The 57,671-nt window shown below is 36.8% G+C and carries 46 protein-coding genes, 1 rRNA gene and 2 riboswitches (1 of these 49 running past the window's edge); of the genes, 39 read left to right on the top strand and 8 right to left on the bottom strand.

Annotation, left to right across the window (positions count from 1 at the left end; all coding sequences use genetic code 11):
• On the top strand, positions 1 to 882 hold the final stretch of the coding sequence (locus tag ISU02_RS12230) for a DEAD/DEAH box helicase (protein ID WP_194702120.1). Its footprint begins 2,424 nt before the window's first position; the window shows 882 of its 3,306 coding nt (coding positions 2,425–3,306); the start codon falls outside the window, past its left edge; it ends in the stop codon at positions 880 to 882.
• On the opposite strand, the gene ISU02_RS12225 is transcribed toward ISU02_RS12230, so the two are convergent.
• Positions 872 to 2,134 (bottom strand): HD-GYP domain-containing protein, encoded by a 1,263-nt coding sequence (locus ISU02_RS12225; RefSeq protein WP_194702119.1) that lies wholly within the window; start codon positions 2,132 to 2,134, stop codon positions 872 to 874. The two genes, ISU02_RS12230 and ISU02_RS12225, sit on opposite strands and share 11 nt — an antisense overlap.
• 232 nt (positions 2,135 to 2,366) lie before the next feature.
• On the opposite strand from ISU02_RS12225, the gene ISU02_RS12220 reads away from it, so the two are divergent.
• From ISU02_RS12220 to ISU02_RS12185, 8 genes are all read left to right on the top strand, one after another.
• A complete protein-coding gene (locus ISU02_RS12220) occupies positions 2,367 to 4,061 on the top strand; it encodes a M3 family oligoendopeptidase (RefSeq protein ID WP_194702118.1) in 1,695 nt (564 codons plus the stop codon).
• 295 nt (positions 4,062 to 4,356) lie between these two features.
• Positions 4,357 to 4,465, top strand: a riboswitch (glycine riboswitch).
• Between the two features lie 198 nt (positions 4,466 to 4,663).
• The gene (gene gcvT / locus ISU02_RS12215; RefSeq protein ID WP_194702117.1) at positions 4,664 to 5,767 is read left to right on the top strand and encodes a glycine cleavage system aminomethyltransferase GcvT; all 1,104 of its coding nucleotides are present in this window, start codon (positions 4,664 to 4,666) and stop codon (positions 5,765 to 5,767) included.
• 80 nt (positions 5,768 to 5,847) lie between these two features.
• Positions 5,848 to 6,231 carry a glycine cleavage system protein GcvH gene (gene gcvH, locus ISU02_RS12210; protein ID WP_194702116.1) on the top strand — a complete coding sequence of 128 codons (384 nt, stop codon included), beginning with the start codon at positions 5,848 to 5,850 and terminating at the stop codon, positions 6,229 to 6,231.
• Positions 6,232 to 6,233: 2 nt separating this feature from the next.
• Positions 6,234 to 7,580 carry an aminomethyl-transferring glycine dehydrogenase subunit GcvPA gene (gene gcvPA / locus ISU02_RS12205; protein WP_194702115.1) on the top strand — a complete coding sequence of 449 codons (1,347 nt, stop codon included), beginning with the start codon at positions 6,234 to 6,236 and terminating at the stop codon, positions 7,578 to 7,580.
• On the top strand, positions 7,574 to 9,034 hold the full coding sequence (gene gcvPB / locus ISU02_RS12200; RefSeq protein WP_194702114.1) for an aminomethyl-transferring glycine dehydrogenase subunit GcvPB: 1,461 nt from the start codon (positions 7,574 to 7,576) through the stop codon (positions 9,032 to 9,034). Before gcvPA ends, gcvPB begins: the two co-directional genes overlap by 7 nt.
• An 8-nt stretch (positions 9,035 to 9,042) precedes the next feature.
• Positions 9,043 to 10,446 carry a dihydrolipoyl dehydrogenase gene (gene lpdA, locus ISU02_RS12195; RefSeq protein ID WP_194702113.1) on the top strand — a complete coding sequence of 468 codons (1,404 nt, stop codon included), beginning with the start codon at positions 9,043 to 9,045 and terminating at the stop codon, positions 10,444 to 10,446.
• Between the two features lie 18 nt (positions 10,447 to 10,464).
• Positions 10,465 to 11,700, top strand: a complete 1,236-nt coding sequence (glyA, locus tag ISU02_RS12190; protein WP_194702112.1) for a serine hydroxymethyltransferase — start codon at positions 10,465 to 10,467, stop codon at positions 11,698 to 11,700.
• A gap of 549 nt (positions 11,701 to 12,249) precedes the next feature.
• Positions 12,250 to 13,605, top strand: a complete 1,356-nt coding sequence (locus ISU02_RS12185; RefSeq protein WP_228727810.1) for an MFS transporter — start codon at positions 12,250 to 12,252, stop codon at positions 13,603 to 13,605.
• A 191-nt stretch (positions 13,606 to 13,796) separates the two neighbouring features.
• On the opposite strand, the gene ISU02_RS12180 is transcribed toward ISU02_RS12185, so the two are convergent.
• From ISU02_RS12180 to ISU02_RS12160, 5 genes are read right to left on the bottom strand one after another with little or no spacing between them, the layout of a single operon-like run.
• Positions 13,797 to 14,906, bottom strand: coding sequence for an NADH:ubiquinone reductase (Na(+)-transporting) subunit F (locus ISU02_RS12180; protein WP_228727809.1), 1,110 nt, complete (start codon positions 14,904 to 14,906; stop codon positions 13,797 to 13,799).
• A gap of 10 nt (positions 14,907 to 14,916) precedes the next feature.
• On the bottom strand, positions 14,917 to 15,507 hold the full coding sequence (locus ISU02_RS12175; RefSeq protein WP_194702111.1) for an NADH:ubiquinone reductase (Na(+)-transporting) subunit E: 591 nt from the start codon (positions 15,505 to 15,507) through the stop codon (positions 14,917 to 14,919).
• Positions 15,504 to 16,121, bottom strand: a complete 618-nt coding sequence (locus ISU02_RS12170) for an NADH:ubiquinone reductase (Na(+)-transporting) subunit D (RefSeq protein ID WP_194702110.1) — start codon at positions 16,119 to 16,121, stop codon at positions 15,504 to 15,506. Before ISU02_RS12170 ends, ISU02_RS12175 begins: the two co-directional genes overlap by 4 nt.
• Entirely contained in the window at positions 16,114 to 16,722 is a 609-nt protein-coding gene (locus ISU02_RS12165) for an FMN-binding protein (RefSeq protein ID WP_194702109.1), read from the bottom strand. The genes ISU02_RS12170 and ISU02_RS12165 overlap by 8 nt, the downstream gene beginning before the upstream one ends.
• The gene (locus ISU02_RS12160; protein WP_228727808.1) at positions 16,722 to 17,693 is read right to left on the bottom strand and encodes an RnfABCDGE type electron transport complex subunit D; all 972 of its coding nucleotides are present in this window, start codon (positions 17,691 to 17,693) and stop codon (positions 16,722 to 16,724) included. Before ISU02_RS12160 ends, ISU02_RS12165 begins: the two co-directional genes overlap by 1 nt.
• A gap of 152 nt (positions 17,694 to 17,845) precedes the next feature.
• On the opposite strand from ISU02_RS12160, the gene ISU02_RS12155 reads away from it, so the two are divergent.
• From ISU02_RS12155 to ade, 7 genes are all read left to right on the top strand, one after another.
• Positions 17,846 to 18,415 carry a hypothetical protein gene (locus ISU02_RS12155; RefSeq protein WP_194702108.1) on the top strand — a complete coding sequence of 190 codons (570 nt, stop codon included), beginning with the start codon at positions 17,846 to 17,848 and terminating at the stop codon, positions 18,413 to 18,415.
• A 93-nt stretch (positions 18,416 to 18,508) separates the two neighbouring features.
• Entirely contained in the window at positions 18,509 to 19,291 is a 783-nt protein-coding gene (locus ISU02_RS12150; RefSeq protein ID WP_194702107.1) for a methyl-accepting chemotaxis protein, read from the top strand.
• Positions 19,292 to 19,473: 182 nt separating this feature from the next.
• Positions 19,474 to 20,691, top strand: a complete 1,218-nt coding sequence (locus ISU02_RS12145) for an aldo/keto reductase (protein WP_194702106.1) — start codon at positions 19,474 to 19,476, stop codon at positions 20,689 to 20,691.
• A 54-nt stretch (positions 20,692 to 20,745) separates the two neighbouring features.
• Positions 20,746 to 21,720, top strand: a complete 975-nt coding sequence (locus ISU02_RS12140; RefSeq protein WP_194702105.1) for an aromatic acid exporter family protein — start codon at positions 20,746 to 20,748, stop codon at positions 21,718 to 21,720.
• A gap of 27 nt (positions 21,721 to 21,747) precedes the next feature.
• On the top strand, positions 21,748 to 22,161 hold the full coding sequence (locus ISU02_RS12135; RefSeq protein ID WP_194702104.1) for a bacteriohemerythrin: 414 nt from the start codon (positions 21,748 to 21,750) through the stop codon (positions 22,159 to 22,161).
• Positions 22,158 to 22,799 (top strand): DUF624 domain-containing protein, encoded by a 642-nt coding sequence (locus ISU02_RS12130; protein WP_194702103.1) that lies wholly within the window; start codon positions 22,158 to 22,160, stop codon positions 22,797 to 22,799. Before ISU02_RS12135 ends, ISU02_RS12130 begins: the two co-directional genes overlap by 4 nt.
• Before the next feature lie 235 nt (positions 22,800 to 23,034).
• A complete protein-coding gene (ade, locus tag ISU02_RS12125) occupies positions 23,035 to 24,714 on the top strand; it encodes an adenine deaminase (protein ID WP_194702102.1) in 1,680 nt (559 codons plus the stop codon).
• A 6-nt stretch (positions 24,715 to 24,720) separates the two neighbouring features.
• Here ade and ISU02_RS12120 read toward each other — a convergent pair whose 3' ends face one another.
• The gene (locus ISU02_RS12120) at positions 24,721 to 25,494 is read right to left on the bottom strand and encodes a PAS domain-containing protein (protein WP_194702101.1); all 774 of its coding nucleotides are present in this window, start codon (positions 25,492 to 25,494) and stop codon (positions 24,721 to 24,723) included.
• 115 nt (positions 25,495 to 25,609) lie between these two features.
• Between ISU02_RS12120 and ISU02_RS12115 the strand changes: the two genes are divergently transcribed.
• From ISU02_RS12115 to ISU02_RS12035, 17 genes are all read left to right on the top strand, one after another.
• Positions 25,610 to 26,851, top strand: coding sequence for an AlbA family DNA-binding domain-containing protein (locus ISU02_RS12115; RefSeq protein ID WP_194702100.1), 1,242 nt, complete (start codon positions 25,610 to 25,612; stop codon positions 26,849 to 26,851).
• Positions 26,852 to 26,943: 92 nt separating this feature from the next.
• Positions 26,944 to 27,726: a prepilin peptidase gene (locus tag ISU02_RS12110; RefSeq protein ID WP_194702099.1), complete on the top strand. Its 783-nt coding sequence runs from the start codon at positions 26,944 to 26,946 to the stop codon at positions 27,724 to 27,726.
• A 137-nt stretch (positions 27,727 to 27,863) separates the two neighbouring features.
• Positions 27,864 to 27,947: riboswitch (cyclic di-GMP riboswitch) on the top strand.
• A 48-nt stretch (positions 27,948 to 27,995) separates the two neighbouring features.
• Complete coding sequence (locus ISU02_RS12105; protein ID WP_194702098.1) at positions 27,996 to 29,684, top strand: GspE/PulE family protein; 1,689 nt, start codon at positions 27,996 to 27,998, stop codon at positions 29,682 to 29,684.
• 20 nt (positions 29,685 to 29,704) lie between these two features.
• Entirely contained in the window at positions 29,705 to 30,763 is a 1,059-nt protein-coding gene (locus ISU02_RS12100) for a type IV pilus twitching motility protein PilT (protein ID WP_194702097.1), read from the top strand.
• Between the two features lie 11 nt (positions 30,764 to 30,774).
• On the top strand, positions 30,775 to 31,992 hold the full coding sequence (locus ISU02_RS12095) for a type II secretion system F family protein (protein WP_194702096.1): 1,218 nt from the start codon (positions 30,775 to 30,777) through the stop codon (positions 31,990 to 31,992).
• Between the two features lie 49 nt (positions 31,993 to 32,041).
• The gene (locus ISU02_RS12090; RefSeq protein WP_194702095.1) at positions 32,042 to 32,449 is read left to right on the top strand and encodes a prepilin-type N-terminal cleavage/methylation domain-containing protein; all 408 of its coding nucleotides are present in this window, start codon (positions 32,042 to 32,044) and stop codon (positions 32,447 to 32,449) included.
• Positions 32,450 to 32,559: 110 nt separating this feature from the next.
• Positions 32,560 to 32,955, top strand: a complete 396-nt coding sequence (locus tag ISU02_RS12085) for a type II secretion system protein (RefSeq protein ID WP_194702094.1) — start codon at positions 32,560 to 32,562, stop codon at positions 32,953 to 32,955.
• A gap of 27 nt (positions 32,956 to 32,982) precedes the next feature.
• Positions 32,983 to 33,435 (top strand): hypothetical protein, encoded by a 453-nt coding sequence (locus ISU02_RS12080; protein WP_194702093.1) that lies wholly within the window; start codon positions 32,983 to 32,985, stop codon positions 33,433 to 33,435.
• A gap of 7 nt (positions 33,436 to 33,442) precedes the next feature.
• Positions 33,443 to 35,020 (top strand): vWA domain-containing protein, encoded by a 1,578-nt coding sequence (locus tag ISU02_RS12075; protein ID WP_194702092.1) that lies wholly within the window; start codon positions 33,443 to 33,445, stop codon positions 35,018 to 35,020.
• Positions 35,021 to 35,041: 21 nt separating this feature from the next.
• Positions 35,042 to 37,429: a prepilin-type N-terminal cleavage/methylation domain-containing protein gene (locus tag ISU02_RS12070; protein WP_194702091.1), complete on the top strand. Its 2,388-nt coding sequence runs from the start codon at positions 35,042 to 35,044 to the stop codon at positions 37,427 to 37,429.
• 26 nt (positions 37,430 to 37,455) lie between these two features.
• Positions 37,456 to 38,556 (top strand): pilus assembly protein PilM, encoded by a 1,101-nt coding sequence (gene pilM, locus ISU02_RS12065; RefSeq protein WP_194702090.1) that lies wholly within the window; start codon positions 37,456 to 37,458, stop codon positions 38,554 to 38,556.
• A gap of 9 nt (positions 38,557 to 38,565) precedes the next feature.
• Positions 38,566 to 39,129, top strand: a complete 564-nt coding sequence (locus tag ISU02_RS12060) for a PilN domain-containing protein (RefSeq protein ID WP_194702089.1) — start codon at positions 38,566 to 38,568, stop codon at positions 39,127 to 39,129.
• Entirely contained in the window at positions 39,116 to 40,282 is a 1,167-nt protein-coding gene (locus ISU02_RS12055; protein WP_194702088.1) for a hypothetical protein, read from the top strand. Before ISU02_RS12060 ends, ISU02_RS12055 begins: the two co-directional genes overlap by 14 nt.
• An 8-nt stretch (positions 40,283 to 40,290) precedes the next feature.
• Entirely contained in the window at positions 40,291 to 41,910 is a 1,620-nt protein-coding gene (locus ISU02_RS12050) for an S-layer homology domain-containing protein (protein WP_194702087.1), read from the top strand.
• 63 nt (positions 41,911 to 41,973) lie between these two features.
• A complete protein-coding gene (locus ISU02_RS12045; protein WP_194702086.1) occupies positions 41,974 to 42,609 on the top strand; it encodes a prepilin peptidase in 636 nt (211 codons plus the stop codon).
• Between the two features lie 63 nt (positions 42,610 to 42,672).
• Positions 42,673 to 43,737: an HD-GYP domain-containing protein gene (locus ISU02_RS24335; RefSeq protein WP_194702085.1), complete on the top strand. Its 1,065-nt coding sequence runs from the start codon at positions 42,673 to 42,675 to the stop codon at positions 43,735 to 43,737.
• Positions 43,738 to 43,754: 17 nt separating this feature from the next.
• Complete coding sequence (locus ISU02_RS12035) at positions 43,755 to 48,764, top strand: PAS domain S-box protein (RefSeq protein ID WP_194702084.1); 5,010 nt, start codon at positions 43,755 to 43,757, stop codon at positions 48,762 to 48,764.
• 10 nt (positions 48,765 to 48,774) lie between these two features.
• Here ISU02_RS12035 and ISU02_RS12030 read toward each other — a convergent pair whose 3' ends face one another.
• On the bottom strand, positions 48,775 to 50,013 hold the full coding sequence (locus ISU02_RS12030) for an MFS transporter (RefSeq protein WP_194702083.1): 1,239 nt from the start codon (positions 50,011 to 50,013) through the stop codon (positions 48,775 to 48,777).
• A gap of 144 nt (positions 50,014 to 50,157) precedes the next feature.
• Here ISU02_RS12030 and ISU02_RS12025 point away from each other — a divergent pair, with 144 nt between their 5' ends.
• The 6 genes from ISU02_RS12025 to ISU02_RS12000 all read left to right on the top strand — a co-directional run.
• The gene (locus ISU02_RS12025) at positions 50,158 to 50,514 is read left to right on the top strand and encodes a single-stranded DNA-binding protein (protein ID WP_194702082.1); all 357 of its coding nucleotides are present in this window, start codon (positions 50,158 to 50,160) and stop codon (positions 50,512 to 50,514) included.
• A gap of 114 nt (positions 50,515 to 50,628) precedes the next feature.
• Entirely contained in the window at positions 50,629 to 51,702 is a 1,074-nt protein-coding gene (locus ISU02_RS12020) for an HD-GYP domain-containing protein (protein ID WP_194702081.1), read from the top strand.
• A gap of 291 nt (positions 51,703 to 51,993) precedes the next feature.
• Positions 51,994 to 53,970 (top strand): toprim domain-containing protein, encoded by a 1,977-nt coding sequence (locus ISU02_RS12015; RefSeq protein WP_194702080.1) that lies wholly within the window; start codon positions 51,994 to 51,996, stop codon positions 53,968 to 53,970.
• Between the two features lie 20 nt (positions 53,971 to 53,990).
• Complete coding sequence (locus ISU02_RS12010) at positions 53,991 to 56,201, top strand: DNA gyrase subunit A (RefSeq protein WP_228727807.1); 2,211 nt, start codon at positions 53,991 to 53,993, stop codon at positions 56,199 to 56,201.
• 56 nt (positions 56,202 to 56,257) lie between these two features.
• On the top strand, positions 56,258 to 56,620 hold the full coding sequence (locus tag ISU02_RS12005) for a hypothetical protein (RefSeq protein WP_194702078.1): 363 nt from the start codon (positions 56,258 to 56,260) through the stop codon (positions 56,618 to 56,620).
• 637 nt (positions 56,621 to 57,257) lie between these two features.
• A 16S ribosomal RNA gene (locus ISU02_RS12000) occupies positions 57,258 to 57,671 on the top strand; the annotation flags it as partial.

The raw sequence follows: 57,671 nt of genomic DNA, 5'->3' as shown, positions 1-57,671 counted from the left end.
GTCATGCCGGGTTATTTGGGCACAAGATATCACTTCAGAGAACAATTTGAGAAAAAAGTAGAAGCCGATCCTGATCATGAGCAAGTCCAAATGAACAAACTGAGGCGTTTAATTGAACCGTTTATGATGAGAAGAATCAAAAAGGATGTTCTTAAAGAACTGCCGGAAAAATTGGAGACAAACTTAATTGTTGGTATGACAGATGAGCAGAAAAAATTGTATGCGGCAATGGTGGCTGAAATCAGAGGCGAGTTTTTAGAAGATCAATATGGCAAGACACTGGATGCAGATAAAAGGATGCGATTACTTGTTGGATTAATGAGGCTTAGACAAATCTGTGCACATCCAAGTGCCTATCTCTCTAATTATGAAGGTGGCAGTGGTAAAGTAGAGGCTTTGGTTGAACTCCTTAGTGAACTTGAAGAGAGTGGACATAGAACGCTTGTCTTTTCGCAGTTTACCTCTGTGCTTAAATTAATCCAAAAGGCGATAAGCTCAGATTGTTTTTATTTGGATGGCAGTATGCCTGCAAAAGAGAGAATTCAAATCGTTGAAAGATTTAATCAAGGGGAAAAATCTGTTTTTCTCATATCCCTTAAGGCAGGTGGTAGTGGCCTCAATTTAACAGGCGCCGATACTGTTATACATTTTGACCCCTGGTGGAATCCTGCAGTGGAAGATCAAGCAACAGATAGGGCACATCGAATCGGTCAAGAGAAGCGGGTTCACGTGATCAAGCTCATCACTCAAAATTCAATTGAAGAGAAAATTTTAGAGCTTCAAGGGCGGAAAAAAGCCCTGTTTGATCAAATTATTCAACCAGGGGAGACTTTTTTAAACAAATTGAGTATTGATGAGATTAAATCATTATTTATGATGTGATTTGGGTACTTTTCAAAATTGCTTCTTGGAGGTCAGAGTACTGCTTTGTGGCAATGTTTTGATAGTGGTGATTGATCTGAGCGAGTTGTTCCATATGATCCACAACAATTTGAATGAGATTAAGATCCAATTTACCATCGTTGCCCTCAGAGAGTAAAACTTCTTTTGCAAAAGCAGTATTTATATGACTACGATAAGGACGTTCCTCTGTTAATGCAGAAAAAATATCTGCTATACAGAGGATCATTTCTTTTTCAGTGATGTCAGATCTTTTAAAAGGATAGCCTTTGCCGTTAAGTTTTTCGTGATGACTTGAAGCGATTAGTTTGATCTCCTCAAATCCCTTGATTTTAGATAAAATCTCAAAAGTGTAAAAAGAATGTGATTTGATTTGTAGCATTTCGTTCTTGCTGAGAATCGTTTTTTTATCGAGTAAATCTTTAGAAAGGGCAAGTTTGCCGATGTCGTGAAAATAGCCTGATATCTCAAGAATGTCCAAATTTTCACGATCATATCCAAGAAGTTGCCCAATGGCACGAGCGACTTTAGAGACACCTATGCTGTGAGAAGCCGTGTAGGAAGATCTAAAATCTATGGCCAAGATAAAGAGCTTTGAAATGTCAAAAAGAGCATTGATATCCCTAATCATGGCATCTGGTTTCAAGGTTTCCATAATGATTTCTTTATGTCGATCGGTCGTTAAATTGAGCCAGAATTCCTCCTGCTCTGACAATGTTAAAAAGGCATCTACGTATTCTCTTTTGTACTTAACATCTTGATCAGCAGTGATCATATACTTAATGCGATCAATTTGATTGAGTATAAATTTAGATTTGTCAATTAAAACGGCAATTCGATCCGCCAAGAAAATCAAATTGGAATAAATATTGTAGTTTGGTTTGCCTATGAGAATTTGATAATCATCATGGTGATATCGCACGAGGGTTGCAATTTTACTGAATCCAGTAAGAGACATTAAAAGCTGATAACCAATTTCACCGTGATTTGTGATATCTTCAAAGGCATAATCCGCTAGATTGACGCGATCATCGGCGGTGAAAACACCGATATCATGGATCAATGAAGCAATTGTGATTTCTTTAATATCTCTAGGTGTAATTTCCAGTGCCGATGCAATTTTTAGCGCTATGTAAGCAACATCGTTGTGATGGTTATAAATACGTCGATCAATTAGATCAAGGGATTCACTAAAAGCGTGAAAAATTTCATTTTCGGATACCTGAATGGACATATGACCTCCTAAATTACTAGAATTACGATAATCCTATAAGCTATTTACCCACACTTTAACAAATGACACACAATAGTGGCAAATTAAATTTATCGGATTCTCCATAAGGTCTGTGAAACTCTATAGAGCCAGCGGAACCTGTATAAATTTGATTATACGGGTTTTATTTTTTATGATAAAATGGGTTAAAGTATCTCTTTAAGGGAGTAAACTTAAGAGTAGGGAGGCAGTTATGAAATTTACAGAATTTAAGTACGAGCGTCCACAAATGGAAGTCTTCAAAACCAACATGGATGCACTAATCGAAAAGTTTAGTGGAGCAAATTCTGCACAAGAACAAATTGAAATATTACATGAGATATCTGTTCTCAGAAACAATATAGAGACAGCGGCAACGCTTGTGAGCATAAGGCATACAATCAATACAGAGGATACTTTTTATGATGCGGAAAATGATTTCATAGATGATGCAATGCCCACGTATGAGGAGATGGTGGATCGCCTTTACAACGCGCTGAATCAATCCAAATTTAAAGATGCACTAAGATCAGAGTTTGGAGAACATTTATTCAACATTGTAAATGTAAAAATGAGAACCTTTAGACCAGAAATATTAGAGGATTTAAAACTGGAAAATAGTTTAGTGTCCAAATACACGAAACTCAGAACTTCTGCCAAAATTATGTTTGAAGGTGAAGAGCGCAATTTAGCTCAAATGACACCCTTTTATGAATCAACGGATCGCAGCATTAGAAAAAGTGCTCAGGAAGCCACAACAAAATTCTTTGAAGAAAATGAAAAAGCTTTTGATGATCTCTATGATGAATTGGTTAAAGTACGCCACAATATCGCTCAAAAACTAGGTTTCGATAATTTCGTAGAATTGGGGTACTTGAGACTTGCTAGAACGGACTATGATCATAGGATGGTCAAAACTTATAGAGATCAAGTCCTAAACGATTTGGTTCCCATTGCGAGCAAATTGAAAGAGAAACAAAGAGTAAGATTGGGATTAGAGACACTAACTTATTATGATGAGCCCATTGCATTTAACTCTGGAAATGCAACACCTAAAGGCACGCCCGAATGGATTTTAAAAAATGGCAAACAAATGTATGAATCATTATCTGAGGAAACTGGTGAATTTTTTAATTTCATGTTGGAGAGCGAACTCATGGATTTAGAAGCTAAGCAAGGTAAAGCAGGAGGCGGATACTGTACTTTTATACCTAACTATAAGTCACCCTTCATTTTTTCTAACTTTAATGGGACTTCTGGGGATATTGATGTTTTAACGCATGAAGCAGGTCATGCATTTCAAGTATATCAGAGTAGAAATTATGAGATTCCAGAGTACGTGTGGCCAACACTTGAAGCTTGTGAAATTCATTCCATGAGCATGGAATTTTTAACGTGGCCGTGGATGGAAAGCTTTTTTAAAGAAGATACTGCTAAATACCATTTCAACCATTTAAGTGAAGCTTTATTGTTCATTCCTTATGGGGTTCTTGTGGATGAATTTCAACACTATGTTTATGAAAATCCAGAGGTGTCGCCTGCAGAACGTAAAAGCAAATGGGCTGAACTCGAGACAAAATACTTGCCACATACAACCTATGAAGACAATGATTTTCTGAAAAGAGGCGGGTATTGGTTCAGACAAGGACATATTTTTATGGATCCGTTTTATTATATTGACTACACACTTGCACAAGTATGTGCATTTCAATTCTTTGTCAAAGCAGAGGAGAATCGTGAATCGGCATGGGCAGATTACATCGACCTCTGTAATAGAGGTGGCAGTCTTCCATTCTTGGAATTGTTAAAAGTTGCAAAGCTTGAAAATCCATTTGAAGCGGGCTCGTTAAAACGCATATTGCCTGCTGTTGAGGCATGGCTAGATGGGGTCAATGACAGAGCACTTTAAGGTTTTAAACCATGGAACTTGTTGCCTTAAATTATGAGATTAGTAGACTCGCAAGATTTAGGTTGAACCTGTTGCGTAAAAAAAATTATAAAGGGATACAAAAAGGGGTTGAAATTTGTGCCTTTATGGCATAAAATTAACTCAGGTATGGGACGGTTTTGTGACCGCACCATATGATATATTATATTGATCCCAGTTGAAGATAATGCGAGATACCTTAAGAGGGTAGCCGAAGGAGCAATGATTAAAAATAGCCGTTTTTAATTTGAAACTCTCAGGCAACAGAAGTGTTATTGGATGGATCTCTGGAGAGACCGAAAGGCACCGAAGGAGGAAGCGCTAGAGCGAGATAATATAAGTCTGCTTGGCGAGAAACTCTCAGGTAAAAATACAGAGGTATATAATGGCGACTAGCATTGCTGCGTCCATTGTATACCTCTTTTTGTTTGTAAGGATACGTTTAGGACAGAGGTAAAAAGGATATAACTAGCGCATGATGGAATCAAACAAATAAAAAAATAATGTGACAAATGAATTAATGTGACAAATGAAAATTTAGAGTTAGAGTGTATCACTGTACAGTATGTGAAGGAGGAATCAAAATGGATTCAGTGAAAAAGACAGCACTTTTTGATGTTCATGAAAAGCTTGGGGGCAAGATCATTGATTTTGCAGGCTGGTCGTTACCCGTACAGTATGAAGGCATTGTAGAAGAGCATGAAGCTGTAAGAAATGCCGCAGGTATATTTGACGTTTCACACATGGGTGAGGTTGAGGTGAAGGGCAAAGATGCCTTTGCATTTGTCCAGAATCTTGTGACGAATGATGTGGCTACGCTTGAAGACCACCAAGTTCTTTATGGCATGATGTGCTATGAAGATGGTGGTGTCGTGGACGATCTGCTCGTCTATAAATTTAATCAAGATTTTTTTTACCTTGTTATCAATGCCAGTAATATCAATAAGGATTATGCGTGGATGCTCGAGCAATCAAAAGGTTATGACATAACACTTGAAAATATGTCAAGTCAGGTTTCTGAAGTGGCGATACAAGGTCCGTTGGCTCAAGAGATTCTTCAAAAAGTGGTGGATGTAAATTTAGATGATATTAAGTTTTTTTATTGCAACCGAAATGTAACAGTGGCAGGTGCAAAGTGTTTGGTCTCAAGAACGGGTTACACTGGCGAAGATGGATTTGAAATTTATTCAGAAAATAAGGACATCGTCAAAATATGGGAAGCCCTCATGGAAGTGGGCAAAGACATGGGGCTAAAACCAGCTGGATTGGGATGCAGAGACACTTTGAGATTTGAAGCGGCACTTCCACTTTATGGCAACGAACTTTCTAAGGATATCACACCACTTGAAGCTGGACTTGGTTTCTTTGTGAAGTTGGGTAAAGAAAGCTTTATTGGAAAAGAAGCGCTTGTGGCTCAAAAGGAAGCTGGACTTCCAAGGAAAACGGTTGGCTTCGAAATGGAAAAGGGCATTCCAAGACATGGTTATGATGTCGTTGTGGATGACAAGGTGGTCGGCATGGTAACCACAGGGTATTTTTCACCGACACTTAAGAAGAACATAGGCTTGGCACTTGTGGATGCATCATATGCTGAAATGGGTGGCGCGCTTGGGATACAGGTCAGAAAGAAAGTTTTACCTGCGACAATTTGCAGTAAAAGATTTTATCAAAAGAATTATAAAAAATAGTTAAAGTAAGGTATAATTTACTTAATCACTGCCTACAGCGGGATGCTGAAATTATGATGAAAATTCAGGAGGTAATGAAGATGAAAGTTTTAAGCGGATTGTATTATACAAAAGATCATGAGTGGGTTAAAGTTGAAGATGAAACTGCACTAGTTGGTGTGACGGATTTTGCACAAAATTCTTTAGGTTCGATTGTCTATGTTGAATTGCCAGAAATGGATGAAGCGTTTGAGGTGGAGGAAAGTTTTGGAACCATTGAGTCCGTAAAAGCTGCATCAGATATGTTGATGCCTGTATCTGGAACGATAGTAGAAGTGAATGAAGCGTTGGATGACGATCCATCACTTGTGAACACAGCACCTTATGAAAATTGGATTATTAAAATTTCACTTTCAGATACAACTGAGTTGGACGAATTGATGAATGCAGAAGAGTATGAAGCATACTGTAATGAGGAGGCATAATGATGTTTCCCTATATTCCTAATACTGAGCAAGATGAAGCAAAAATGCTTGAGGTTCTTGGTATTGATTCAGTAGACAGATTATTTGATGACATCCCAGAGCAAGTTAAATTGAAGAGAAGATTAAACTTATGTGCCCCACTTTCAGAAGCAGAAGTGTCAAAACATATTAGAGGACTTGCAGAAAAAAATACATCTACTAACGAACTCATATGTTTTTTAGGTGCAGGTGCTTACGATCATGCGATTCCATCGGTGATTCATCATTTGGTATCCAGATCAGAATTTAATACAGCTTATACACCTTATCAGCCTGAGATCAGTCAAGGGACATTGCAAGCCATATTCGAATATCAAACCATGATTGCAAATGTCACTGGTATGGAAGTTTCGAATGCTTCCATGTACGACGGGGCATCTGCCACTGCAGAGGCTGCCATGCTTGCTGTGGCAAATCAAAAAGGCAATACCATTCTTATTTCTGAAACAGTGCATCCAGAAGTTAGGGAAGTTGTTAAGACCTATATGAGATTTAATGATATAAATGTCATTGAGATTCCAGCTGTGAGCGGTGTGACCGATATTGAAAACCTAAAAAGAGTTATTTCTAAAGAAACGGTTGGCGTAATTGTCCAATCGCCAAACTTCTTTGGTATTATTGAAGACTACACAGAAGCTGTGGCAGTGACACATGAAAATAAAGCGCTTTTTATCATGAATGTGGACCCAATTGCCATGAGTATACTCAAGACGCCAGGTGAATACGGCGCTGATTTAGCTGTGGGAGAAGGTCAGGTTCTTGGTAATGGCTTAAATTATGGTGGGCCTTATCTTGGATTTATGGCGGCATCGACGAAACAAATGAGAAAATTACCAGGGCGTATTGTGGGGCAAACCATGGATTTAGACGGCAAAAGGGCTTTCACTTTGACACTTCAAGCAAGAGAGCAACATATCCGAAGAGAAAAGGCAACTTCTAATATTTGTTCAAATCAAGCTCTAAATGCACTTTGTGCGACGATTTATCTGAGTGCACTTGGTAAAGAAGGTCTGAAGGAAGTTGCAACTCAATGTGTTAAAAAATCACATTATGCACAGAAAAAACTCATTGGAACAGGTAAGTTTAGAGCGGTGTATGAGGCGCCATTCTTTAAAGAATTTGTCCTTGAAACCGACATGGCAATTGACAAACTCAATGAAAAATTGGCTGAAAAGGGATTCCTTGGTGGTTTTGATTTAGGAAAGGCATATCCATCCGATCAAAACAGAGTTCTATTCTGCGTAACCGAAAAGAGAACTAAAGAAGAAATCGATGCACTTGTAGAGGCGATGGAGGCAATCAAATGGTAAAATACGATCAACTTATTTTTGAAATTTCAAAAGAAGGCAGAAGAGGGTATAAAATTCCTGGATGCAAAGTTGATGACGTAGAAATCAATGATGTAATTCCAGCAGACTTACTCCGAAAAAAAGAGCTTGGTTTACCAGAAGTAAGTGAACCTCAGCTCGTTAGACACTATACTTTATTAAGCAACAAGAATTTTGGTGTAGATACCGGGTTTTATCCACTGGGGTCTTGCACCATGAAATACAATCCTAAAATCAATGAAGATATGGCTGCTTTAGATGGTTTTGTAAACCTTCACCCCTATCAAGATGAGACGCAAGCACAAGGGGCGCTTGAACTCATGTACGATTTAAGCAGTATGTTATCTGAAGTTGGTGGCATGGATGCCTTTACGCTTCAACCGGCTGCAGGTGCTCATGGGGAACTTACAGGTCTGATGATCATTAAGGCATACCATGAAAAACGTGGTGAAACCAGGAGAAATAAAATTATTGTTCCTGATTCAGCACATGGCACAAATCCTGCAAGTGCAAACGTTGCAGGTTTTGAAGTGGTGGAAATCAAATCTACAAAATCGGGTGCAGTTGACCTTGATAACTTAAAGGCGGTATTGGGGGATGATATTGCAGGGTTAATGCTTACCAACCCGAGCACACTAGGTCTATTTGAACAAAATATCCTTGAAATTGCTGAACTTGTTCATGAAGCTGGTGGTTTGCTCTATTATGATGGTGCCAATTTAAATGCGATTCTGGGTCAAGCTAGACCTGGTGATATGGGATTTGATGTTGTACATTATAATTTGCATAAGACTTTTTCAACACCACATGGTGGTGGCGGTCCAGGTTCTGGTCCAGTAGGTGTTAAAGCATTCTTGGAGCCATTTTTACCAGCACCAATTGTTTCTAAAGTGGATGATCGTTTCATTCTGGACTATGATAGACCAGATACAATTGGCAGAATGAAAGGGTTTAATGGCAATTTCGGCATCCTTGTGAGAGCTTACACTTATATTTTGTCCATGGGTGGCGAGGGCTTGAAACGCGCAAGTGAAATGGCTGTGCTCAATGCAAACTACATGCAAGCGAAGTTAAAAGAATATTATAATTTACCTGTGGATACCATTTGTAAACATGAATTTGTACTTGCAGGTCTCAAAGGTGAACTCAATCAGTGCAGTACCCTTGATGTGGCAAAACGCTTGTTAGATCATGGCTATCATCCACCGACGATTTATTTTCCATTGATTGTGCATGACGCCATTATGATCGAACCTACGGAGACCGAAAGTCTTGAAACGCTGGATGCTTTCATTGATGTCATGATTCAAATTAGTAAAGAAGCAGATGAAACACCTGAATTGCTCAAACAGGCACCTACGACAACTCAAATTAGGAGAGTGGATGAGGTCCTTGCGGCAAGATCCCCAGTGCTCAAATGGGAAAAACAAGTTTAGGAGGCAATATGCAAAAAGAAATCGTCATTATAGGTGGTGGACCAGGAGGTTATGTGGCCGCCATACGTGGTGCACAATTAGGTGCCAAGGTAACTTTAATTGAGCATCATAAAATTGGAGGCACTTGTCTAAATTATGGGTGTATCCCTACAAAGACGCTTTATAGAAATGCGGAGCTTCTAAATACTTTAAACCATATAGAGGATTTTGGAATTAAAACGGGTCCTGTGAGCTTTGATATCCCAAAGATTCAATCTAGAAAAAGAGAAGTTGTGAATCAACTGGTTGGTGGAATTGAGCAATTGATTCAAATCAATGGGATTGAGGTCGTTTACGGCAGTGCAGAATTTTTAAGCGCAACAGATTTGAAGATTACCACTGCAAAGGGTGAGATCAGCACGATCTCATGTGAAAATATTATTATTGCCACGGGATCGAAGCCTCAGATGCCACCAATTGAGGGGCTAGATCACGAAGGCGTTATCACTAGCAAAGAAATTTTAGAATTTACAGAGGTACCTGAAAAATTGGTGGTTATTGGCGGCGGCGTTATTGGGATGGAATTTGCAGGTATTTTTTCTGCCATGGGCAGTGTGGTGACTGTGGTTGAATATGCTGATCAACTTCTTGGTCAAGTGGATACAGAAATTTCAAAACGGTTTGCTGTAAGCGTTAAGAAAAAAGGGATTGATGTCCACAAATCGACCAAAGTAACTAAAATCATAAAGACAGATGATGGTCTTACTGTAGTGGGCGAGTCCAAAAAGGGCGAAGTGACATTTGATGCTACTACTGTTTTGGTTTCAACAGGAAGAACACCAGTTATTGAAGGTTTAAATTTGGCCAATACTGGTGTAGAATATAATCTAAAGGGCATTATTGTAGACGAGCATTTCAAAACTAATGTTCAAGGTGTCTATGCAATTGGCGATGTCAATGGAAAACTTATGCTCGCACATGCCGCATCACATCAAGGGATTGCTGCTGTGGATCACATCATGGGCGTACTGCATCACGGTAATCACGATGTGGTACCAAGCTGTATCTTTGTTTTTCCAGAGATTTCATCTGTTGGGCTCACTGAAGATCAAGCAAAGGCAAAAGGCATTGAAATCAAAAAAAGCAAATTTATGTTTGGTGCAAATGGAAAGGCACTCTCTATTGGAGAACCTGAAGGTTTCATAAAAGTGATTTCAGATATGGACGATACCATACTGGGCGTTCATATTATGGGACCGCATGCTTCAGATTTAATTCATGAGGGCACACTTGCCGTAAGTCAAAAGCTGCATGTGGATGCTATTGCAGGCACTATTCATGCGCATCCAACACTTTCGGAAGCTTTTGCTGAAGCTACTATGGGGCTCAAAGGAGAAGCCATTCACATGGCACCGATCAAAACTAAAAAGTAACGCAGGAGGGACCAAGTCATGAATTTAGAAATCGTTAAAAAAAATGATCCGGAGCTCTATGAATCAATGGCACTTGAACTGAAGAGACAATCAAGTAATATTGAACTAATTGCATCTGAAAACTTCACAAGTAAAACGGTAATGGCAGCAATGGGCTCACATTTAACAAACAAATATGCAGAAGGTTATCCAGGCAAGAGATATTATGGCGGATGTGAATTCGTAGATATATCGGAAGATTTAGCGCGTGATCGATTGAAAGCTCTATTCGGTGCTGATCATGCCAATGTTCAGCCGCATTCAGGTTCGCAAGCAAATATGGGGGCTTATATGGCTGTTCTTGAACCTGGTGACAAAGTTCTTGGCATGAACCTATCTGATGGCGGACATTTAACACATGGTAGCCCAGTTAATTTTTCTGGAAAACTCTATAATTTTATTTCTTACGGTGTAAATGAAGCTGGCTTTATTGATTATGACAACTTAAGAGCAATGGCAATTGAAGAAAAACCTAAAATGATTGTTTCAGGTGCGAGCGCATATTCTAGAATTATAGATTTTGCTAAAATCAGAGAAATCTGTGATGAAGTAAATGCTTTAATGCTGGTAGATATGGCCCATATTGCAGGTTTAGTAGCTGCAGGTCTTCATCCAAATCCAGTACCTTATGCGGATATTGTTACAACGACAACTCATAAGACATTAAGGGGACCAAGAGGTGGTGCAATTCTCTGTAAAGAAGAATTTGCTAAAGCGATTGACAAAACAATGTTCCCAGGTATTCAAGGGGGGCCTTTAATGCACATTATTGCTGCTAAAGCAGTGTGTTTTAAAGAAGCAATGTCTGATGAATTTAAAGCTTATCAAAAGCAAGTTGTTGAAAATGCAAGTACTCTTGCAGACGCTTTAAAGGCGAAAGGCTTTAAAATTGTATCTGGCGGTACAGACAATCACTTATTGCTTGTTGATCTAAGAAATAAAGATATTACAGGTAAAGCTGCTGAAAAATTGCTCGATGAAATTGGCATTACAACCAATAAAAATACGGTTCCAAATGAAACGGCTAGCCCGTTTGTGACAAGTGGTATTAGAATTGGAACGCCAGCTTCTACGACACGTGGTTTTGGCAAAGCAGAAATGCTTGAAATTGCAGATATCATCAGTTGGACGATAGACAATAGAGATGCTGATCTAGAACCTGCACGAGCACGTGTAAAAACATTATGCGATAAGTTCCCTTTATATAGGGATTAATCAAATTACTGACCCACAAAGAAAGACTGCCCTTCTTCTCACGGTTTAGGGCAGTTTTTCTAATGAAAAAATGCTTAGGGTCTTTTGCAGGTGACAAGAGAAACCGTGATTGGCATGATGAGAAATATCCATCAAAATGATAAAAGATAATTTTTCGATACGTTTTATATAATGCAGATTCTGCTCAAGAATCTTGACTTGTTCTAATAATCAAGTTACAATGTAGGGGTATTATATTTTTTTAGAAAGTGAGAAATACCATGAACTTCAGGCTTTCATACTTTGCAGTTGCACATGATATTACAGGAAATTTTAGCGTAGACGCAATAGGTCTCACTAAAACTTAATATTATGTCAACCAACAAGTGTCTGAAGAAGACTTAATTTTATAAGAACCTTAGAATTGAGAACTCCAAGTACATCCACTTGGAGTTTTTTTGTATTGTAAATTATAGAAAAAGAGAGAAGTGAACCACATTTGAACTGAAAGCTATTTTTCTTCCGAAGACCTTGTAGACACAATGATTCTAATTTACTTTGGAGGACACAATGAAAAACACGAAAAACACGAAAAACAAAATGAGGAGTGCTATGAATAGGAAGCAGAAATTAAAACGCAATATCGGCAAGAATTATTTATTTACACTGATATACAATTTAGATTTGACAAGGGGCATATGGATGATTTATTTAGCAAGCAAGGGCATGTCGTTGACGCAATTGGGGCTACTAGAAACCATTTTCCATTTAACTTCTTTTACAATGGAAGTGCCCACTGGTGCTGTGGCGGATCTGCTTGGACGGAAAGTCAGCCGTGTGGGGGGCAGAATTTTGGCCTTGATTAGTGTATCTATTCTACTGTTGTCAAATCATTTTTGGGGGTTTGCGCTTTCCTTTATTTTTTCAGCACTCTCATACAATTTAGAATCAGGAGCAGGTGACGCTCTAATATATGATTCATTAAAAGAGCTAGGTAAAGCATCTGAATTCATGAAAATCAATGGCAGAAAAGAAGTATTCTATCAAGCGGCAAGTGTTATTTCATTTTTTGTGGGCGGATATTTTGCAACGAGGAGCTATCCAGTGGCATTTTACATTACAATAGTGATTGGTATGCTCAGTATTATCCAGTCTCTAACTTTTATAGAACCAGAGATTGAAAAGAGGGGACATGATCTTGAGACAAATAAAGATGCAATCATAGAAGATGTAGTCATAGAAGTTGAAGCTATAGAAGTTGAAGCCATAGAAGTTGAACAAGCAAATGAAAGTAAAATAAACGATATTTTACTGAACGGATTTGTCACTTTTAAAAATCAACTGACAGATAGCATTACGGTTGTAAAATCAAATCCTAAAATTGCCTCTTTGATGGTGCTAGGACAATTAATCGCAACTTTCTGTACCTGTATTTTTTACTATAATCAAAATTATTTTAAATCTCTGCATTACAGCGAAAGTCAAATAGGATTAATCCTTGCCATTTCATCAGTGGCCGCTGCAATTATTTCAACTCAAGTCCATCGGATTGAAAGTGTGGTTAAAGAACGTGGTATTCTTTTAGGCGCGCCGTGGATAACTGTAGCGTGTATATGGGGGATTGCTTTAACGCCCTATCACTATGTATTCTTTGTGATTATGATGATGACGGAGAGTGTGACTTATATAGCCATGACCGATTATATTAATAAATTGGTACCAAGTGAAAACAGGGCGACAATTTTATCTTTTGCCAGTATGGTTTTTAGTTTTTTTATGATTATTTTATTCCCTGCAGTGGGTGTAATGGGTGACTTAGTGGATTTAAGATTTGCCTTTATAGCAATGGGGATTCTCGGCATTCTATTTGTATGGATTAATAGCGTTTTAGTCTTAAAGAACGGTGCTTCAAAACACACTGCATAAAGTATAGAAAACCTTGAAAAAGAAGAGACAAAAAAATAGGGCGTCTATAACACTTCGGTACAACTGGGCATGTACACGTATAGACGCCATAAATATCTGTTTGCAATAAACATAGAGTAGCATTTTTATAGTAGTATTTTTCATATTTTGACTGAGTTTAAAATATAGAATGTATAAGGAATTTCGTCATCCTACTCAAATTTATCATATAGAATCTGTGATTCTGGAATGCCCTTTGACATTAAAATTGGGATCACAGAATCAATCATAACAGGACTGCCACAGAGATAGGCTTCTTTATTCGCGCCATCATCCAAGAACTTTTCCAGAAGATCGGTCACTCGACCTTTTTCGCCTGTCCACTGACATTGTTCTGTAGGACGTGAGAGACAAGTGATCAATTTAAAGTTTGGCAGTTCTTTTTCAAGTTGTTCAAGTGTCTCCATTTCAAATAAATCTTCTCTTGTGCGTGCACCAAAGTAAAAAGTAGCTTTGCGCTGGATGCCGCTGTCTCTCATGAATTTTAAAATGGACATAATGGGGGCCATTCCAGTCCCAATAGCCACTAAAACCATCTCACGATTCGTATCTTGGTAGAAAAAATCACCATAGGGACCTACAACGGTGAGTTTGGCACCGGGTTTGAGATAATCATGTACGAAAGTGGTGGCAATGCCATTTTTAACGAGTCCAATATAGAGTTCAATGGCCTTCTTATCCAGAGGTGAAGAGGCCAGCGAGTAGGCCCTATAAACCTCTTCATCATTGCCCTTATACTTAGGTGCTAAAATTTGGACATATTGTCCTGCTTTAAATTGAATTTCCTCACCTATGGGGAGTGTTAGTCTTAAATGTTTTATAGTAGGTGTGACCTCATTTATGAATTCCACGCGATAATCAAATTGTTTGACGCTAAACAGTTCCTCAGGAATCTGAATTTTCATATCTTCCTTAATCTTTAATTGGCAAGAAAGTCTTACACCTTGTTTTTGCTCAGCGGGTGAAACATATCCGAGTTCTGTGGGGAGAATTTGTCCGCCACCTTCTATTACAGTGACTTTGCAATAGCCACAACTCCCTTTACCACCACAAGCAGAAGGTATGAAAACCTTTTGATCCACTAAAGAAGACAGCAAGGTTTCTCCACCATCAACGACAAAATCTTTGCTCTCGTTAATCGTGAGTTTCTTTTCGCCATAATTTGCAATGGTTTTATTGGCGAGAGATAGAAGAAAAGCCAATGTCCCTGTGATGCTACTTATAACTAAGATGGTAATTGCAATAGTGCTCAGAGTTGTCATAGTATGCCTCCTATTGAATTTGAACGATTCCAGAAAAACCTAAAAAAGCGAGCGCCATAATGCCTGTAATGATTAAGGTGATTCCTGGGCCTTCTAGCCCTTTAGGCAATTTAGCATTTCTTATTTTTTTCCGAATTCCAGCCATGGCAACGATGGCAAGCGTCCAGCCCAATCCAGAACCGATTCCAAATGCAAAAGATTGAAATAGATTGTAATCTCTGATCGTCATAAAAAGAGAAACCCCAAGGATTGCACAATTTACGGTAATCAGTGGTAAAAAAATACCAAGAGAGAAATAAAGTGTTTCAAAGTATCGTTCTATAATCATTTCCACAAGCTGAACGAATGCAGCAATAACAATGATGAAAACGATGAATCTAAGGTACTCATATCCCCAAGGGACAAGGATGTAATGATAGATAAAATAATTGAGTACAGTGGTGCAAGCAAGCACGAAGGTAACGGCTTGACCTAAACTAAGTGAGGTCTTAATTTCATTGGAGACAGCTATAAAGGAACACATGCCGAGAAAGTTTGATAGAATCATATTATTGGTAAAAATTGAAGCAAAGAATATGACTAGTGGATTGATTTCAATCATGCCTGAGCACCTCCTTTTTCATCATTATTAGGAAAGACATTTCTTGTGATCCAAATCACGATTCCAAGCATAAAGAATGCACCTGGTGGCATAATCATCAGGGTCCAATTGACCCATCCTTCGCCCAACACTTGAATACCAAAGAGTGATCCAAAGCCAAGGAGCTCTCGGAAAAAGGCAATGAAGAGCAAAACGATGGTATAGCCAAGTCCCATGGTCAAACCATCAAAGAATGAGATGAGCGGTTTGTTCTTTTGAGCAAACGCTTCACAGCGCCCCATGATAATGCAGTTGGTGATGATTAATCCCACATAAGGTCCTAAGGCTTTAGACATCGTTGGCCAGTATGCTTTTAAGAAGATATCTAGAATAATAACATAAGCGGATATAATAAGTGTTTGAACCATCATTCGAATGTGTTTTGGGGTTTGATTACGTATCAGCGAAACTGTAAAACTTGAAAAACCTGTGACAAACATGAGGCCAATCCCCATAACAAGAGAATTGAGAAGTAAATTTGTCACAGCAAGGGAAGAGCAGATGCCAAGTATTTGTCTAAAGACAGGATTGTCTTTGATAATGCCTTCTTTAAAGACGCGTTTTAATTCATTCATTGAGCTTTACCTCCTTTTTTATGTCTGAGAGGTCTGTTACAAATTGGTTGACCATGTCTCGTACTGAGTTTGAAGTCAGTGTAGCACCAGTTACAGCATCAACAGTACCGCCTTCAGCAGGTTTGAATATCACAGGGGCTTTTGTCTTGATCGGCATGTTTCGAAACTGTTCTTTAAACCAAGACTCATCGATACGCCCTCCCAATCCTGGCGTTTCAGAATGTGAGATGAAGTCAATGCCGAGTACGGTATCGAATTCTGGCGATATGGCAATATTGCCTGTGATGGTGCCCCAGAGGCCTCTCCCAGAAAACTGAAACGCATAACCTTTAATCATGTTATCCACACTGTAGATATAATATACTTTGCCATTAATTGTTTTAGTAGTAACATTTTCATCAAAAGTTTTTTGGATGACAGCATCCTGCGCTTCAAAAGGTATATTGAAAACATATAATATAGATTTTTGGATTCTAAGGGCTTCTTGTTCCTTTATGAGATCAAGGGAGCTTGCATTTATAAAGGCAAGCACAAAAGTAAACAAAGCGGTTAATATCACCATGAAGACAACTGGGTACAGGATTTGTTTTTTCTTTGCCATTATTTTCCCTCCTTTACAGGAAGTTTTTTGCGATTTTTAATCGCATTTACAGCTTCATCTAAGATGGGTGCAAATGTATTGCCAATTAATATAGCGAACATAATACCACCGGCAAACAAGGCGAATCCCCTTATGATCACCGTGATGCATCCAATTAATAAGCCGTAAACAATTCGACCTTGGAAAGTTTTAGGGGATGAGATGGGATCAGTGGCCATGAAAACAGCTCCAAATAGGATGCCACCAGCTAGAAGGCCATATATAGGGTTGGGCACTTGCTGAAATCCTGAAAAATAGAAGATAGAATCCATAATTAGAAAACCGGCAAGGACACTGAATATGGTTTCTTTAGCAGCTGTTTTTGTGTAGATGAGATAGATGCCCATTAAAATGATTAAAAGAGCACTGGTTTCGCCGATTGAGCCTGCGATGTTGCCAAACAACATATCTTTGATAGGCGCAGTCTCTCCAGTGGCTCTGTAGATCAACATAGGCGTGGATTGTGTGATGGCATCAATCGGTTGCCCTAGATAAGTCGTGAAACCTCCCAATAGGCCATCAACAGGCTTGGTCCATTCAACCGTCATGAATTTTGGAAAATTGACATAGATAAAAGCTCTGCCCACTAAAGCAGGATTAAATGGGTTTTTACCAAATCCACCAAACACCATTTTTCCGAAGAGGACGCCGAAGATGATGCCGATAATGGCAATCCAGTAAGGGGTTTGGGGTGGCAATGTCAATGTGAATAAAATAGCAGTAATAAGGACGGCTTCTGTTATCTTATGAGTTGTTTTTCTAACAAAGACCCATTCGGTTAAACAGGCGAATAAGGTTACGACAATAAGCAATGCAAGTACACGTAATCCAAAAAAGTAGATGCCGGCACATACGATTGGCAAAAGTGAATAGAGTACTTTTCTCATCATGGCTTGTTTCATAAATTTGACATTTTTCAGCGATAGATTCAAGGGTCTTCCCTCCTTTAAGGTTCTTTAAAGTGTCTCATTTCTATATATATCCAAATGTTATTGAGATATATCTATTTTTAATGACTTTATTAAAATTTTTTTTTAAGTTATAATTGACGAGAATTAATATTGTGATTTTTAGGGGGCATATCTTGCGAAAAATATATTTGTTATTTTTAATGTTAATAGGTCTACTTTATTGGATTGTCGCATTAGATCATGCGAATGCGACTGGAAAGCCAATAGCCGTTTTAATGATTTTAATCTGGCTGTTGATTGAGATTTTAGTCATAAAGCATTTGAGAAAAGAAGCCTTTGATAGCGATTTACTTTCTCATTTTCTGATAGATTTGATCAACGGCATAGAATGGTTAATTTTTTTCGGCTTTGCCATAAAATTGTTTTCAAGTGGTATGCGCTTCTTTGAAGCCCAAATTGAGATGCGAACGTTTCTTTTTATGTTAACAATATCGTTGCTGGTGATGCCAGCAATAGCGCATAGCAAGAGGAAAAAGCATACTTTAAATCATAGAATTGTGTTGTTTGCTTTATTGGGATTTTTCTTAGTAGATTGGATCATCGTTTATCTTGAATTACATTATTTTTTATTGCCGATATACACGTCAAATTCTATTCGATTTGCAACTTCAAGTTTGAGTGTGCTCATGTATATTACCTGGATTTTAAATGTCGAATTTGTAAAAAAACAATTCCTATTTTAGGACGATTAAATGGTATAATAAACGTGTACTTAGAGCCTAAAAATAGAGCACGGTTTTAAATAGATTTTAACTGAAATGTGGGAGGATTAATATATGAAAATTGCAATTGTAGGTGCTGGAACTGGTGGGAAGAAACTTATAGAACTTTTTCATCAAATGGATGAAGTTGAAATAAAAACGGTTGTGGATAGAAATCAACAATCTCAGGGGGTTTTGCTTGCAAAGCAATTGGGCATAAATTGCGTAATGGATTTGACACAAATAGCATCAGAAGTTGATTTGATCATAGAAGCGACAGGTAGTGAAAATGTTCTAAACACTTTAATGGAACAATACGGTAAAAAAAAACGCATTATCCAATCTGATGTGGCTGCACTTTTGATGACGGTTGTGGATCAGCAGACCAAAATTACGGATAGGCTTAATTATCAGTTGGAACAGATTACGGAGACCAGTGATAAATTACACAAGGAAATGGATTACATCTTATCGGTTACAGGCGAACTGCTAGACATTAATAAACAATTGGTTAATGCATCGGAAGAATCTAAAAAATTTATTCTGCAAACAGATGAGATGACTAAAGCGGTGAACAAAATAACGCAACAAATTAAGATTTTAGGACTCAATGCCAATATTGAAGCTGCAAGAGCAGGAGAACACGGGAAGGGCTTTTCTGTGGTCGCCACAGAAGTTCAAAAAATGTCGGACACAACCAGTACGTTTGCTGGACAAATAGCGGAGTTATTACAATCACTTGGACTTGAAAATGAGCGCATCACAATGGAAGTGTCTAAGCTCAACCGGATTGCTTCTGAACAAGAAAAAACAACGGCTCAAATGAAAGAAATTGTCAACGTTTTAAATCAAATTTAAAGAAAATAAGTGAATCTAGGCTAAGGCTGGTTCCTGTTGAATAGAATCTACGGTGATGAATTTACAGTGAAATATTTACTAGACATAGTTTGAACCTAGAGAGCTTTAGTATAGAACGATTGACTGAGGTTGCTAGGTTTTTTTTTTAAATGAAAGATTTTTAAACGGAAGAAAGGTAGAACATGCAATACAGAGAAGTACAATCCACAGGGGACCAGGTTTCGATATTAGGCTATGGCGGTATGAGATTTCCGGTCGTTGCAGGTAAAATTGATGAAGAAAAAGCTACAGAATTTCTTAAAAAGGCAATTGAGGCAGGTGTAAACTATATAGATACAGCCTATTTTTATCATGGTGGTCAGAGTGAGATTTTTTTAGGCAAATTCTTGAGTTCAGGCTATAGAGAACAGGTGAAAATTGCAACGAAAATGCCACCTTGGTCCGTTCAAAGGGCATCAGACCTATCTAAAATATTTGAAGATCAGAGGCGGAAACTGAAAGTTGATTGTATAGACTACTATTTATTGCATGCTCTCAATCGTGAGACGTGGACAAAATTCAATTCAATGAATGCATTGACATTTTTGAAGACTCTAAAAAGTGAAAGAAAGATTGATCATGTGGGTTTTTCCTTCCACGGTGATCGCACTTTGTTTAAAGAGATTATTGATGCATATCCATGGGATTTTTGTCAAATTCAATATAATCTATTAGATGACTTAAATCAAGCTGGCAAGGCGGGTTTAGAGTATGCCGCTTCAAAGGGCATTGCAGTGTTTGTAATGGAACCGCTTAGAGGAGGGAGTCTTGTTAAAAATCTGCCTGAGAAAGTATTGGAAGCGTACCGCGCATTTGATGACACGCGATCACCAGCAGAGTGGGCTCTTAGATGGATTTGGAATCATCCTGGGGTGACTATGGTGCTTTCAGGAATGACTGAACAGCAGCATTTACAAGACAACTTACTTTATGCTGAGAGATCTGGCATACAGATTATGTCAAGAGAAGAGCTTCGGATTATATCTGATGTCAAGGCTGTATATCATAAACTGCAAAAAATTCCTTGTACAGGTTGTCAATATTGTATGCCCTGTCCATTTGGCGTGGATATTCCCAGATGCTTTGATCTCTATAACTCTGTATTCTTATTGAATCAAAAAAAAATGAAAGGGTTTTACTGGCTTCAACTTGGTGGTGCAAATGGTGCGCCCTCATACGCATCTCTCTGTAAAAACTGCGGTAAATGTCTGGAACATTGCCCTCAATCCATTCAGATACCCCAGAGATTGATTGAGGTAAAAACATATATGGAGACCCCTCTGATGAAACCTGCTATAGCAGGCACTCAAATATTATTAAAAGTGCAGAAGTTATTTGCAAGGCCAAAGAAGAGATTATAGACCAATATAAGAGGGTAATTTATAAATAAGCAACTGATGAGAAGGTGAGATCAAATGGATAAAATTAAAAGCAGGTTATTACTGAGTAGAGAAGCGATGTTGTTTGATTCTCCGCTGTACATTTTGAAGAGTTTTTTGAGTGTGATGACGGCTTATTTGATATTTCATAATCATTCGATCATAGGCAAAGACATGATTTCACTGTTGTTTGGGATGATGCTCACGCTTGAACCGGTAACCGTATCGGGCATTAAAAGTGGCATTTCACAACTTAAAGCATCATGGCTTGGTGGCGTCACCAGTGCAGTTGTTTTGGCATTGTTTGGTATAAATTGGTTTACGATACCTCTTGCAGTTGGCTTGACAATCTATGTTTCACTGCTTGGGAATTGGAAAGAGGTATCCGCAGTATCCATATTTACAGCAATTTATATGACTCAGTATGTTCAATACAATGCTCTTGGAAACGCCAGTGTTCTACTGACTTTAAGACTGAGGTTGCTTGCGTTGACAGCGGGCATTCTAATTGCAGTATTTTACAATTTCATCTTTTCAAAATTTTTCTATAAAAAGATGTTGCATAAAAGATTGACTTATGTTTTAGAAAAGATGTATTCTTTTTTAGAAACCTATCAAAATCAGCCGGATTTTAATACACTTAATAAGACTAAAAATGAAGCGATAGGCCTTTTTAAGGATATTGATGTCATTTTCAATCATATGCCTGACATGAATATGAACTCAGGCAATACAGTGAAGCTGATTTCGGAAATTAAAAATTTGAATCATTATATTATTGAAATTATTCTTTATACATTGATACCACAAAATCAGTGGATTCCAATTGAAGAAGTGATCACCGCTTATGAGCACTTAATGAAATTGCATGAAAATTTGATTATAGAAGCACACGATGGTAATATTAAAGGGAGGGTATCTAACGAGAGGGTATCCAATGATAGAGGTGCTTATTACATCGAAGTGCTGCTTATGACAATAAAAAAAATAGAAAGCGTTATAAATATTTAACGCTAGGTTTGATGAGGAGGCTATCTAATGGTTTGGGATGAAAGTTTAGCAGTTGGAAATGAAATAATAGATCGTCAGCATCAACAATTGTTTGACATAGCGACTCAGCTTGAAACGTTGTTTGAAAACTATACAGAAACGGATTATGACTATGATGAAATTATTCATATTTTAGTCAAGTTGCACTTATATGCACTTAAACACTTTGAGACTGAAGAAGAAATTTTAGAACGGATTAAATTTCCAGGGCTTGTTAATCATAAAAAGGATCATCAAAGATTTGTGAGTTTTCTGGATCGATTTAAAGCAGAAAAAATTGAGGCAGACCAGTATCAGACTTTATTGGACTTATTGGCGTTTGTCGTCAATTGGATTATGTCACATGTAAAAGGGACGGATTCAGCTTATATACCTTATTTATCAACCGAGGTTCAAGTATGAAGTTATTTGATATCGACAGTCCTTTTTCGCAGATTATGACTTTGTTATATGAGCTCATTTTACTCAATATCTATTTTCTAGCAACGGTGTTTCTCACTTTGGGATTCGGTACAGGCGTTGCGATTACTGCCATGATCTATGCAATATACCATGGGTTAAGGCGTGAAGAAGGTAGCGTTAGACAACTTTACTTTAAGAGCTTAAAAATGAACTTTAAACAAGTGACCCTTTATTGGGTTGGCATCATGGTAATTGCTTCAATTTCATATTTTAACCTCTTGAATATAGAATTACTAAGACAACTCAGCTTTATCTTTGTTGTTTTTCAATACATTCTCATTTATGAACTCATTGTGGTTAGTTTGTATTATTTTGGGATACAGTCTAAGTTGACACTTAATAATAAAGAGGCCATTAAGAGCGCTTTTATAATGGCGCACAAACATGCTTTGACCTCTATTTCGATGATTTTTACCCTTTTGTTACTCTATATTTTAGGACGTTATGTCTCCAGTTTTTTCATTTTAATTATGTTTAGTGCTTGGGCCTATATACTTGAACGTGTTATACTGGAGCACATCATTATTGGAAAATATGTCAGTGATGAAGTTAGAGCAGAATTGAAAATTGAAAAGTAGGTGTTGTTTCTGTCTTTATTCAGAGTATGTCAAAATTTATAGTGTGCAAAGGATTCTATATATGACATGTCTTTGATGAACGGATTTTGAAAATATTTGCATTTTAGCATTTATAGTGAAGCGTTGATCTTTAAAAAGAGATATTACATTTAAGAGAATATCTCTTTTTTTATCGGGTTTATCATTACTTTTTGTTACGCTCGATATGGTATAATAAGGGTGTGGAGGTGAGGTCGTGAGCCGTCAGAAAATTGTTGAACTAGTATTACATAATGCTTTGATTCTAAATGTATTTTCAGGGCAGTGGCATTTAAGCGATTTGGCAATTGACAAGGGCATAATTGTCGGATTTGGTGGATATATCGGGAAAAAAATGATGGATCTCAAAGGTGCAAAAGTAATTCCTGGGCTGATAGATGCCCATGTCCATATAGAGTCCTCAATGTTGACCCCTTATGAATTTGAAAAATTGATTTTGCCACTTGGAACTACCACGGTTATTGCAGATCCACATGAAATTGCCAACGTGTTGGGTATGGATGGTCTCAGATATATGATAGAGGCTTCAGAACAGTGCTTGCTCGACATCTATTTAAGTTTGCCTTCGTGTGTGCCTGCTACCCCTTTTGAGCACTCAGGCGCACAACTTGATGCCAAAGATTTAGCTCTGTATGCAAATCATAAGCATGTTGTGGGGCTGGGTGAAGTGATGGATTTTAATGGTGTTTTGGTCAAAAATAAAGATATTATGGCAAAGATAGAGCTCTTTAAACGTATGGGCAAGCCTATTGACGGACATGCACCTGGACTTACTGGTGTGGATTTAGATCGGTATATCAGTACTGGCATTCGAACGGACCATGAATGTGAAACCGTTGATGAGCTCAGAGAAAAAATAGAAAAGGGCATGTATGTGATGATTCGAGAGGGGTCTGCGGCACGAAATTTTGATGTGCTCATAAAGGGTGTGGATTCAGGCAATTTAAATCGAATTCTATTTTGTACAGATGATCGTCACCCTCAAGATATTGTAGATGAAGGGCACATAGACAATCATGTGCGCAAGGCTGTTGCAAACGGTCTTTCTTTTGAAAATGCCATCCAAATTGCAACCATTAATGCTGCTAATTGCTATCAGTTGAAAAATGTAGGTGCAATAGCTCCAGGCTATCAGGCTGATTTTTTGATATTGAAATCCGAGGATTCTTTTAAGGTGGAAGGGGTTTATAAGAAGGGCATCTTAGTACATGATGCATTTACTCACAAAAACGCACTTACGATGGATAATAAATTGACTTTGTCCATGTGTAATTCCATGAGAATGCGACCTTTTGATATTTCAGAACTTGAAATTAGAAGAGAGGGGTCTCATATTAATGTTATTCAGATTTTAGAGGGTTCTCTCATAACACCTCTTTTAAAATTGCCTAACACAGACGCTGTGATGGAAACACTTTTGAAATTAGTGGTTGTTGAACGTCACCATGCCACCGGAAACATAGGTAAGGCATACGTAAGTGGCTTGAAATTAGAGCATGGTGGAATAGCAATGACAATTGCGCATGATTCACATAATATAATCGCAGTTGGAAGTGATGATGTGAGCATTTATACTGCCATAAAGGGTGTTGAACGCGCTGGAGGTGGTATTGTACTTTCTCGGGGTAATGATGTTTTGGATGTATTGCCTTTGAAAGTGGCAGGATTGATGAGTGAACATTCGGCTGTTGAAGTTACAGATAAGCTCAAATGTCTTATGACGCTTGTTTATTCAGAATTTCAAATGGATGCGAAAATAGATCCTTTCTTGATGCTGGCATTCTTAGCTTTGCCAGTGATTCCAGAAGTTAAATTGACAGACCAAGGTCTCTTTGATGTCAAAAAAAATCAGTTCATCCCTGTGTTTACTGGATGAAACTGATCAATCTAAGATTTCTGCAATGATAAAAATCTTGCTTGCGATTTTATATGAGAAAATAGACCACCGGATGGTTTTATAATCCCCCTCAGTGCTCTGATATTTATTTTTGAAAAGATAGAGATCGTGGCCTTTGGATAAGACACTGAATGCCTTTTGGGTTCTGTCTCGGTCTTCAGGATGAATGAAATCTAGAAAATAATTATTTTCAGGGGTTTCAGGAGATCCTTTTAAAATTTTTTTCCAAGCATTATTAACTTCTAAAATAGAGCCATCAAAATTGGAGATACACATAGGCAGTTTGGCTATATTAAACAACCTTTGTTGATCCTCCGCTTTTAGGTTGAGGAGTGTCCGAATTCGGATGCTATTAAATAAGTATTTTTTTTCTTCTTCTGGGGCTAATTTAGGAATATATTTGATGTTTTCAAGCATCCCCACAAGATAATTCGAATTGCCAATTTGTACCTGATTGAGATTAACGGTGCAGAGGATGGAGTTGAGGAAAACATCCGTATGAATCCAACTGAAATCCACATGCCCAATTTCATATGCTTTGTTAATGTACTCGTGAGCTAAGCGATCAGAGGGCAAATTGTTTTCTTGGAATTCTGGAGAAAAATCAAGGATGGTCTTTCCAATGAGCAAGTGACCTTCTACTGAGAAGAGTTCAGCCAAAATAGAGTTGATTGCAATGACTCTGTGCCGGTCTAATATGACAATGGGTTTATTCAATTGAGAAAAAAATGAGACGACATCGTCTATTTTCTTAAACATGTTGTACTCCTTTGCACTATACAAAGCGACTAAAAGCTAGTTATTTTGACCTACTTTACTTATGCCCATTTTTTATAACATTAATCTCATTGTACGATAAAATAATGGAGGTTGTATGAAATTACAGAATATCTTAAACATTTTGGAGTCTTATGAAAAAGAAAATATACGCGTCGAACTCAAAGAAACTTCTAAGTTTATAACAGGTGAAGGCAAATTTGACGGTAAAGAAATGGCTTCTATAATTGTTTCGTTTGCAAATCGTGAGGGGGGCATGTTGATTGTTGGCGTTAAAGATGATGGCACATTTGAGGGTAAGAACATCTTTGAAAAGTTTTCAGATCCGGGTAAAGATGGTTTTGATAAATTTAAGGAATACATTGAAAATATTTGTAAGGATATTATAAGTCCTCAAATTTTTGTGGACTCACATCTTTTCAAGTGGAAAGAGCAAGAATTTGGAGTTATTAGTATCCCCAAGCGGCTCACAATCCCACATGCTCTTGTCTCAAAACATGAGGGGAGTATCGTAAGAACTCGAGAATACTATATTAGAACGACCCACGGTAAAAGCTTGGTAAGCGATCGACATTTGGAGTGGTTGTTCAATCACACGGTACTGCCCAAAATAGCATCTGAAAACATACTTGAAATAACCTTGTTAAGAGAAAAAATGAGCGTGCCTGATACACTGGGCTATTTCGAAAGGTTCCCAACACAACCTGAAATTTATCAATCTTTAAATGCTTATTTTGATTTGATATCGAGATCCGATCAAGAGACATTAAAACGTGCTCTTGCGGATAAGGAAAAACTGTTGAGAGAAGTTTTGATCTATGCGATTATTCAATCCATAGAATATCAATCGGATCACTATAAGTCTTTGCCTCTACCCACTGAAAAAATGGCCATCCATCATTATATTGGTGAGGAGATTAGGAGTGTTATTCATCGGAAAAATAAACTTTGGTCGGTACCCTATGGAACGAGTATGAAAATTAAGTCGGGGAAAGAGACAACGGTTTTAAAATTTGGAAATAAAGCTATTTTAGGAACGTTTTCAATACAACTGATGGATAGGGTTAAAGGTCTAAGTGATTTAAATCCTTATGCACAGATTTTAAAGGCAACCAATGATTTTGAAACTTATACTTTTAAATGTCGCTATCATGTGGATATTAAATATCCTGAAGACTTTGATGAAACCTACGATATGATGATAGAATTTGCGAGTGCGCTTCAAGAGAATATAGAGCTCAAATGGGACATTGTATCCTATTTTTCTAGGTTGCCTCATTATAAATTACTGTATGAAATGGATTACAAATTGGATCGGTTATTAAAAAAATCAAAATAACATAGAATTTACACTTATATTCTTGTGAACTTAGTTCAAATATGATTTAATGGTAGTGGAATGTGTAAAAAAATGTAAGGCTAGGAGGCTGTATGTCCTTTGTACTCACTGTCGTTGCGTTCCTCTTGGGCATTTGTGTGGGTTCTTTTCTCAATGTGTGTATTTATAGAATCCCTGAGGGCATTAGTGTTGTTACACCGCGTTCTCAATGTGGCTATTGCCATAGGACGTTAAAACCGTATGATATGATTCCAGTCTTGAGCTATTTTTTGTTAGGTGGAAAATGTCGCTTTTGTAGTGCTGCCTTTTCTGTACGATACGCCCTGATAGAGTTACTCACGGGTTTGCTTTATGTAGCGTGTTTTTTAAAATTTGGATATACTGGAACGACTTTTATTCTCTTTGCTTTTATAGCACTTATGATCGTTGTTTTTTTTATAGATTTGGATCATATGATTATCCCCAATCAGCTCGTTCTCGTAGGATTGATATTAGGGGGATTGGTCACCTTATATCAATTCTTTTTCAGCTATGCGGTATACGAATCTCCTTCTTATTTAAATACCCTTTTAGGCATGATCGCTGGCGGCGGTGTTATGTTTGCAATTGCTGAGATTTCGGCGTTTTTTTATAGGGGATCTTCGGGTCTCGGTTTTGGAGATGTGAAAATTTTTTTAGTCATTGGGCTGTTTTTAGGATGGCGGTTGACATTGCTTGCACTTTGGTTATCTTTTGTCTTTGGAGGAGTTTTAGGCATCTTATTGATTGTGGTCCTAAAAAAAGATCGAAAGATGGCAATTCCCTTTGGTCCATTTATAGTGATAGGCACTTTGGTGTCTTTGTTTTTTGGAGGAAATATCACATCTTTTATGTAAAAAAAAAGGCAAGGAATTGCAGGAGAATATTGATTATAAATGCCTAATTAATATAGGACCTCAGAACTAGTTAATCCCAAAAAAATATTAAAGACTATTTACATTACGATACAAAGCAGGTATAATTGAGGAAGGATAATCGGATTTGGCAAACTGCTTGAAAAAGTGGGACGCAAAGCTTGGAGTCTAAGGTATTCTACTATGACGGTTCAGCTGCAGTTTACGTAAACTGCAGCTATATTTTTTGGTTAAAAGAAGGACATTCTATTATGATGAAATTAAAAAAAAGACTAGGCGATGTCTTGGTCGAAGATGGCATCATCACAAGGGAACAACTTCACGCTGCCTTGGATGCACAAAAGATAACAGGTGGAAAATTAGGTGATACGCTTATCAAGAATAAAGCTCTAACTGAAGAGCTGTTGTATAAAGTTTTAGAATCGCAGTACAACATTCCCTACGTGGATTTGAACAGCATATACATCGATCCAAAGGTGCCTAAACTGATCCCGGAGTCGATTGCATCTAAACACCTTTTAATCCCGATTAAACTGGAAAAAGGAAAACTCATCGTTGCCATGTCAGATCCGCTAGATGTGTTTGCAAAAGATGATATTCGAATCATAACTGGGATGCAAATAGAGTCTGTTATAGCGGTCCCCAATGATATTCAAAGATGCATAAAGCGTTTTTACGATGTTACTGAAACTGCTGAAAATGCAGTTAAAGAGTACAATTCACAGGGCCAAATGGACTATGAAGATGTCTATGAAGAAGACGCAGATGTTACCAATGCACCGATGGTTAGATTGGTGAACTCCATTATAACGCAAGCCGTTCGGTCAAAGGCCAGCGACATTCACATTGAACCCTTTGATAAGTATGTACGCATTCGTTACAGAGTAGATGGCGATTTACGTGAAGCAATGAAACCTTCCAAAAATACGCATTCAGCAATTGTAACTCGAATCAAAATTATGGGGAAAATGAATATCTCTGAAAAAAGGACGCCTCAAGATGGTCGTGTTGAAACTACTATTGAAGGCATTCCAATTGATATGAGGATTTCAGTGCTGCCCACAGTATATGGCGAAAAAATCGTTATCCGATTACTAGATCAGAGCAACTTAGTTGTGAGAAAGGAAGATCTGGGGTTTACATCGACGAATTTGGCGCTTTTTGAAAAAATACTTAAGATCCCGGAAGGCATTATATTGGTAACAGGACCAACAGGCAGTGGTAAGACCACTACTTTGTATTCTGTGCTCAAAGAGATGAACTCTGTTCAAAAAAATATTATAACGGTGGAAGATCCTGTGGAATATAAAATAGAGGGTATCAATCAAGTTCAAGTGAACAATAAAGCTGGATTGACTTTTGCTTCAGGCCTTCGATCTATACTGAGACAAGATCCAGATGTTGTCATGGTTGGAGAAGTGAGAGACTCAGAGACCGCTCAAATTGCCATTAGAGCGGCGATTACAGGACATGTGGTTTTATCGACACTACATACCAATGACACTGCAAGCACCATATCGAGATTAGTGGACATGGACGTTGAAAAATATCTGGTATCCTCAGCAGTTAAAGGCATTGTATCACAAAGATTGGTTAAAAAAATTTGTGCAAAGTGTAAGACCGCGTACAGCCCCACCGTGAATGAGCAGAAAATATTGAAGCTAGAATCATTAAATCCGGTGATGCTCCATAGAGGCATGGGGTGTAACGCTTGTAATCATACAGGTTATTCAGGTAGAATTGCAATTCACGAAGTGCTTGTGGTAGATAAAGACATTAGAAAATGTATTGCAATGGATGCATCGACAGATGAAATTCAGAGAGTGGCGCAAAACAATGGGTTGATACCTTTAAATGAAACTTGTAGAGAATTGGTTTTGGAAGGGATCACCACTGTGGATGAAATGGTGAAAATGACGTTTAATTTTGATGATAATTGAGACGCAAGGGAGGTAATTGTTTGGAAATTGTAGAGATCTTAAAAATCGCTATAGATGCAGGGGCATCAGATATACACATTACGGTTGCATCACCTCCAATTATGCGTGTCAATGGGAAGCTGATTCGCATTAATAATGAACGCTTGATGCCAGACGATACCATGAGAATTATTAAGGAAATGTTGACAATAGAGCAAATCAACGCATTTGAATCTAAAGGAGAATTGGATTTTTCATTTTCAAACCCAGGATTGGGGCGTTTCAGAGTTAACATTTATAAGCAGAGAGGCAGTTATTGTATGGCGCTTCGCGTTGTGGCATTGACAATTCCGTCAATGGAGGCTTTAAAATTACCGGCGATACTGAAAGAGCTCTCACAAAGCCAAAGGGGGCTCATTTTAGTCACTGGGCCCACAGGTAGTGGTAAATCCACCACACTGGCTTCAATGGTGGATTTTATGAATAAAAATCGCAATGAACATATTATGACGATAGAAGATCCCATTGAATACCTTCATAAGCATGATCATAGCATTGTCAATCAAAGGGAAATTGGACATGACTCAAGCAGTTTTGCAAATGCACTTAGAGCTGCATTGAGACAGGATCCAGATATCATACTGGTTGGTGAGATGAGAGATCTAGAGACCATTAGCACAGCTATAACCGCTGCTGAAACCGGTCACTTGGTCTTATCGACATTGCATACCATTGGGGCCGCAAAAACAATTGATAGAATCATCGATGTTTTTCCACCACATCAACAACAGCAGATCAGGATTCAGTTGGCGTCTGTGTTGGTGGCGGTTATATCTCAACAGATTATGCCAAAGGCAGATGAAAATGGTAGAGTTGCCGCTTTTGAGGTGATGATTGCCAACCCTGCCATTCGAAATCTCATACGTGAAGGCAAAACGCATCAGATGCAGACCGTTATTCAGACCAGTAGCAACCAGGGGATGCAAACAATGGATGCTTCCCTAATCAAGCTCTTTAAGAATAGAGAAATAACTCAAGCTACTTTAAAGAAATATGCCGTGGATACAGATACGGTTATGAAACAAATTGGCTATTATTAGGAGGCTAACGGGTGGCTGGGACATTCAAGTGTAAGGAATTGGACTTAAAAGGGCAAGTAAATGAAGTTTTCTATAAGGCCGAATCCAAAGAAGAAGTGATTCAGCTTGTAAGGGCAAAAGGCAATTCACCACTTAAGATTACTCAAGAAGAGGAAAGCTCAAAAGATCTATCTGAAGTGAAGTTTTTTGAACCCAAAGTGAAACTTAAGGATATTGCAATATTTTGTAAACAGCTCAGCACTATGCTGGCCGCTGGGATGCCTTTGCTCAATTCTCTGGAAGTACTCATAAGTCAATCTGATAATGCTACTCTAAAGAAAACGATAAAAGAAGTGGCAACACAAGTACAAAAAGGAGATGTGTTGTCCGTTGCAATGGGCAGATATCAAAAGGTGTTTCCAGTCCTTTTGATAAGGATGATTGAAGCGGGTGAAATGACAGGTAATTTGGATGGTGTCTTAATCCGTATGACGGAGCATTATACCAAGGAAAACAAGATTAATTCTAAAATCAAGGGGGCTATGATTTATCCGATGGTATTAGGCATATTGGTCGTTGTCGTTGTCGTCTTTTTATTGACTTTTGTCATGCCGACGTTTATTAATATGTTTGTATCCTCTGGTGTGAAATTGCCTTTGCCAACTCGAATTCTATTGGGTTTCAGCGATGCCATAAGACAATTTTGGTATTTGTTTATAGCGGGTTTTGCTTTGGTGAGTTTTGGCATGCGAAGCCTCTTGAAAACGACCGAGGGCAAACGTGCTTTTGATAGGCTTAAACTTAAAATGCCAATGATCAAAGTCAATATTGCCAAGATTGCAACGTCACGATTTACGAGGACGCTTTCAACACTTCTTGGAAGTGGTATTCCCATTATACAGGCACTGGATTCCGCTGCGAGAGTCACCAATAATATGGTGGTGATCGATGGTATTGAAAAAGTGTCGGAAGATATTAAAAAAGGTGTCAAGCTAAGCTTGCTCTTAAAGGAAATTGGTGTATTTCCCCCCATGATGATCTCAATGGTGAACATCGGGGAGGAGTCAGGGGCCTTGGAGGACATGCTCGAAAAGACGGCAGATTATTATGATGAAGAACTGGATTCTGCAATTCAAAAGATGATTGCGATTATCGAGCCCGTTATGATAATTGGTATGGCACTTATTGTAGGTTTTATTGTAATTTCAATGATGTTACCGATGTTTGACATGTTCAAGACTATTGGCTAATCAGAGAAATGCGTAAACATAAAAATTCATAAATTTTTAGGAGGGTAACATGTACAAAAAAATGAAAAAAAAGAAAAAAGGGTTTACATTGATTGAATTGATTGTCGTAATTGCAATACTGGGCATTTTATCAGGAATTGCAGTACCGCGTATTGGTGCTTCTAGAACCAATGCAGCGAATACAGCACACAATGCAAATATCAGAACGATTCAAAGTGCGGCAATGATGTACTTGGCAGAGAATGGTAATCCTGCTGCTGAAATGAATGATACAACAACCCCAACAGCACAATCAGTTGTTGAAAACTATTTACAAGGATGGCCAGCAATTCCAAGTGGCGCACAAGCAGGAGATGGCTCTGGAAATAACACGGCTATAGCAGCTGATGCTGTGTATACAATTACTATTGGTTCTGATGGCGTTGTTACTGTTACTCCTAGACCAGCCGATCTTTAATATAGAGATGGAGTAGAATGATTTTTGGATTAGACGAATAAGTGACTACTTACATCAGCTTCTTTTGAAAAAGTAGTCACATACATATTATTCCATTTTGAGGAGAACAGATGAGCTTAAAAAAGGTTACAAGGGGAAAAAATAGTGGTTTCACGCTCATCGAACTCATTGTAGTACTGTTTATATTGTCTGTTTTTGTCCTTATTGCAATTCCGAGATATCAAGATGTACTGATGAATTCAAAGTCAGTGCACGACTTGCATAATGCTAAAGCAATCGTTGAGGCGATAAGCAGAGCCGTTGCAAGCGGTGACTATCGATTCACAGCCACAACGCTTGAAAAATATAACTCTGGCAGCTGGGCAACCGTTACTGATATCATCACCGAAATGGAAGCAAATTATCTATCTCACTTGGATTCACCAGAAACCGGTGAAAAATACGTGGTTAAAATAATAGAGGGGAAAGTCGTTATATCTGTAGATGATACGCAAATTTATCCGTGATATGGCTGTTGATGAAAGGAGGCGGTGATGATGATTAAAAAGAGAGATCCTAATGAAAAGGGATTTGCATTGGTTGCCGTCTTGATTGTCGTTGTGGTGCTCTCTTTTTTATTTTTAGCAATTGTAAATTTAACGAATAACAATGCCAAACAAATGGACATGCAGGAAGATCATATGAGAGCTTATTATCTGTCTAAGTCTGGGATTGATATTGCCTATGCGGCATTGATGATGACGGATAATAACGGTGTTCAAAATATTAGAACCATCATTGATGGCAAAAAAGAAAAGTTGGAATCTATATTGGAACTGCCCAATGCGGCTAACCCTCTGGGAAAAGTCACGATTGATGTTAAAATGGTGAACGATGAAGTTCGAATTGCAGCCTTGGCTGAGCTGGAAAATAGCGATTCGACCGCTTTATTAGCACTTTATGTCCATAAAGATGATTTTAATAAGACGCATTGGGAAAGAGAGTAATCAAATTATGAAAAACCAAAAAGGCTTAACGCTAATTGAATTAGTTTTGACGCTCTCTATTGGCATTATGATCATTGGCTTTTTATCCGCCATGTACTTTAGCGCTTATAAGGGGTTTGATGGGGCTAATAAAGCTTTTGAAAATCAATCGGACATCAGAAATGCAATTGAGATTACGAACAACAGTATTCGCTTTTCAACAGTTGGCTTTGCCGTGAGCGAAATTGACTATAAGCCGCAAATAAGTGCGGATAATAAAGTGACGGGTTTGGTTGAACCTTGGGATTATTTAGGACTTTCACCTGATAAAACAAAGTTATATCATTATGTCTATGTCCCAGATACGCCTTTAACGGGGCACTATAAGGCTGAGACGCTTATAGATGCCAAGCCTGGTATTCTATACGATTTAAAACTCAGCAAAGTAAAATCTGATTATTCAGATAAATTGTTGCGTTATATCCTGAAAGTGACTAAGGATGGCAAAGTAGAAGCCACTATTTCAACAGAAGTGGAGGCAATCAATGCACTTCAAGTGGTCGATTGGGGCGACGCAAATAATCCCGCTGTTGCACTTGCCTATAGAACAGAGGAGACGCCCATGATTGATGAGCGTCCTTCGGCAGCAGTGGCTGTTGTTATAGATACTTCTGGTAGCATGGTCTGGGGGTTGGATGGCAGCGGGACGACAATCAGTGATACAAATCCTCAACGGCTAAATCTTTTAAAAAACACGCTCACTGATTCTAATTATGGACTCCTTAGGTTATTAGAAGACACTGTGTCCTTTGTTTCTTTGATACCTTTCTCCACAGATGCCAATATCCCTAACAGCAATTACAGTCCCCTGTGGGGAATTGATGTATCCAAATTTTATAATGTTTCTGAAGATTCAGAAACGTTAGTAGATATGATTAATGCGTTAAGTGCAGTTGGCGCAACAAATACAGGTGATGGATTGAGGAGAGCGTATGGTCAATTGCTCAATTTCGAGAATGATAAAGTGGCTTATGGACTCAAGTCAGATCAGGAACTTCGAAAGTATATGATTGTGCTCATAGATGGCGTTACAACTGTTGGCAGTGCTGATTTTGATTATGGGAGGGTTTGGACTGGATGGGGCTACCGGTATCGGTATGCTGAAAAAGGTTTTACCACATCGCCTTATGTACAAAGCAACGGGGAGTTTACACAGACTAACCGATTGGTGAATTCTCTAGATTCTGTAATAGAGACATTGTCTTTTAGTGTGGGCAATGGTGCAGTACTTGATCAATTTGGTGAAGATTATGTAGCGGAAATCGGCCAATTAATTCAAGATTCCAAAAAAGTGGATCAATGTTTTGTCATTGGCTATTCTAATTATATTGAAGGTGGCGTTTATACAGAACTTGAAAGTCTTGCAGATGTTGCAAAGTCATTAGGTATTTCGGTTGGTGCTGGAGAAGTCGCTGAAAAGTTTGTCAATAATGACTTTGTCTTTATGGCCACGGATAAAGAGAGTTTAAGAGAGGCCTTTGATAGCATAGGCGGACTGATATCAGATGACCTTTGGCAGATAGAAGGTCCGAAGTTAAACCCATAGCGGAGAAGATGAAGGTGACCTATGAAACCTAAAAAAGCATTTACCTTAGTGGAAGTCATAGTGGCAGTTGCGTTAGTTGGAATGGTTGTTGTTGTCTACTTGAACGGCATTGGTCAAGGATTTTTAATGATGCGTTCTGGTGTGGACTACACCATCTCAACTTTTGATGCTCAAAAGGAAATGGAAGAACTTGTTAAAGAATATAAATCAGATTTTGAAAACTCGCCAGGGGATAAAGATTTTAGTGTGGACGTTTTTACAGGTGATAACAAAGTGTCTGTTGATTTAAAGACTGTTAAAACGACAGACACTAGCAATCCCATCTACACGGCTTTTGTGACGAGTTATAAGTTGCCAGAAGCCCTTTCACCTTCTATCTCTTTATTCGAAGTAGGTGTCTATACTCAAAATACGAATACACTAGCTTTTCCTTGGTTTGAAGATGCGATAGAATTAAGAGCAAATTTTACTCAAGATGCCATCCCAGTGATTTATCAAAATAGAAGCAGATGGTATATATCCAATGAGGCGGAAAAAGAGCCTACATATCCGTCAGGCTATTTGGTCTATAAAGAGACTTTGGAGGATATGCCACCCGCAGGAGCATATGTGGATACATTGGTAAAAAATTCTGAAAATGCACCAATTCTTGCTGAGCATTATTATTACTTTGAAGCAAGGCCATTTACTGCTGAAGGTAAAATTGCAACCTCTATCAATGAAGATCGTATTTTAGTGCTCAATAGAAATGGTAGTGAACTGTGGCAAAACTTTATAGAGGATGCCTATTTTAATCGCGTGAGCAAGCTTAAAACGGACACTTATGTGGATGTCATGCAAAATCGAAAGTGGCCAACACTTGATGTGGATTGGGGAAAAAATGAAGATCCAGAGGGTCCTTTGGTCGCTGCCAGAATTCCTGCTTCACTTGTAAATAAAGCGATAAGAGCAGATGTTAATTTTGAAATAGATAAAAAGGCATTGGATTCAAATAGTACTCTGTTGGGGACGGGTATTGCATTTGTCAACGCAGACAATTCGGGGTATATGGTTACTTTTGATGTCATCCACAACAAGATTTTGATCCACAAATTAAATGCTGGACAATATGAGGTGGGTGCACCTCTTAAAGAAATCAATCTCCTAACGGATTCTGCGTTTGAAAAATTCAGGACAAATATCGACGGCAATGTCGTATTTGATTGGACAAAGTCCTTCAATAGCGCCTTATCCTTTAACCCTGACACCTCAAAGTTGGAATTTCAATTACAGTTTTCTAATGAATCGGATGAAATTATATCCAGTGACATGATTTCGATGGATTTGGGTTCAAATCCTATTGTACCTGAATTTGTAGGCTTTAAGTCATTTTCCGAGCGAGATTATAAACCAGATAGTCAATATGAAATTGTTGATAAATACGAGAGAAACTATGCATCGCATTTTTATAATTTATCATTGACAAAGTTAGGTGAAGAAGATGAAGATGTTGTTGATATCATTCTCAATAAGAATGTTTTCGTCTATGGGAGTGAACTCAGTTTTCAAGGTACAGAGGTCACTGGTGATCATTCTGCTGTATTTATAAGTAATAAAGATGGTGCTTTAGAGTATGCAAATTTAAATGGCGGTGGTAGAATTAATGTAAGTAACATTTACATCCAGGGGAAAATCGATATCACTGGTGGAAGTGCCCTCCTGGGATCTCAGAATTTTCCGGGAGAAATCCATGTGAATAATGATGTGAGCTTTGGAACGGGTACACGTCATATTTATGGCGATATGTACATCAATGGAGATTTCCGAATTGGACATGCAATTGTGCATGGCGATGTCTTTGTCGATGGTGATTTTGGATTGGGAACTGGCATAGGGAGAGATTTGAACGAATTTTTAGCTATGGAAGGTCATATTTACTATACGGGTAATTTTATAGAATCTCCTAATGAGTATAATACATCTCTTACGGGCTTTCCAGCGACTAAAGTTACTTATGTGAAACCGGTCAATATTCCAGAGTTGACGATGCCAATTTGCCATGAAGACCAATGGTATGCTGATAGAGGCTATAAGACTGATAAGAATGTCAAATTATCAGATGGTATAAGGCTCTTTGTTGATGATTATAAAACAACGTTGGGTTGGTGGAAAGAATCTGGTAAAAATATTGTAATAGTTGCCAAAACGGGTGATATAGAAATAAAAGGCATTTCAGATAGAACCGTAACGGGTATTTTATTTGCCCCAAATGGGAAGGTGACTGTTGATGCTGCGGGTGGTAGATTTGAAGGCTTAGTAATAGCAAGAGATGGCTTTTTTGTGCCATCCGGAGGATCGTGGGTGAAATTTTTATCTGCTACCACCTTTGTTGATAAAGCTGACGTCCCTTTCAGGGCACCTATTGAATAAAAAAACAGACTACAAATGGGGAAATTATGCGGAATAAAAATCGAAAAAAAGACGTGTTGGCAATAGACTTTGGGAGTCATAGCCTAAAATTAGTCATTTGTCAGAAGAACAATCAAAAGATTAAAGTGTATCAGATGTTTTCAGTTGACTTTAAAACAGATTTTTATGAAAATGGATATATTAAAGCATTTGATGAAATGAAAGCCTTGATTACTGAAACTTTAAAGAAACATAAAATCAAATTGAAGAATGTCGTCGTTTCTATGGAAAGCACAGAGATCATCAAAAGAGAAATTACAATTCCACATGTTGCTCCAGAAGATCAAATGGATTTGATCAATTATGAGGTCAATCAGTATTTGCCAATTGACTTAGAATCCTATATTTTGCAGTACAAAATTTTAAGAGAATTCGAAGAAGATGATCGTGCATTTCTAGAAGTTAAGTTGGGTGCAATGCCAAAAGAAATGGCAAAAGCACATTATGATCTGTTGTCACAGTGTGGTTTGTCCCCACAAGTACTGGATATTCATAGTCACACAATTGAAGCTTTTGTCAAATGGAACTTTGAAGGCTTAAATATTTTAGAACAGAAGACCATTGCCTATATAGATTTTGGTTACTCTATGATCTGCGTCAATTTGATTGAAAGGGGGTCATTTGTCTTTAATCGAATCATAGAGATTAATGGTCCAGAACTTATGCAAATGGTGTCTGAAAAATTGGATATTTCCCGAGGTGAGGTTGAAGAACGACTGGAAAGAATGAATATACTAGAGCTTCAAGAAGAAAGAAAAATGCTTTTAAATAAAATCAGCCCAGAAGACGGTTATAGTCCCCGCGAGTTGATTGTTGAACAATTTGGAGCTTATTTAGATGAGTGGTCAGATGAATTATCAAAGGTATTCAAGTATTATACCAGTAGAAGCGCAGATAATGTCATCGACGAGATTTATATATATGGCGGGAATTCTATTTTAGAGGGGCTATCTGATTATATGCAGCAAAAATTTGAAAGTGAAGTGAAAATATTGAGACCCCTCAATAAGATTGAATTTACTCCCAAAATAACTGACTATCGCTTTCAAAAGTATATACATGCTTTTGGATGCTATTTAAGTCTGTAGGAGTAGATTATGACAGAATTTAATTTTTTTAAACCCTTTATCCCCGTCAAAAGAAAGCGAAACTATAAAAAATTATTCTTTTTTGTTTTGTTAATTGCCCTAATGGTTCCTGTAGGTTATTATCACGGACAGATGCTTGTAGACTTAAATGCGTCGAATGAAGTCATCAAGAATTTAAATCAATTTTTAGAAGATCCAGCTAACCAGAGAACCGTTAATGAAGTTATAAAAAAACAAGAAACTGTGGATCGCTATTTGTTGATTAGAGATCAGCTTTTGAATTCAAAAGCCCAGATCAATTCTGAATTTCAAGTGGCCGCCTACCTGCTGGATTTAATTAATCAACAGATGCCGCAAGAATTGTTTTTGACTAAAATGTCTTTATCTAGTGGCACGTTAGAGATTGAAGGTTACTGTGATTCTTTTGATACGATTGCTCAATATGCATACAATCTCAGGGTGACTGGTATGTTTAACGACGTTATGATTCCAACGGTCAGCAGAGGTGAAACATATACCAATTTCACAATTCAGTGCAGTATAAAATGGGAGGGTATGGATGAAACTAAATAGAAGAGAAAAAAAGTTATTAACCATACTTGGAATTATTATACTTCTATTTTCCTACTACTATTTTTCATTTAGAATACTTGAAGACAACTTGAGATCAGCAAGAGAAAATGAACTTGAACTCGAAGAAAAGAAACAGATTTTGATTGCAAAAATGTCTACGAATAAGCGTTTAGATGAGGACATTTTAAATTTGAATGCAGAAATTATGGCAGAGAGTGAGCGATATTATAATAAAATTGATCAAGAAGAAGCCATGATGATATTGGTGAACTATGCCAAAAGGGCCTCTTTAGATTTGTTGAGCTTTAAATTTATACCTGAGAACGATGGAGAGAATTTCAGACAGAAAATTGTTGCAAATATATCGTTCAATGCCAATTACAATGCTATTAAAACGTTTATGAAAGGCATAGAGAATCACCCAAAATTTATCAAGATTAATACGGCTTCTTTTAGTGGTAGTGAAGATGGCACAATCAAAGGGGATTTAAATCTGGAATTTAATGAAATTAGTCAAATAACGCCTTTTGTGTCCTATGAGAACTCTGAGGTGACTTTGCAAGATAATTATAAAGCTGCAGATGTAGATCCTTTTTTACCGTTTGAAGGTTTTATTGTATCCTCTCAAGAACCAGATGAGACGACTCAAGATGAAGAAGTTGATCCGGATTATAAACCAAAAACACTGCTCTACGGCTTTGAAGAAGGCAATACTTTCTTTGTGGGCAATGAGGAAAAAATATTTGGTGCTGTGGGCAGAAGTGAGACTCGAAAAGAGAATACGTATTCGGCTTATTTAGAGTTTGATTTTATAAATGCGAGAATGTTTAATGAAGCGAATGTTGTCTTTGATGCAGCACCAGTAATGCTTCAAAAACAAGCTGAAAATATCAGTATGTGGGTCTATGCTTATGAACCTTCTGATCACAATATTGGTCTTGAAATTTTAGATTCTGCAGGTAGAGATTATCGCTTGCAACTTTCCAAAGGTGTAGAGTGGACTCAGTGGCAGGAAATAGAAGCCGCATTGCCGAAAGAAATTACCTATCCTTGTGTCATTCAAAGGATTTATGTGGAAGGCATCGGCTATGAACACAAGCTTAAAGGACGATACCTTTTTGATCAACTACAAGTAACTTATCCAATACAATAGGAGGCAATATGCATCAATCTTTAGCGAATAAAATCATGGTGATCATTCTATGTGTGAGTATGAGTTATGGGTGCGCATTTGCGGCAACTGTAAGCGAGGATGCAACAGGATTTGAGTCAGACAATCCAAACGCGATTTCAAGTAATGCTACAGATAACGTAGCGCCAATGACGCCAGAAGAGATGAATATCCAAGAAGGATTGGCTAATGGACAAGTTTTTGGACAACTGGATGGTTCGATTGAGGGTAGAGCGCATCAACTTGAAGGGTATGACATTTCATATGGCAATTTGATACTGGGCGATTATGCAATTATCGCTAAATATAACTTAGCAGTTGAAGATTATAATTATCGAGTAAATTTTATCAAAGCCTATAAGAGTTACTACGAAATTGCCTATAATTCCGCCTACAGAAGTGCAAGTTTGTTAAAGATAGCCACCCCTGTGAATAATGGCAGAACCTATGGGCTTCAGGCGGGAAAAGTAGAAGGCAAAGTAGCTGCCATGAAAGATTATTATCAGAACAGATACAACAACTGGGAGCGTGCATATAATGAATTCTTAAATTCGAAGACGTTAAATACAAGATATGCACTCGATGCAGAATCCATTGACTACGGTTTGAGCTTTAGAACAGCATTTGAAGAAGGTTTTTACCTTTCGTACTACGAAACCTTTCAGAAAGAAAAGTTAGATGTCGCCATTAGAAATAGGACCTCTGAGTTGGTAACGGGTAATAAGACCATCTTAAAATATGATGATGTATTAGTAGATTTTTCTGGAGGATCATCTAGTAGTAAAACAGAAGTCCCTGTTATGATTGATATTCCAGATGCCGCCATTTATACGCCAACCTATTTGAGCCTTTATAAGAATGAAAATCTTCACCTTGAGAACGAGGTATTAGAGAGTGCAAGTTCAAAATTTGTGGTCGAAGTAGATAATGTCAACAGAAGCATGGATCTCAATAAACCTTTAAGATTAATTTTTACATTTAAGGGGTCTGAAAATGCTGGGATATACAAATGGGAAAACAATAAATGGTTCTATCAAATAACAGAATTCAAAGAAGATTCCATCTATACTGAAATTCCAAAAGGCACCTATACTGGTGGGGAATATATTGTGCTGATCGATCCTGAAAATAGCAGTTACACGGATATGAGATTTAACTGGGCTGCAAAAGAAATCAATGCTCTTAAAAGGCGTGGGTATTTAGAAGATGAATTGACTTTTAGACCTACAAACTTCATCACAAAGCTTGAAATGGCAAGAATGCTCTATAAGGTATACGCAAACAGTGAGATGGATGGCTTGACTTTTCGGTACACTATAAGAGATGATGATATAGATCCAAATGACTTTAAATATATAAATTATGTACTCAATAATAATTATATGATGTTAGATGCTGAAGGAAAGTTTAATCCCAATGACACGGTTCAATATCAAGAAGTTGAAACCATTATGTCGACTGTTCTAATGAGACCTTTTAGCTGGAATGATGTTGCGGATAAGATGCTACGTGAAAAATACAAGAGATCAAGGGGTAGCGAGAGCATATCAAGGCCAATTTTTAGAGATGAATTTGCATATATAATGTACTTATACGATGATTTAAAATGAAAATAAGCTAAGATTAGTTTCTTAGCTTTTTTAACTTTTACTAGACTGATCAAGAGGTGTCATATGGTAATTTTAAATAGATTGCTCATGCTTATTTTAACATATATAATTCCTGTTATCATATCTAATCATGTGCCTAAAAAAATATCTAAAAAGGGTATCGCAGCATTAATCGTATGTTATTGGAGCAGTGCTCTTTTTTTCTCTGTAAATGAAGAGATGCTTTTAATTTCAATTATCTTTGGCAGTATGGTCATCGTTGAAATTTTTATAGATTATTGGACTCAAGATATCATTCCGATCTATATATATGGTGCTATGACTATATCAGGCATTGTTTATATATTCTTTAAAAATAATCTTTTGGAACATTTTTTCAATTCAGTTATAGTTTTTTTAGGATATTTTGTTTTATATATTTTGGCGAGATGGTATTATAAAGAAGAAGCTTTTGGTTTTGGTGATGTTTTACTTATCTTTGGAGTGGGATTTTTCTTACCAAAAGCCTTTTTGTTGTTGGCACTTCTGTTACCATTTTATTTGGCATTAATTCATTTGATAATTTTGAAATTAATGGGGCATAAATTAGATAGATCTTTGAGAATTCCCTTTGGACCCTATATAGGCATATCTGGGATAATGCTTTATTTTATGGGGACTCAAGTTTTAAGTTGGGTTAATTTTATATTTGCAAGATAGTTAGAGTGTAATGATTAGGATAACACATCCTCTTGAATACATTATGTCAGTGGAGGTTTTTAAGTGAGGTTAAAGAGTATAGAACGTGTTGAACCAGGTGATAAATTGGGAAAAGCCGTTTATGACGATAAGTGTCAGCTGTTGTTAGCGCGGGGCGTAAATTTGACATTTAAGTATATAGAGCGGTTAAAACAAGCCAGCATTCATTGCGTTTATATAGAAGATTATTTATCAGAAGGGTTAGAATTTGAAAACGTTATCCCTGACGAAATAAAAGTAAGATCTATAACAGCAGTAAAGAATGTATTTAAAGAGGTTACTGAACGCAAGGGGGTCTCATTATCTACTAGAGGCGTTGATGCTATAAAAGATATCGTAGATCAGATGATGGATATGATTTTTCAAAATAGAGATACGCTTTATGTGATGACTGAGCTCATGGGAACGGATATGTATACCTATAATCATTCTGCTGAAGTCGCCATTTTATCGATGCTTGTTGCAAAGAGTCTTGGCCTTAATGGACAGTATATTCAAAAAGTTGGCATAGGTGCAATGCTTCACGACATTGGCAAGATGAAAATTCCAAATGAGGTTCTTAACAAAAGAGATCCTTTAACGCCTTCAGAACTAGATCAAGTCAGAGAGCATGCAAAACTAGGGTATGAATTGCTGAAGGATTCAGATGCAGTTTCCCCGATTTCTAGACAAATTGTTTTGCTTCATCATGAAAAAATGGACGGGAAAGGTTATCCGATGATGTTGGACTCTGATGATATACCAGTTCACGTGCGCATTGTCACAATCTGTGATATTTTTAATGCGCTCGTTTCTAATCGGTCTTATAGAGAGAAAATGAATATTGATATGGCGCTTGAAATTATTAGAACAGAGGCTGTTTATCAGTTAGATAGAGAAATCTATTACCATCTTATCAAAGTGGTTAATATATATCCGGTGGGGACTGTTGTTGAGCTCTCGAATGGAAAAATGGGTATCGTGATAAAAGAAAATAAAGATGCGCAGACAAGACCCATTGTCCAAGTTATTAAAGACAAGAAAAAGGCAGAAATTTTGAATCTACTGAATGATTTGACTTTGTTTATATCTAAGACAATAGAGTTGTAAGAGTTTAGGGGGGAATTGTGGTTTACGTTGCCGTTATTGTAAAAATAATTTTGGAAATTGTAACCTTTTATAAGTTGTTTAAAAACAATATCAGAAATCGAGGAGATAGATATCATTTTATCTATGTACTTCTGTTTCTGATGCTGATTTTTGATATTAAAATACTTGTGAGCAGAGATACTTCTCTGCTCTTATTAAATCAACTGTATGTGATTTCTATTTTATTATACGCACTCTTCTATTTTTCGAAAAGTAAGCAAAGTGTAAAATCTTTAGTAAATAGTTTTATGGAAACTCAAGACTTAGCACATTCAGAAATTTTAAATCATATTGATGAAGCTGTTGCTATTATTAGAAAAGATAATTTGGACATTGTAGGTTACAATGTGCTTTTCAAAGAACTCATTATAGAAAATCAGCACTTTGTTAATTTGGAAGATATTATAAGTTCTGTGAAAAGAGGAGAGAATGCATTTGAAATCAAGGATTACAATAATGTCAAATTAAATATCCGAGTGCGGATTTTAGATTATGGTGCTAAATATGTCGTGATTTATGTCAAAGATATTAGTGAATTGGCCGTGATTAAAACAGATTTAAAGCTCCAACATCAGAGTTTTCAAGAAATGTGGGAGACCGCCCCTTATGCCGTAGTTATACGAGAGCTATTTGGTAGAATTGTATACATTAACAAGAAGGCAGAATATTTTTTTGAAAAAAAAGCGAAGGAGGTGGAAGGCAAACCTTTTTATACGCTGTTTTCGGCTGAAGAATCTCCAAAGTGGCATGTGGAACTTGAAAAAGAACTCATGAGCAGTGATGTACATTCAATTATGAGCGTTGAGACTTTAGTGAATAAGCGCAATGAAAAGAAATTTTTTCAAATTGAAGAAAAATTAATACACTATCAAAGAAATAATCATATTTGCTCGACTCTATATGATTTGACGGAACTCTATTATGAGCGTCTTAAAAGTCAGGCGTTTAATATTATACATCGGAATAGCGAAAGTATCAGGCAATCCAATTATATCATTGTGGATCTCATCAATGATGACTTATTGTACAGCGAAACTTTAGAATTGAAATTGGGTAAACCGATTAGCAGGTGGAGTGCGTTTTATGAGTTATTAGATTATGAAGCAAAGCATTTTATTCAGAATGTACTGGATCAACCTGAATCCTTTTCCGCAGAGCGTATCCATTTCACCACTGGGCAGCAATTTATAATTGAAGATTATATATTAAGTGATCAACACAATGTGACAGGATTTGTGTTAAGTTATGTCGATCTCAGCTCAATTCATTATAGTCCTGAAATTGTTGGTAAAAATGTCTTGAATTATATTAGAGAGGGCATCATTATCATTAATTTTGAAGGTAAGATAGAGTACACTAATGATTCAATTTGTCGAACTTTGGGATTTGAAGATCAAGAGCTTTTAAATAAAAACATCGTTGAGATTACCAAGGCATTAACGCTTGATATGGTAAAGGCAAATTGGGAAATTACACGAACTCATAAATCTCATAAATTTGATCGGACTTACATTCACAAAACGGGCCTTGAAATACCTGTGGAGATTACAGGAAAACATATTGAAATCGAAGATTCAGAAAAATTGATTTTGGTGATTAGAGATGTGTCGGAAAAACTTATTTACAAGCGTAGATTCGCAGACTCTCAAATCAAATTTACGCAACTCTTTGATGCGATTCAAGATGGTATTTTTGAAATTAAATTACCGAGTATGAATGTCAATTTTTATAAACAGTTTGACATGGAAAGAGGCTTTATCGGGGTCGAAATCAGTTACTTGCAATGGATTAATAATATACATGAAGAAGATAGATCAATTGTATATGAATCCATAGATATTTTGACATCTGAAAAGAAAGACAATGTTCAATTTGAATATCGATATCAGAATGGCAATGAGTGGGAATGGATGAGAGCTAGAGGACGCTATCTTGAAGATGAAGAGGGCGCATCCATTCTTTTAATCAATAGAAACATTTCAGAAATTAGAGCCATCGTTTTAAAACTTGAAGAGAGTAAGTACATCTTAACAGAATCAGAAAGAATATCGCACATGGCACATTGGCGATATGACGTTTCTCGAAGTGTTTTTGATGTGTCCGAAACGTTTGATGAAATGTTTAGGATCAATGATGTTAGCAATGAAATTACATTTGAACAATTTTTAGAAATTATATATCCAAGTGATCGCAAATATTTTGAGACTAAATTTACGAAATCGGTTTGGGCATTGGATGCTCTAGATGTTATTTTCAGAATTACAAGCGAAACCAGCGTGAGATATATTCAGCTCTTTGGTAAAACTTATTACGATTCAGCTCATACACCTATATATGTAATTGGCAATACAGTGGATATAACAGATAAGATGATTGCAGCAAGGCGCCTTGAAGATTCTAAAAAGTTACTTGAGGGTATTATAGATCAATCGCCAACGGGTATCATTGTCACTAAGAGAAATGGACGTATAGAGGTGATTAATGAAGAGGCGACCAAGCTGTTAAATTTACATGAAGATTTTGAAATGACATTTGATAGAATCAGTCAACTTATTGCAGAAAAATATGAAACAGAAATTGGAAGCTCTATTGAAGAGTTGTTACAAATTATACAAAACGGGCACACTATAAATGCAATTATCAAAGGCAATGAAAAGAATTCCGGTCAATGGTTAATGCTTTATGCCTCTCCAATGCATGATGAAGAAGGTCGTTTTACTGGCAATATCATTATTATTATAGATATTTCTGAGAGAACAGTTATGCAGGCACAGCTCTTAGAACAGACTTCAAAACTTTTGAATGCGGAAAAATTGGCGAAATTAGGGCACTTTGAATTTTATAATGATTTTGATAAACTGTTTGCTTCTGAGGTGATTTACAATATCTTTGAGATAGAAAAATCCACTCCATTCAATTTTGAAACATTGATGGGAATGGTTGAAAAAGATGATGTGGAACGCATTTTAACCATGGTAGATGTCATAAAGAAACATTCGGGTTATTATACGCTAGAATTTAAATTAAAAACATCTCAAGAGCATGTAAAACATGTTCAGATTATTTTGATTAAAAGCATTAAGAATGGCCAAAATTATTATGAAGGCACAATTCAAGATGTCTCTGTGATCAATAGTGTTATGGAACGCATTAGACAATCAGAACGAGAAAAGGATACTTTAATAAGCAGTATCAGTGACCAAATCACATATTATAATGCCAAAAAGGAGATTATAACACTTAATCATACCAAGTATAAGCATATTCAAAGTGATGATACTAAAATAATTGGCAAACCTTGTGAAGCTGTTTTTGGACATAGCAATGATGATTGTGATATCTGCGTTGTACAAAAAACGCTTGAAGAGCAAAAGCCTTTTTCAAGAGAATATTCTTATGACCATCAGTGGTATGAACAAAAAACATATCCTGTTTTTGATGACCAAAAGAGAATTGTAGGTGTTGTAGAAATAATAAGAGATACCACACAGGAAAAATTTATTAGAGATAAGCAAACCTCCTTAGATAAAATACAAATCTATGATCAAGTTTCAAAAGGTATTGCCTTGGATTATAATAATAAGTTAATGGGCATTGTTGGTTATTTGAATTTAATCAATGATTTCAAAACACTGCCTAAAACGGTTAGAGAGTATATTGAAATTATTAGTAAAACAGCACTCACACTTCAAGAGACAACAGATCACTTGCTCATGATGAGTAATTCACAAATAGCGACACAAACTGTAATGGATCTTACAAAATCTGTTGGTAGCGCTATTAAATTTATAAATCACATGTATAATATCACTACAAATCTTGCAACGGATTTTCCAGATGAGAATATCCGTGTGTTAGGCAATGAAGATATGTTTTTCAATATGATTGTAAGCTTGTTGTTAAACGCAATTGATGCCACTAAGGAGACTAAAAATCCAGTAATTAATGTTGTGATTGAACAGGACGGAGGTGCTCATTTAGTTCATATTAAGATTATAGATAATGGTATTGGCATTCCGGATGAATTAAAGGAGAGGATATTTGAACCGTTTTTTACAACTAAAGTGGATGCAGATAAATCGGGGATGGGATTGACAACTGTTAAATCTATCGTCAAAGAAATGGGGGGGCAAATTAGTTTTACAAGCGATAATGGCATGACAGAATTTATATTAACATTTAAAACCATTGAAGACACTTCAAAAAAACAAGTTGTAGATGATAATATACAAAATCAAAATCATAAGAATGGCATTTTGATTATAGATGATGAAGAAATCGTAAGAATGCTATTTGTCAATGTACTTTCCGATCAGGGCTATTCTGTTTTTGAAGCGGGCAATGCCTTTGATGGCATGTCATTATACGAAGAGCATCAAGACCAGATTGAGTTGATCATAATGGATATGGTAATGCCAGAAATGAGTGGTAGGGAAGCTTTTGAAGCACTTAAAAAAATCAATAAAAACGTTAAAATTATCATAACTACAGGTTATAGCAATGATGATGATGTGCATTATGTTCTCGAACACGGTGCTTTAGATTTACTCAAAAAACCCGTCAGCATCGCCTCGATCAAAAGGCGAGTGGCACAGTTTTTCAGCCAAGCTGTCGCTTTGGAACAACTTGATGAAATGAGACATGTAATTGATGTTAAAGAAGCCTTGAGAAAACTTGATGGCAATGAAAAATTGTATGAAAGAATTTGCACGAAATTTTATCACAAGTATAATTCGCTGCCAGTGCAAGTAGTAAAAGATCTAGAAGCCAATAATTGGCAGAATATTAGAACCAGCGCTCATAATATCAAAGGCTTGGCAGGCAATATAGGGGACAAGAGACTTGAAAGTGTATGTTATGATCTTGAATTATCCATACGAAATGGTGTCCATGATCAAGTGTTGGTTAATGCCTTTGCAAGTGCTCTTAAACTGCTTTTGTCATATCTTGAAACTGCTATTGATATGGATGAAAATATGGAACTATAACACGTGATATCTAAGCTAATTTTTTTCTGAGATAGAAAGTAAAACTACCAAACAGCCTGATACATCCAACGATGACTAGGGCTGTTTTTATGTTGGTCATATCTTTGATAGCAACGCCGATAATAGGTGCAAATGTGGCGGAAATTGCTATAAGGGTATTATAAATAGAGATGATGGTGGTTCTATTTTGATCTGGAGTGACTTCAAGGAGCATATTGAAGAGAACCAGTATTGTACCAGCAATGGAAACACCTATAATGACGTTAAATAAGACTAACATCCAAAGGGAATTACTCAATGCATATAGAATGGGTGTAATACTCATGCCAAAAGTGGCAATTGCAATGGTCAATGTGTTGCCGTATTTGTCGGCAAATTTTGCCCACAGTGTCGAAGTTAAAATAGAGGATAAGCCAGATGCAATTGAAATGGCACTTAACCAAGCCTCGTTGGCTCCAAGAGTCTTAATGAGATAGATGTTAAAAAGAGGCCAGCCCATTTGCCATCCAAAGTAAAAGGTTAACGAACAAGCTAAAAAAATCTTAAACTCAGAATTGTTACGCACAAAGGCAACAGCATCCTTTAAAGATGCTTTAAAAGATGTTTTTTGGGGAGCGTAGAGTGTACGAATCGTAAATTTGCTAAAGCTGAGCACTTCCAGAATCCCAAATGCAAAAGCAATCAAAAAGAAAATGTGGTATAAAAAAATGACTTCTTGGTTATTTTGAGGAAGTCTAGTGAGCAGTTGCCCGGCGATTAAAGTAGTCATCAATTTGAAAAGATCAGAATATTTATTTCTAAGGCCCATGGCACGACTTCTTTCGCGTGGCGCAAATAAATCACCGATACAGATCTGGTAGCCCATAAGATAAATTGAACCAGGGAAATTCATTAAAGCAACTAATAAAACAAATAGCCAAGGTTTGGAAATATCATGGACAAAAGGCACAATTGCCAGGAGTAGATAAAATAGTTTATGAGCAAACATTATAAATGCCGTCGACTTTTTTTTATCTCCAAAGGTTTCAATGATGAGGGCACCTGGAATCAAAGCGAAAATACTCACAAATGCAGGACCTGAATTTAAAAAGGCGAGTTCGTAATCCCCTGCGCCGAGCCTTTCGGCAAATTTAGCAAAATATGGATTCACAAGATTGAGTGCAAGCGCATAAAAAATACCGTTATATATATTGATATTCAAATTTGAGATTTCAGATCTGTCCTTAAAATATTTTTTTTGGAAAAGCATAGTCACCTCTTTAATTTCGATATCCGAAATACATAACAATTATAACTGAAATAATCCAAAAAACAAGCAAAAAAATATTTGACAAAATTCAAAATAATGGTAAAATTAATTTAATACCATTATATGTAAAAATAGGAGGATTTTATGAATAACGTGAGCTTAGTTGGAAGAATTACACAGGCACCTGAATTGAAGTTAGTTGGTGAAGAAAGATTTTGCACGAAATTTAATTTGGCGGTTGATCGTTACCTTGGAAGTACTCAAAAAGATGAAAAGAGAAATGAAGGCAAGCCTACTGCTGATTTTCCTAGAATAACTGTCTGGGGGAAAATTGCAGAAAATTGTTGTAAATATCTAGATAAAGGCGCACTGGTAAGTATCACTGGCAAAGTGTCCACAAGTAGATTTGAAAAAGAAGATGGGGACATCGTTTATATGACTGAAATTGTAGCAGATCGAGTACAGTTTTTAGAATCATTGCATTCTGAGAACAAGCAGTAGAACGAGCATTTGAAGGACCTCGCCACTATATTTGTAAAAAAAATGACTGGTTTTTTGAGCTGTAAAAGTTTATAATACAAGTGGGGCAATAGAAATGAAATAATGGGTGGTTAAATGACAAAAGTAGATGTTATGCAACTTGAGGCGGGCATGGAATTGTTAGAAGATGTCTATGATGATAATGGAGTTGTTCTCATTGGAGCACACTCTCTTCTTAATGATGTTCATATTCAGTACCTTAAACGAAAGCAAATTGAATTTGTTAGTATTAGAAGTGCTGATACTCAAGCAGATTTAGAGAGCACATCTACTCATATGGTAACCTATAATCGATTAGATAAGCCGTCAGATGTTGAAGAAAAGTACCAAAATACGGTTCATAAATTTAAAGGCATTTATAATGAATTTAAGTTGGGACGTGTTCCGGTTTACGAAGAAATTCAAGATATATTAGAGCCTATGTATGAAGCAATTTTAAACGATGAAGCATTTACTCGAAAAATGTGGCAGATACATTCTTATGATGATTATACGTTTGATCATTCTGTGAGAGTTTCTATGATTTCAGGTCTCCTTGCAAAGTGGTGTAAATTAGATGTTAAAGGTATAAAAGACGCAGCTTTGGCAGGTCTGTTACATGATATTGGCAAATGCAATATTCCCGACAATATTCTCAATAAGCCTGGACCTTTAAATTTTGAAGAGTTTAAGGTCATTAAAACGCACGCGACTCTAGGCTATATTTTGATTAAGGATATTCCAAACATAAATTATGATGTCATGTTAGGTGTTTTACAGCACCATGAAAGAGTGGATGGCACTGGATATCCTAATGGCATAACAGGTAATCAGATGAGTTACAATGCTAAAATTGTATCTGTTGCCGATGTGTATTGTGCAATGACTGCTGATCGAGTATATAAGCCTGCAATGCATCCTTTTGAAGTGGCAAGCTTTATTTTAGAAAAATGCTACAGTTCGCTAGATTTCTCGATGTCTAAAACTTTTCTGTCTAATATTTCACATTTTTATATTGGTCATAGAGTGCGTCTAAACAATGGTCAAGAGGGTGAAGTCATTATGACTTATAAAGATGATCCTGCAAGACCCCTGATTAAGGTAGGAGAGTCTTTTTTCGATTTGCGGCGGCATATAGAACTTGAAATTGATAAAATGCTTGAGTTTTAAACTGGCAAGTTGTTTGTTCTTTACTGGATATTTAAATGAGCAAACTATTGAAATAATATGTATTAAAAAAATCTTTACACGCAGAGCTTGAATAGTGTTCTTTTGCGGTGAAGATTTTTTATATTATAGGGGATGTATCATACTTAAATGCTCAAATTGAACAGGAGAGCATAAAAAACAAATAATCGAACGCGTGTTCTTAATAAAAAACTTGCAATACCTTGTAATCATTTGATATGATTAGGACTGAATAAAAAATTAATATGCATAATCTAGATGAAGAGGTGTGGAATGAGTCAACAAAAATATACAAATGAAAGTATCGTTGCTCTTAAGGGTGCAGATCGTGTAAGAAAGAGACCTTCTGTCATATTCGGCTCAGATGGATTAGAAGGATGTCAACACTCATTTTTCGAGATACTCTCTAATTCTATTGATGAGGCTAGGCAAGGATTTGGACGAGAAATTAAAGTGGTTAGACATAAAGATTTATCCATTTCAGTTATAGATAATGCCAGAGGGATTCCTGTTGATTATAATCAGAATGAAAAAAAATTCAATTGGGAGCTTATCTTCACAGAATTGTATGCTGGAGGAAAATACAATAATAACGATTCGGATGTCTACGAATATAGTTTAGGACTTAATGGGCTGGGACTTTGTGCCACACAGTATAGTTCAGAATATATGGATGTTATTATTCACAGAGATGGCTTTGAATATAGACTTAATTTCGAAAAAGGTGAAATTGTTAAAAACGGATTTGTAAAAGAAGAAAAAAAATATAGGAGAACTGGATCACAAATTAAATGGCGTCCCGACTTAGAGGTTTTTAAAGATATAAATATTCCCATCGAATTTTATCAAAGTGTCTTAAAAAAACAATCCATTGTGAATCCGGGTATCAAGTTCATACTTCACGATGAAGAAAGTGATCTATACTTTGAATATATATATGAAAATGGCATCAAAGATTATATTGATGAAGTTGGGGCAGAGAAATCAATTTCGGCAGTTTATTATTTTGAGGAGCAAGGTTTTGGCCGTGATCGAGGTGACATGCCTGATTATAAAGTTAAAACTCAAATTGCATTTGCTTTCAACAATGAAGTGAATTTGCTGGAATACTTTCATAATTCTAGTTATTTAGAGCATGGGGGGTCTCCAGACAAAGCGGTTAGAAACGCGTTCACTTATGAAATTGATAAATTTATAAAAAATGAAAACAAGTACAATAAGAATGAGAAAAAAATTTCTTTTATTGATATTCAAGACAGCTTAATTTTAGTAACTAATTCCTTTTCAACAGTAACGAGCTATGAGAACCAAACCAAGAAAGCAATTACAAATAAGTATATTCAAGAATTCATGACAGATGTCATTAAGAAAAATTTAGAGATCTACTTTATAGAAAATAAGGAAGAGGCACTAAGAGTAGTTGATCAAATATTGATCAATAAGAGATCTCGTGAAAAAGCAGAAAATACGAGGTTAAACTTAAAGAAAACACTCAGTGCAAAAATGGATTTCACAAACCGTGTCAAGAAATTTATAAACTGTAGAACCAAAGATACTGAGATTCGTGAGCTCTATATTTTGGAAGGGGATTCAGCTCTCGGTGCATGTAAAATGGCAAGAGATAGTGAATTCCAGGCCTTAATGCCTATTAGAGGGAAAATCTTAAATTGTCTCAAAGCCGATTACGACAAGATCTTTAAATCAGAGATCATTACAGATCTCATAAAAATATTAGGTTGTGGTGTGGAAATTAAAACGCGTCACAATAAGGAATTGGACACTTTTAATTATGACAACTTAAAGTGGGATAAAATCATCATATGTACAGATGCTGATGTGGATGGCTTTCAGATAAGAACATTGGTGCTTACGATGATCTATAGACTGGTGCCAACATTGATTGATCGTGGAAATATCTATATTGCTGAATCCCCTTTATTTGAAATCAACACTTCGGATGGCAATACATTTTTTGCTTACAGCGAAAAAGAAAAAAATGATTTCGTTAAGACCCTCAATAAAAAGTACACTATTCAAAGATCAAAAGGACTCGGTGAAAACAACCCAGATATGATGTGGCAAACGACTATGTGCCCTGATTCAAGAAAGCTTATAAGAATTTCATCGAAAGAAGACTATTATGAAATACAAAGAATGTTTGAAGTGCTTTTGGGTGATGATCTAGAGGGTAGGAAAGATTTTATAGAAGAGAATGGTGAGCATTATTTAGAAATGCTTGATTTAAGTTAATTCAAAATAGGAGTGTCATGATGGATAGCGATTTAATAATAGAGCAAAAAATAACCGATACACTTGAACAAAATTATATGCCATATGCTATGAGTGTAATCGTTTCAAGGGCAATTCCTGAAATTGATGGCTTTAAACCCTCGCATAGGAAAATTCTATATACAATGTATAAAATGAAGTTGCTAAAAGGGCAAAGAACTAAATCTGCCAATGTCGTTGGACAGACGATGAAACTTAATCCACACGGAGATCAAGCGATATATGCAACCCTTGTGAGACTTGCTCATGCCAATGAATCACTTCTATTGCCCTATATAGATTCAAAAGGAAATTTTGGTAAAGTCACTTCTAGAGATATGAAATATGCTGCACCAAGATACACGGAAGTAAAATTGGCAGAAGTATGTGAAGAGATTTTTATGGAAATTGACAAGGAAAATGTTGATTTTGTGGACAATTACGATGGTTCTATGAAGGAGCCAGCTCTTTTGCCTATAACATTTCCCAACATATTGGCAAATCCCAATAAGGGAATAGCCGTAGGGATGGCGAGCAATTTTGCAAGTTTTAATCTTAAGGAACTATGCCATACGACGATTGCATTTATAAAAAATCCTAATGTGGACTTGCTCTCTTTAATGCCTGCACCTGATTTTCCAACAGGTGGAGAACTTATATATGTCCCTGAAGAGATGCAAAAAATATACGATACCGGACAAGGCAGTTTTAGGATGAGAGGGAAAGCTGAATATATAAAGCAGGATAATATGATTGAAATATCAGAAATTCCCTATACCACAACGATAGAACAAATTATTGATAAGATTATTGAACTTGTAAAAACGAATAAAATAAGAGAGATCAGCGATGTTCGGGACGAAACTGATTTAAAAGGACTCAAAATCGCCATTGATTTAAAAAGAGGTACTGATCCGGATAAGCTTATTGCCAAGCTATTTAAATATACGCCTTTGGAAGACAGTTTCTCATGTAATTTCAACATGTTAATTAATGGAAGACCTAAAATATTAGGCGTCAAATCTATTTTGAACGAATGGTTGATTTTTAGACGAGAATGTATTAGGCGCAGTGTCCGATATGATATAAAAAAATTGACTGATAAACTTCATTTACTATATGGTTTGAAGGAAGTTCTCTTAGACATCGATTTAGCCATTAAAATCATTAGGGAAACAGAGCGTGATAAAGAAGTTATTGGCAACCTTATGAATGCTTTTAGTATTGACGAAGTTCAAGCGGAATACGTTGCAGATATAAGGTTGAGATATTTAAATAAGGAATACATTCTCAATAGGTTAAGTGAACTAACAGAACTTGAAAAACAATTGGAAAAGTTAAATGCATTACTAGGTAGTGAATCGAAAATCAATAAGGTCATTATTAAAGATTTGGAACGCGTTGTAAAAAAGTATGGTCAGGATAGAAAAACACAACTCGTCACTACGAACGAAATCGTTACCTTGAATGAAGAAAATCACGTGGAAGATTATAATCTCAAAGTCTTTTTTACAGCACATAATTATTTTAAGAAAATTTCTCTAGTTTCTTTAAGATCTAGTGGGGATCATAAAATTAAAGAAGAAGATGAAATTCTTCAGGAGATAGAGGGCAATAATAAAGACGAGATTTTATTTTTTACAAATCAAAACAACGTTTATAAGCTTAAGCTCTATGAGATTGAAGATCAAAAAGTGAGTAGCTTAGGCGTTTACTTACCTAATATTCTTGATTTAGAAACCGATGAAGAAGTTGTCTATTGTGTGATTACAAGAGAATTTGAAGGCTTTATGATTTTTGGATTTGAAAACGGCAAAATGGCTAGAGTACCTCTTTCTGCATATAAGACAAAGACAAATCGGAAGAAACTGGTTAAGGCTTATTCTGATGAATCTAATTTAGTGGGAATTTTCTATTTTAATGAGGAAAGCTCTCTTTTAGCGATTAGAGAAGATCCAAAAGGTGAGATGAGGGCGCTGTTATGCTCGACGGAGCTCGTCACAGAGAAAGTGACTAAAAATACAAAAGGCATTCAAATTGTACGTATGAAAAAAGGCACTCGTATAAGTGCTTATATGATGCCAACAGATGTTGATATTAAAGACATAGAAAAGTATAAAATTGAAAGCGTTCCCAAGTCAGGTGATGAGCTAGATTTAGTTTCCAAACTTGCAGTGAATCAATGGATTGAAAAAAAGAATAATAAATTATAGCTTATCCTATTTAAAAAAGGGTATCATCAAAGTGGTTGATATTAAGGAGGTTTGTCATGAATCCAAGAGTAAAGAAAATTGTTAATGGTATGATCGTCTTATTAACAGTCAGTATGATTTTAAAAGTCAGTTATGAGTTAAAATGGATTGACATTCTTTTGGGCATTTTAAAAGTAGAGACAAAAGATAAAAAGGTTCAGAAAATTTCTTTTAAAGCACTTTCCTTTGTAGCCAAAGCGGACCATGAAATTGATTTTCTAATAGAAATGAAATCAATGGGATGGCATTTTCTCAAACACTATGGTCGAGGTATGATCTTTGAAAAAGAGGGTTATGAAATTCTAATCAGTAAGAGAACCTATTTCAATAAGTATGCTTTTTATGAAGTGACGACGAAAGAAATTTTTGACGTCATATAAGCGAAATAGAAGTAGAACTGACTTTACATGGACCAGCAGCTCATTAGAGTGTGCTGGTTTTTTGAATTACTTATTTCAAATAGACTTAATGTAGGGGGAAATTATTTGTTTTAAAATAAATTTTCCAATGCCTCTGAGAATACTCAATAGCAATCATTTGAGTGTTTGCAAGTGTTTGTAAAATTTCAGAAAATTGAGAATTGATACACTTTTGAAAATGAAGAAAAAAGTATTCAAAAAGTGTTGACGACAAACTTTATCTGTAGTAAGATTATCAAGTCGCCTGATCAAACTCATGTTTTTCCGACGACAAAGAGAATAAATGCAAGAAAATATCAAACTAAAAAAGTGTTTTTAAGTATTGACATAGAGATAAACGTTTGGTATAATTTAAAAGCTGTCACACATTGTAAAAACTGAGTTAAAAGCGTTTTAACAATATGTAAACAGCAACACAGGACCTTGAAAATTGAATAGCGCAAATGAATTAAAACACGCAATTCTTTGAGCTTACGGAAGCCGTCTTGATGGTGGAAGTTGCTTAACAGAAACAAGTGATAAAGTCGAAAGACAACGGAAACGTTTTGTTGTAAAGACAAAACAAAAGAGCTAAGCGAAAGCTGAGCAAAAAAGGATTATAATTAAGAGTTTGATCCTGGCTCAGGATGAACGCTGGCGGCGTGCCTAACACATGCAAGTCGAGCGAGAATTGTTGGAACGGAGACTTCGGTCAAAGAGAAGACAAGGAAAGCGGCGGACGGGTGAGTAACGCGTGGGTAACCTGCCCCATACAAAGGGATAGCCACTGGAAACGGTGATTAATACCCTATAAGACTACAGAATCGCATGATTCAGTAGCCAAAGATTTATCGGTATGGGATGGACCCGCGTCTGATTAGCTAGTTGGTGAGGTAACGGCTCACCAAGGCGACGATCAGTAGCCGACCTGAGAGGGTGATCGGCCACACTGGAACTGAGACACGGTCCAGACTCCTACGGGAGGCAGCAGTGGGGAATATTGCACAATGGGCGCAAGCCTGATGCAGCAACG

Origin of the sequence: Fusibacter ferrireducens, assembly GCF_015352425.1 — a bacterium.
Taxonomy (GTDB): Bacteria; Bacillota; Clostridia; order Peptostreptococcales; family Acidaminobacteraceae; genus Fusibacter_A; species Fusibacter_A ferrireducens.
This window is presented reverse-complemented; position numbering and strand designations above follow the sequence as displayed.

Bases quoted from the DNA above. Each gene is read 5' to 3' on its own strand.
- gcvH (WP_194702116.1), top strand. From the start codon at position 5,848: ATGAAAGTTTTAAGCGGATTGTATTATACAAAAGATCATGAGTGGGTT.
- ISU02_RS12185 (WP_228727810.1), top strand. From the start codon at position 12,250: ATGAAAAACACGAAAAACACGAAAAACAAAATGAGGAGTGCTATGAAT.
- ISU02_RS12070 (WP_194702091.1), top strand. From the start codon at position 35,042: ATGAAACCTAAAAAAGCATTTACCTTAGTGGAAGTCATAGTGGCAGTT.
- ISU02_RS12045 (WP_194702086.1), top strand. From the start codon at position 41,974: ATGGTAATTTTAAATAGATTGCTCATGCTTATTTTAACATATATAATT.
- ISU02_RS12145 (WP_194702106.1), top strand. From the start codon at position 19,474: ATGCAATACAGAGAAGTACAATCCACAGGGGACCAGGTTTCGATATTA.
- ISU02_RS12130 (WP_194702103.1), top strand. From the start codon at position 22,158: ATGAAGTTATTTGATATCGACAGTCCTTTTTCGCAGATTATGACTTTG.
- ISU02_RS12060 (WP_194702089.1), top strand. From the start codon at position 38,566: ATGACAGAATTTAATTTTTTTAAACCCTTTATCCCCGTCAAAAGAAAG.
- ISU02_RS12015 (WP_194702080.1), top strand. From the start codon at position 51,994: ATGAGTCAACAAAAATATACAAATGAAAGTATCGTTGCTCTTAAGGGT.
- ISU02_RS12055 (WP_194702088.1), top strand. From the start codon at position 39,116: ATGAAACTAAATAGAAGAGAAAAAAAGTTATTAACCATACTTGGAATT.
- ISU02_RS12105 (WP_194702098.1), top strand. From the start codon at position 27,996: ATGATGAAATTAAAAAAAAGACTAGGCGATGTCTTGGTCGAAGATGGC.
- ISU02_RS12005 (WP_194702078.1), top strand. From the start codon at position 56,258: ATGAATCCAAGAGTAAAGAAAATTGTTAATGGTATGATCGTCTTATTA.
- ISU02_RS12090 (WP_194702095.1), top strand. From the start codon at position 32,042: ATGTACAAAAAAATGAAAAAAAAGAAAAAAGGGTTTACATTGATTGAA.
- ISU02_RS12120 (WP_194702101.1), bottom strand. From the start codon at position 25,494: ATGTTTAAGAAAATAGACGATGTCGTCTCATTTTTTTCTCAATTGAAT.
- ISU02_RS12025 (WP_194702082.1), top strand. From the start codon at position 50,158: ATGAATAACGTGAGCTTAGTTGGAAGAATTACACAGGCACCTGAATTG.
- pilM (WP_194702090.1), top strand. From the start codon at position 37,456: ATGCGGAATAAAAATCGAAAAAAAGACGTGTTGGCAATAGACTTTGGG.
- gcvPA (WP_194702115.1), top strand. From the start codon at position 6,234: ATGTTTCCCTATATTCCTAATACTGAGCAAGATGAAGCAAAAATGCTT.
- ISU02_RS12030 (WP_194702083.1), bottom strand. From the start codon at position 50,013: ATGCTTTTCCAAAAAAAATATTTTAAGGACAGATCTGAAATCTCAAAT.
- ISU02_RS12150 (WP_194702107.1), top strand. From the start codon at position 18,509: ATGAAAATTGCAATTGTAGGTGCTGGAACTGGTGGGAAGAAACTTATA.
- ISU02_RS12135 (WP_194702104.1), top strand. From the start codon at position 21,748: ATGGTTTGGGATGAAAGTTTAGCAGTTGGAAATGAAATAATAGATCGT.
- ISU02_RS12180 (WP_228727809.1), bottom strand. From the start codon at position 14,906: ATGACAACTCTGAGCACTATTGCAATTACCATCTTAGTTATAAGTAGC.
- ISU02_RS12175 (WP_194702111.1), bottom strand. From the start codon at position 15,507: ATGATTGAAATCAATCCACTAGTCATATTCTTTGCTTCAATTTTTACC.
- ISU02_RS12075 (WP_194702092.1), top strand. From the start codon at position 33,443: ATGAAAAACCAAAAAGGCTTAACGCTAATTGAATTAGTTTTGACGCTC.
- lpdA (WP_194702113.1), top strand. From the start codon at position 9,043: ATGCAAAAAGAAATCGTCATTATAGGTGGTGGACCAGGAGGTTATGTG.
- ISU02_RS12010 (WP_228727807.1), top strand. From the start codon at position 53,991: ATGGATAGCGATTTAATAATAGAGCAAAAAATAACCGATACACTTGAA.
- gcvPB (WP_194702114.1), top strand. From the start codon at position 7,574: ATGGTAAAATACGATCAACTTATTTTTGAAATTTCAAAAGAAGGCAGA.
- ISU02_RS12220 (WP_194702118.1), top strand. From the start codon at position 2,367: ATGAAATTTACAGAATTTAAGTACGAGCGTCCACAAATGGAAGTCTTC.
- ISU02_RS12050 (WP_194702087.1), top strand. From the start codon at position 40,291: ATGCATCAATCTTTAGCGAATAAAATCATGGTGATCATTCTATGTGTG.
- ISU02_RS12085 (WP_194702094.1), top strand. From the start codon at position 32,560: ATGAGCTTAAAAAAGGTTACAAGGGGAAAAAATAGTGGTTTCACGCTC.
- ISU02_RS12115 (WP_194702100.1), top strand. From the start codon at position 25,610: ATGAAATTACAGAATATCTTAAACATTTTGGAGTCTTATGAAAAAGAA.
- ISU02_RS12020 (WP_194702081.1), top strand. From the start codon at position 50,629: ATGACAAAAGTAGATGTTATGCAACTTGAGGCGGGCATGGAATTGTTA.
- ISU02_RS12225 (WP_194702119.1), bottom strand. From the start codon at position 2,134: ATGTCCATTCAGGTATCCGAAAATGAAATTTTTCACGCTTTTAGTGAA.
- ISU02_RS12080 (WP_194702093.1), top strand. From the start codon at position 32,983: ATGATGATTAAAAAGAGAGATCCTAATGAAAAGGGATTTGCATTGGTT.
- ISU02_RS12110 (WP_194702099.1), top strand. From the start codon at position 26,944: ATGTCCTTTGTACTCACTGTCGTTGCGTTCCTCTTGGGCATTTGTGTG.
- gcvT (WP_194702117.1), top strand. From the start codon at position 4,664: ATGGATTCAGTGAAAAAGACAGCACTTTTTGATGTTCATGAAAAGCTT.
- ISU02_RS12165 (WP_194702109.1), bottom strand. From the start codon at position 16,722: ATGGCAAAGAAAAAACAAATCCTGTACCCAGTTGTCTTCATGGTGATA.
- ISU02_RS12170 (WP_194702110.1), bottom strand. From the start codon at position 16,121: ATGAATGAATTAAAACGCGTCTTTAAAGAAGGCATTATCAAAGACAAT.
- glyA (WP_194702112.1), top strand. From the start codon at position 10,465: ATGAATTTAGAAATCGTTAAAAAAAATGATCCGGAGCTCTATGAATCA.
- ISU02_RS12140 (WP_194702105.1), top strand. From the start codon at position 20,746: ATGGATAAAATTAAAAGCAGGTTATTACTGAGTAGAGAAGCGATGTTG.